This window comes from Halomonas sp. AOP43-A1-21 (assembly GCF_052376775.1).
Lineage (GTDB): Bacteria > Pseudomonadota > Gammaproteobacteria > Pseudomonadales > Halomonadaceae > Vreelandella > Vreelandella colorata.
Genome location: NZ_JBQSWC010000012.1, coordinates 56,122 through 97,323, shown reverse-complemented (window position 1 = coordinate 97,323; position 41,202 = coordinate 56,122). Strand labels below are relative to the sequence as shown.

At 54.8% G+C, this 41,202-nt stretch carries 30 protein-coding genes and 1 pseudogene (1 of these 31 only partly in view); 14 read left to right on the top strand and 17 right to left on the bottom strand.

Features of this window, described 5'->3' with window-relative positions; genetic code table 11:
• The first annotated feature begins 26 nt into the window (after positions 1 to 26).
• Both ACT3R7_RS08990 and ACT3R7_RS08985 read left to right on the top strand, forming a co-directional pair.
• Positions 27 to 1,976, top strand: coding sequence for a UvrD-helicase domain-containing protein (locus ACT3R7_RS08990; RefSeq protein ID WP_441675427.1), 1,950 nt, complete (start codon positions 27 to 29; stop codon positions 1,974 to 1,976).
• Positions 1,977 to 2,213: 237 nt separating this feature from the next.
• The gene (locus tag ACT3R7_RS08985) at positions 2,214 to 3,365 is read left to right on the top strand and encodes an SH3 domain-containing protein (protein WP_496199014.1); all 1,152 of its coding nucleotides are present in this window, start codon (positions 2,214 to 2,216) and stop codon (positions 3,363 to 3,365) included.
• Positions 3,366 to 3,496: 131 nt separating this feature from the next.
• Here ACT3R7_RS08985 and recD read toward each other — a convergent pair whose 3' ends face one another.
• A complete protein-coding gene (gene recD, locus ACT3R7_RS08980; RefSeq protein WP_193091608.1) occupies positions 3,497 to 5,842 on the bottom strand; it encodes an exodeoxyribonuclease V subunit alpha in 2,346 nt (781 codons plus the stop codon).
• Positions 5,839 to 9,600: an exodeoxyribonuclease V subunit beta gene (gene recB, locus ACT3R7_RS08975; RefSeq protein ID WP_193091609.1), complete on the bottom strand. Its 3,762-nt coding sequence runs from the start codon at positions 9,598 to 9,600 to the stop codon at positions 5,839 to 5,841. Before recB ends, recD begins: the two co-directional genes overlap by 4 nt.
• A 246-nt stretch (positions 9,601 to 9,846) precedes the next feature.
• Between recB and pncB the strand changes: the two genes are divergently transcribed.
• On the top strand, positions 9,847 to 11,025 hold the full coding sequence (gene pncB, locus ACT3R7_RS08970) for a nicotinate phosphoribosyltransferase (RefSeq protein WP_192538784.1): 1,179 nt from the start codon (positions 9,847 to 9,849) through the stop codon (positions 11,023 to 11,025).
• Between the two features lie 29 nt (positions 11,026 to 11,054).
• Here the strand turns inward: pncB and recC are convergent, their stop codons facing one another.
• Positions 11,055 to 14,678, bottom strand: a complete 3,624-nt coding sequence (gene recC, locus ACT3R7_RS08965) for an exodeoxyribonuclease V subunit gamma (RefSeq protein WP_193091610.1) — start codon at positions 14,676 to 14,678, stop codon at positions 11,055 to 11,057.
• 173 nt (positions 14,679 to 14,851) lie between these two features.
• Between recC and ilvD the strand changes: the two genes are divergently transcribed.
• The 4 genes from ilvD (at position 14,852) to ACT3R7_RS08945 (ending at position 21,897) form a co-directional block, all read left to right on the top strand.
• Complete coding sequence (gene ilvD, locus ACT3R7_RS08960; RefSeq protein WP_193091611.1) at positions 14,852 to 16,537, top strand: dihydroxy-acid dehydratase; 1,686 nt, start codon at positions 14,852 to 14,854, stop codon at positions 16,535 to 16,537.
• Positions 16,538 to 16,738: 201 nt separating this feature from the next.
• The gene (locus ACT3R7_RS08955; RefSeq protein WP_496199013.1) at positions 16,739 to 20,299 is read left to right on the top strand and encodes a DUF4214 domain-containing protein; all 3,561 of its coding nucleotides are present in this window, start codon (positions 16,739 to 16,741) and stop codon (positions 20,297 to 20,299) included.
• Positions 20,300 to 20,414: 115 nt separating this feature from the next.
• A complete protein-coding gene (chrA, locus tag ACT3R7_RS08950) occupies positions 20,415 to 21,608 on the top strand; it encodes a chromate efflux transporter (protein ID WP_192538780.1) in 1,194 nt (397 codons plus the stop codon).
• Positions 21,609 to 21,717: 109 nt separating this feature from the next.
• A complete protein-coding gene (locus ACT3R7_RS08945; protein ID WP_193091613.1) occupies positions 21,718 to 21,897 on the top strand; it encodes a hypothetical protein in 180 nt (59 codons plus the stop codon).
• 82 nt (positions 21,898 to 21,979) lie between these two features.
• On the opposite strand, the gene ACT3R7_RS08940 is transcribed toward ACT3R7_RS08945, so the two are convergent.
• Positions 21,980 to 22,252 (bottom strand): XRE family transcriptional regulator, encoded by a 273-nt coding sequence (locus ACT3R7_RS08940; protein WP_018918645.1) that lies wholly within the window; start codon positions 22,250 to 22,252, stop codon positions 21,980 to 21,982.
• Between the two features lie 212 nt (positions 22,253 to 22,464).
• Between ACT3R7_RS08940 and purE the strand changes: the two genes are divergently transcribed.
• The 3 genes from purE (at position 22,465) to ACT3R7_RS08925 (ending at position 25,870) form a co-directional block, all read left to right on the top strand.
• On the top strand, positions 22,465 to 22,980 hold the full coding sequence (purE, locus tag ACT3R7_RS08935) for a 5-(carboxyamino)imidazole ribonucleotide mutase (RefSeq protein WP_192538779.1): 516 nt from the start codon (positions 22,465 to 22,467) through the stop codon (positions 22,978 to 22,980).
• Between the two features lie 11 nt (positions 22,981 to 22,991).
• Positions 22,992 to 24,113 (top strand): 5-(carboxyamino)imidazole ribonucleotide synthase, encoded by a 1,122-nt coding sequence (locus ACT3R7_RS08930; protein WP_193091614.1) that lies wholly within the window; start codon positions 22,992 to 22,994, stop codon positions 24,111 to 24,113.
• 149 nt (positions 24,114 to 24,262) lie between these two features.
• Entirely contained in the window at positions 24,263 to 25,870 is a 1,608-nt protein-coding gene (locus ACT3R7_RS08925; RefSeq protein ID WP_441675436.1) for a diguanylate cyclase domain-containing protein, read from the top strand.
• Here the strand turns inward: ACT3R7_RS08925 and ACT3R7_RS08920 are convergent.
• The 7 genes from ACT3R7_RS08920 to ACT3R7_RS08890 all read right to left on the bottom strand — a co-directional run bounded on the left by ACT3R7_RS08920 (position 25,867) and on the right by ACT3R7_RS08890 (position 31,837).
• Positions 25,867 to 26,652, bottom strand: coding sequence for a TraX family protein (locus ACT3R7_RS08920; protein ID WP_193091616.1), 786 nt, complete (start codon positions 26,650 to 26,652; stop codon positions 25,867 to 25,869). The two genes, ACT3R7_RS08925 and ACT3R7_RS08920, sit on opposite strands and share 4 nt — an antisense overlap.
• A 236-nt stretch (positions 26,653 to 26,888) precedes the next feature.
• Positions 26,889 to 27,659 (bottom strand): transporter substrate-binding domain-containing protein, encoded by a 771-nt coding sequence (locus tag ACT3R7_RS08915; protein WP_193091617.1) that lies wholly within the window; start codon positions 27,657 to 27,659, stop codon positions 26,889 to 26,891.
• A gap of 132 nt (positions 27,660 to 27,791) precedes the next feature.
• Positions 27,792 to 28,523 carry an ABC transporter permease gene (locus ACT3R7_RS08910; RefSeq protein WP_192538774.1) on the bottom strand — a complete coding sequence of 244 codons (732 nt, stop codon included), beginning with the start codon at positions 28,521 to 28,523 and terminating at the stop codon, positions 27,792 to 27,794.
• A 1-nt stretch (position 28,524) separates the two neighbouring features.
• A complete protein-coding gene (locus tag ACT3R7_RS08905; RefSeq protein WP_018918638.1) occupies positions 28,525 to 29,226 on the bottom strand; it encodes an ABC transporter permease in 702 nt (233 codons plus the stop codon).
• A gap of 14 nt (positions 29,227 to 29,240) precedes the next feature.
• Positions 29,241 to 30,011, bottom strand: coding sequence for an ABC transporter ATP-binding protein (locus ACT3R7_RS08900; protein ID WP_407648051.1), 771 nt, complete (start codon positions 30,009 to 30,011; stop codon positions 29,241 to 29,243).
• Positions 30,012 to 30,230: 219 nt separating this feature from the next.
• Complete coding sequence (locus ACT3R7_RS08895; RefSeq protein WP_193091618.1) at positions 30,231 to 31,217, bottom strand: succinylglutamate desuccinylase; 987 nt, start codon at positions 31,215 to 31,217, stop codon at positions 30,231 to 30,233.
• Between the two features lie 179 nt (positions 31,218 to 31,396).
• Positions 31,397 to 31,837, bottom strand: a complete 441-nt coding sequence (locus ACT3R7_RS08890) for a hemerythrin domain-containing protein (protein ID WP_192538772.1) — start codon at positions 31,835 to 31,837, stop codon at positions 31,397 to 31,399.
• 249 nt (positions 31,838 to 32,086) lie between these two features.
• Between ACT3R7_RS08890 and wrbA the strand changes: the two genes are divergently transcribed.
• On the top strand, positions 32,087 to 32,686 hold the full coding sequence (gene wrbA / locus ACT3R7_RS08885; protein ID WP_193091619.1) for an NAD(P)H:quinone oxidoreductase: 600 nt from the start codon (positions 32,087 to 32,089) through the stop codon (positions 32,684 to 32,686).
• Between the two features lie 68 nt (positions 32,687 to 32,754).
• On the opposite strand, the gene ACT3R7_RS08880 is transcribed toward wrbA, so the two are convergent.
• Both ACT3R7_RS08880 and ACT3R7_RS08875 read right to left on the bottom strand, forming a co-directional pair.
• Positions 32,755 to 33,783: an SMP-30/gluconolactonase/LRE family protein gene (locus tag ACT3R7_RS08880; protein ID WP_193091620.1), complete on the bottom strand. Its 1,029-nt coding sequence runs from the start codon at positions 33,781 to 33,783 to the stop codon at positions 32,755 to 32,757.
• A gap of 221 nt (positions 33,784 to 34,004) precedes the next feature.
• Positions 34,005 to 35,078, bottom strand: coding sequence for a tartrate dehydrogenase (locus tag ACT3R7_RS08875; protein WP_193091621.1), 1,074 nt, complete (start codon positions 35,076 to 35,078; stop codon positions 34,005 to 34,007).
• A 151-nt stretch (positions 35,079 to 35,229) separates the two neighbouring features.
• Here ACT3R7_RS08875 and ACT3R7_RS08870 point away from each other — a divergent pair, with 151 nt between their 5' ends.
• Positions 35,230 to 36,165 carry a LysR family transcriptional regulator gene (locus tag ACT3R7_RS08870; protein ID WP_193091622.1) on the top strand — a complete coding sequence of 312 codons (936 nt, stop codon included), beginning with the start codon at positions 35,230 to 35,232 and terminating at the stop codon, positions 36,163 to 36,165.
• Here the strand turns inward: ACT3R7_RS08870 and ACT3R7_RS08865 are convergent.
• A pseudogene (locus tag ACT3R7_RS08865) lies at positions 36,162 to 36,335 on the bottom strand (lipocalin family protein); the annotation flags it as partial. The gene ACT3R7_RS08870 and the pseudogene ACT3R7_RS08865 overlap by 4 nt on opposite strands.
• Positions 36,336 to 36,491: 156 nt before the next feature.
• On the opposite strand from ACT3R7_RS08865, the gene ACT3R7_RS08860 reads away from it, so the two are divergent.
• Both ACT3R7_RS08860 and ACT3R7_RS08855 read left to right on the top strand, forming a co-directional pair.
• Positions 36,492 to 36,920, top strand: coding sequence for a secondary thiamine-phosphate synthase enzyme YjbQ (locus ACT3R7_RS08860; RefSeq protein WP_193091623.1), 429 nt, complete (start codon positions 36,492 to 36,494; stop codon positions 36,918 to 36,920).
• Between the two features lie 52 nt (positions 36,921 to 36,972).
• On the top strand, positions 36,973 to 39,231 hold the full coding sequence (locus tag ACT3R7_RS08855) for a glycosyltransferase (protein WP_193091624.1): 2,259 nt from the start codon (positions 36,973 to 36,975) through the stop codon (positions 39,229 to 39,231).
• A gap of 2 nt (positions 39,232 to 39,233) precedes the next feature.
• Here the strand turns inward: ACT3R7_RS08855 and ACT3R7_RS08850 are convergent, their stop codons facing one another.
• The 3 genes from ACT3R7_RS08850 to ACT3R7_RS08840 form a co-directional block, all read right to left on the bottom strand.
• Positions 39,234 to 39,917, bottom strand: a complete 684-nt coding sequence (locus tag ACT3R7_RS08850; protein WP_193091625.1) for a TVP38/TMEM64 family protein — start codon at positions 39,915 to 39,917, stop codon at positions 39,234 to 39,236.
• A gap of 118 nt (positions 39,918 to 40,035) precedes the next feature.
• Positions 40,036 to 40,974 (bottom strand): ABC transporter substrate-binding protein, encoded by a 939-nt coding sequence (locus tag ACT3R7_RS08845; protein ID WP_193091626.1) that lies wholly within the window; start codon positions 40,972 to 40,974, stop codon positions 40,036 to 40,038.
• A 43-nt stretch (positions 40,975 to 41,017) separates the two neighbouring features.
• On the bottom strand, positions 41,018 to 41,202 hold the 3' portion of the coding sequence (locus ACT3R7_RS08840) for a TauD/TfdA family dioxygenase (RefSeq protein WP_226940120.1). The gene runs 988 nt beyond the window's last position; the window shows 185 of its 1,173 coding nt (coding positions 989-1,173); the start codon falls outside the window, past its right edge — the gene reads right to left on this strand; it ends in the stop codon at positions 41,018 to 41,020.

The window sequence follows — 41,202 nt, the reverse complement described above, 5'->3', positions numbered from 1 at the left end:
CTTGAGCCAATCCAGGAGTCGATGATATGAGTGTGGTATCTGCTGTTGCTGACAACAACCGAGATGCTGGGGTTGTCGAAGAAATCTGTGGGTATCTCACAGAGGAAACTCCTCGCAGTTACTTCTTATTTGCCGGTGCAGGTTCTGGGAAAACGCGTACGCTAGTAGAGGTGCTGCGTCGGATGACAGGCGTTTTGGAGCATGAGAATGGCAATCGGTTTGCGCGGAGCTTGAGGATGTATGGGCGCTCGATACGCGTGATCACATATACCAAGAATGCTGTCTCAGTAATTAAAGGGCGTCTAGGCAACAACGACTTAGTAGTTGTTTCTACTATCCACGCTTTTTGCTGGGAGCTCATCAGCGGATTCAACGATGACATCCGTACAGCGCTTATCGCTCTCGAGGAAGCTAGGCTTGAAAAGAAGATGGCGGAAGCTCTAGCGAAACCAAGAGGAATAACCGCGGCAAAGCAGCGGGATCTGGATGAAATCAAAAAAGGTATAGAAGGGTTCAGAGAGACGAATGTGTTTATCTACCATCCGGATCGCGAGACGTATGGCCCCGGTGCACTTGCTCACAAGCACGTCCTCGATGTAACAGCATGGCTCCTTAAGAATGTGCCTACGCTCCAGACCATCCTCAAAGATCGTCATCCAGTTATACTCATTGATGAGTCACAAGACACGATGAAGGGTATGCTGGATGCCTTGATGAATCTTGCGGAGTTAAGGAGTACTAATCTGACTCTCGGGCTGCTGGGCGATCATCGGCAGCGTATCTATACTGACGGGCATTCCGACCTTCCGAGTTTGGTTCCTCCGGGCTGGGCGACGCCCGAGCTGCAGATGAACCACCGTAGCCAGCGTCGAATCGTCACTCTCATTAACAGAATCTGGGAAGCGAAGCTTGAGGGTCGAACCCAACCTGCGAAAGGCGTGGAGCAGTGCTCCAGAACCGAGAAGACTGGTGGGGTTGTTCGTCTTTACGTCGGTGACACTAAGCTTACTTCAGAAGAGAAAGTTCATGGCGAACGCTGGTGCTCAGACCAAATGCGAAAGGCAAGCGATGCAGCTGCCTGGGGCAAGGGGGAGTATCAACTACTCGCTTTGGAACACAAACTGGTTGCAACGCGAGGCTCGTTCCTCGATGCATTTGGTGCAATGATCTTGCTTGATCCGAATGCTGCCGCACCCACGGGTAGCGGTGACAACAGAGGTCCTGCAGCAGTACAAGTTTTATTGAACGAACTTGCTCAGTTAGAAGCATGTATTAGTGCCGATGGTAATGTAGATGAGTTTAAGGCCACAGAAGTTTTTCGGCGCTACGGTCTTCTCGATGATATGCCAGTAGATATGACTGCGCGAGAATGCCGTGCCAACGAAATGCTTCAAGCTATTGAGTGTTTTGTAGCTGCCTGTAAAAACTCGATTTCGACTGTGGGGGATGTGCTTGAACCTGTCTTAACAGCAAGACTGTTCGGGGTTGATGATCGTCTTTTATCTGCTTTTATGGATAAATCACCTTCACCACCAGCCCCCGGTAGGGGTGAAGATGAGTCCAAGAAGGACCGGATGCGTCGTGGCTGGTGCGCACTGTTCGCTTCTCCCTGGAATCAGCTGCAAAAGTATCGCTCCTATCTTTCTGGACATTCAGCACTGGCAACCCACCAAGTCGTTAAGGGCTCTGAATTCCTTCATGTCATGGTCGTGATGGACGATAAATTAGCTGGAGGCAATCAGATTTCCTATGACAAGATTTTTGGCGGTACTAAGCTGAGCAAGACGGACACAGAGAACCTAGAAAACGGCAAGGAAACGACCATCGATAGAACACTGCGCTTATTGTACGTTACTTGCAGCCGTGCTGAGGAGTCACTTGCCCTTGTGCTTTGGTCGTCCGATCCCGCAGCAGCTTTAGTAAGTATTAAGGACAGCGGCTGGTTCAATGAAGGGGAAGTTGTAGCGATTCCGTAAACTTTCAACCGTTGCCATAAGTTTACTTGAAACGCCCTTGTCTGGTGGGAGCAGATACTGGTGGCCTATTGGGGACGTTAATCTATGCTAATTGAATGGCTGCGCTAGCTTACATCCACAAGAGGCCTTAACAGAAAAGGCAGCGTCTTCGGACATTCATTTTTTTCAGGCATGCATGGTTACTGTCGAGCACTTATTTGTTTAGGCAATATCCGCCATCGCAGTGTAAATAATTAAGTGGAAATTAACAAAGAGGTTAGTGTCATTAGCAAGCATTTTGATCTAAAAGATCAGCTTTATTACCTAAATTTTCCTGATTACACTTTGCGCAGTCCGGCCACTCGCATGGCTCGGGAGTTTCAAGAGTCGACTGTGGCTCAGATGGCACGTGAGCTTCATGAATCTTCGGTGATGAGTATTGCTCGGGAGTTTCAAGGGTCGACTGCGGCTCAGGTGGCGCGTGAGCTTCATGAATCTTCGGTGATGAGTATTGCTCGGGAGTTTCAAGGGTCGACAGCGGCTCAGGTGGCCCGTGAGCTTCACGAATCTTCGGTGATGAGTATTGCTCGAGAGTTTCAAGGGTCGACTGCGGCTCAGGTGGCGCGTGAGCTTCATGGATCTTCGGTGATGAGTATTGCTCGGGAGTTTCAAGGGTCGACAGCGGCTCAGGTGGCGTGCGAGCTTCAAGAGTCTCCGTTGATACGTATGGCTCGAGAGTTTCAAGGTTCAACCGCGTTTCAGATAGCGCGCGATCTCCAAGACTTTTCTGTTATGCAAGGGTTGCTTGGGTTGGAATCTTCTTCTTTGATGGGTGCATTACCCCGTCTTACGGGAATGCCCTTCGATCCTGCACTCATAAGTCAAGCTGTTGCTATTGCTCAACATGCCGGTAATCGACAACAACTTGATCATGAGGAAGCATCACAGGAACTTGCAGCCGTAGAGGATGAACTGAAGCGCTTAGGCCAAGGCAGACTTGATTTTTTCTCTCTCTCCGAAAGCGGTCGCCGCACTTTAGTTTGGCTTTTTTATTGGATCGTTTTGCCGTTCCTGATGAACATCGCGGCAACCATGGCGTTGGAACGATTCAGTGAAAGAACAATTCTCAGCGAAAGTGTTACTACACCCCGCGAAGCAAAGAAGCTGGCGCGGTGTAGCAGTGAATTAGAGAAGGAGATATTCGCTGGGTGCCGCGTAGTGACAGGTGGCTCTCTGCGGCTCAGATCAGGGCCAAGTATGAAAGCTGAAGTCATGGCTAACCTACCGTTGGGAAAACTTATAGTAGTGCTGGATTCTTCGGAGCGGGCATGGCTTCTCGTAGAAGTGGACATTGAAGATGAACGTATTGAGGGGTGGGTTTCGCGTAGATACACTACGAAATTCAGGTAATTTACGGGTGGGTTCGGCCACTTTCTTACTTCCTGCTGTAGCTAGTGGTTGATATTGTTATGTAAGTGTCTGCTAAACGTCCCTTCTTGACCGTTAGCTGACAATGCTAGAACCGGTGATGTAAAATTTAATTAATCCCCCATCCCACTAACCCGCATAACCTCCCTAACCACCGCATCATTCAAAATCCCCCGTTTGGCTTCCACCAAGGTAAGCCATTCGCGAGCACGGGTAATGCCTGTATACACCAGTTCCCGCGTTAGAATAGGGTTGGGCGTTTGGGGTAGCAACAGCGCCGTGTGCAAGAACTCCGAGCCCTGGGATTTGTGCACCGTCATCGCGAACACGGTTTCCACTGAATGTAAGCGGGAAGGCAGTACCCAGCGGATGGAGTTCTCCGGGTCGCTGGTTGGAAAGGCGACTCGATGTAATAACCGCCCCGACGTGCGCGGGTCGGGCACCGTCAGTGTAATGCCGATATCACCGTTCATTAGCCCCATGCTGTAGTCGTTTTGCGTGACCAGCACCGGGCGGCCTTCATACCAGCCTTTTTCCAACTCGATATCGCTTGCGCTCAGTAATTTCTCGCGGCGCAGTACCTTGGCGATGCGCAAGTTTAAGCCTTCTACGCCCCACGGCCCTTTGCGCAATGCGCAGAGCAGTTGGAAGTGGCCATAGGCTTTTAGTACATCGCTGGCCCAGGCGTTATAGGTGGCGCGGTTATCTTCAAACGTTAGCGTTGCATCTGGGCGCTGTTTTTTTAACGTCGTCAGGTAATGCAGGTAGCCGGTGGGCGGGGCCAGCTCTTGGTTACTTCTCTTATCCATACGGCCTTTACCTGCATTGGGGAAGCGCTCCGGGGAGCCGGTGACGACTAAACGCTCCAGGGCGTTGTCGTCTTCACCACCCAGCACCAAATGATGTAGGTCGGCATAGCCAGCGCGCAGGGCGCTGTGTACGGCGTTCTGTTTATTGCGCTCGTTAAGCGTGGCGCTTAACGGTTGGTTAATCGCCTCGGCCAACTGACCAATGCCGCTGGCGGCGTCAAAACGGTGGCTTACTCGCAGCATGGTAATTGCCTGGTCAAGCGCTTGGCCGTTGGGGCAGGTTAGCGCTTCGGGCAGCGGGTGACTGGTGAGAGTGGCAAGCCATTTGGCGGTTTCTGGCGTGTAGTGGGCGGCCTCGGCACGGCGGCATAAATCACCGAGTACGGCACCGGCTTCCACAGAAGCGAGCTGGTCTTTATCGCCCAGCAGCACCAGCTTGGCGTGGGCGGGCAGGGCGCTTAACACGGCAGTCATCATTTCGATATCCACCATGGAGGCTTCGTCGATCACCAGTACGTCCAACGCCAACGGATTGTTGGGGTTGTGGCGGAAGTGGCGGGTGTCGGGCCTGGCGCCTAGTAGCCGGTGCAGGGTGGTGACTTCTGTGGGGATGGAGGCTTGTAGCTGTTCAGTGCTTGAATCTTCGCCCAATGAATTGGGCTCCCACAATGAATCGGGCTCCTGCAATGAATTTTGTTTCAACAGAGTGGCCAGCGACTGCGTAGGCAACTGGCTTACCTGCCCGGCGATGGATTCATTCAGGCGGGCGGCGGCTTTGCCGGTGGGGGCGGCTAAGCGAATGCGCAGCGCTTGCGTTGGCGAGTGGGCCAGTTGCAGGGTTTGCAGCAGGGCGAGCAGGCGCACAACGGTGGTGGTTTTGCCGGTGCCGGGGCCGCCGGTAATAATCGCAAAGTGGCTGCGCGCCGCCAGCGCGCAGGCGACCTTTTGCCAGTCTAGGGTGCCGTTGTCGGGGAACAGGGTGTTCAGGGCTTGTTGGAGTAAGGGGTGACTAGCGTCACCCTTCGCCGATGTGTCGGACCACCAGTGAACTGGGCTCCCACAAGAGCTGCTTAGTGCAGCATCGTCTTCTAGTGCCAGCCGAGCGGCGATTTCCTGGTGCAGAGTTTGTTCGTACTGCCAGTAGCGGCGCAGGTAAAGCCGGGTGGTGTGCGGGGTGTCAGCGCGCACCAGCGGTGTGTTGCCGTGGCCGTTGCTGATCAGCGTTGGGTGCTCAAGCGCGGCCTGCCACTCGGCAAGCGTTAGCGTGGCTAATACCTCGCTGGGTAGCGGCGGCGGGTCGCTTAGGTCATCACCTTCGGGTGGTAGCGAAAGGGCGAAGTCTGGTGCGTTCAGCGTGGCGTTTAAGTCCAGGCACACATGGCCTCGGCCCAGCTGGTGGCTGGCAAGCGCAGTGGCCAGCAGAAGCAGCGGCGGCACCTGGCCTCCCTCGCGGGCGAAGAAGCTGACCAGCGCGCGGTCCAGGTCGCGCAGCCAACCTCTGGCGACCCAGCGCTCGCAAAGCGCCATTAAAGTGCCCGTATCGTTCAGCGCAGGGTGCCGTTGGTGGTCAGGTGCTACTGTGCTGTTACGCGGTGTGGCAGGCGCAGGCTCGTTTTCGCCGAACAGGTCCAGGGTGTGTGAATCTTTCATGCCGTTTCCTTAAGGCCAGCGCCGTTGGCCGTGCCTGCAAATAATGCATCCAACGCTTCAATTAGCGCCACCGGGGCGGGTTCGGGGTGTACGCCGCGTCCAGGCGTACGGCTGCCGCGCAAAAATACGGTCAATGAGCCGCCCAAATGGACGTGCGGGTCGTAGTCGGGCAGGCGGGCTTTTAACAGCCGGTGCAGCGCCAGCAGGTACAGCGCGGCCTGTAGGTCGTAGCGTTTTTCCAGCAGCGCGGCACTCAGTGCCTCGGCACTATAAGCGCTGTCATCCGCACCCAGGTAGTTGGATTTCCAGTCCAGTACGTAAAAACGCCCATCAAATTCAAACGCCAAATCAATAAAGCCTTTGAGCATACCGTTGAGGGTGTCGGCATCCAGTGCGGGCCGGGCAAGGCCGGGAAGTAAGTGCTGGCTAACCAGCGCATCCAGCGCTTGCGTATCTACCTGATGGGCAGCAAACCAGAACTCTAGTTCAACCTGATAACCGCTTAGCTGTTGAAGCGCCACGGCACTTTGCTGGCCGGGAAGCGGCAGCTGGGTGCCGAGCAAATCCTCAAACCAGCCTGTCAGCGGTTCATACCACGCTTGCCAACCGCGCAGTTGCAGGCGGCGGCGCAGAGTGTCTTCACGGGCGGCGGCGTCTTCAAGCGCCTTGGCAAAGCCCAGTTGGCCTGCCCATTCCAACAAGCCGTGTAGAAAGGTGCCAGGGCCGGGGCCGCGAGGGAAACGGTGCAGGTGGCTTGCGTTTGTACTCGGCTGGTCGCTGTCAGTTGGCAAAGGAGAGTGAGTGGTTACACTCGCCGTGGGCTGCCCGGTTAATGGAGAACCTTGCAGCAGGTCTTGCGGTTCATCCAGCACTTCAAACGTGGTGGCTTCCTGGGGCGTGGTGGGTTCCGGCGTGGGCGCAGCGGTGGATAGCAGCCCTGAGATGCCGCCCGTGGTGCGCAGCGCCGAGTAGCTGGCGATCCACCACTGCTCGCGGGCCGGGCGTGTGGGCGTGCGGGCTTGCCCTAAAGCATCTTGCTGCTGGGCGGGCGTAAAGCACAGCGCGGTAGGTGTTGGCGCAGGCTCCAGGGCGATGTCGCTTTTATGGACCAGCGCGGCAAGCGCTTCGCTGAACTCGTTGGGCGCAATGTAGTTACCGCCGTTAAGCAGGTAACCCAGGGCGCTGCCTTCGCCCTCCTTTAACGGCGCAAGCCCCAACCAGGTGGCGTGGCGGGCGCGGGTAAGTGCCACGTAAAGCTTGCGTAAGTCTTCGCCTAATCGTTCGCGGTCGGCGGTGGCGAGCGTTTCTGCATCGGCGCTTAGGCTTAGCTGTAAATTGCCTTCGCCATCGTGCCAGCGCAGCGGCACATCGCCTTTTTTAGTGGGGCGATGGTTGGCAATAAAGGGTAAAAATACCAGCGGGTACTCAAGCCCCTTGGATTTATGGATGGTCACGACCTTGACCAGGTCTGCATCGCTTTCCAGGCGCAGCTTGTGGCTGTCGCCGTGGCTTTCCGGGTCGGCAATCGCTTCCGCCAGAAAGCGTATCAGCGCGTGTTCGCCATCCAGTTCCTGGCTTGCTTGCTGAAGCAGTTCGCCCAGGTGAAGCAAATCGGTTAGCAAGCGCTCACCGTCGGTCAACGCAAGCAGCCGGGCAGGAATATCGAAGTCCACCATTAGCTTGCGCACCAGCGGCAGCACGCCCTGGCGCTGCCACAGGCGGTGGTAACGGCTGAACTGCTCTACCCGGGCCTCCCAGGCAAGCTCGCTCTCGTTAAGGTGATCAAGCTCGCTAAGGCTCACGCCTAGCAGCGGCGTGGCCAGCGCTGCGCGCAGCTTGGCTTCCGCCTGGCGTGAATTGGCCTGGGATTCCGCACAGGCGCGTAGGCAGGTTTCCACCTGCTGGGCGATAGATGAGCTGAATACTTTGTCGTGATCCGACAGATAAACGCTTTTAACCCCACGGCTGGCAAGCGCCAAACGAATAGCGCGAGCTTCCTGCAGGCCGTTCACCAGCACCGCCATATCGGAAGGTTTTAATGGCGTAAGTTCGCCCTCGGTTTTAAAACCCGCTTGCCGCTTGCGGCCCGCTTCGAGCAGGGCGGTCATGTGGGAAGCGCAGCCTTCGGCCATTTCAAGCTGGTAGGCGGTTTTGGAAAGCGGCTCGTCAGCCGCCATTTGCCACAGCGTCATGGCGGGCAGCGGCGCGCCGTTCAACACCAATTGGTCGGCGCGGCCTTTGGCATCTACCGGCAAAAACGGCAGGGGGTTCTCGCCGCCTTGTTCACGAAATAAAAACGCGCCCGCTTCGTGCTTGTCGGCGTAGTTAAAGCAGTGGTTAACCGCGTTAACCATCGCCGCACTTGAGCGAAAGTTAGTGCCCAGCGTAACGTGGCGGCCATCGGTGTGGTGGCGGGCTTTCAGGTAGGTGAAAATATCCGCGCCACGGAAGGCGTAAATGGCCTGCTTGGGGTCGCCAATCAGCATCACGGCACTGTCGCGGCGCGGTGTAGCAACGTTATATACCGCGTTAAAAATGCGGTACTGGATTGGGTCGGTGTCCTGAAATTCGTCAATCAGTGCGACCGGGAACTGGCGCTTTATTTGGGCAGCCAGCGCTTCTTTATTGGGGCCTTGCAGGGCGCGGTCGAGGTGTGTGAGCAGGTCGTTGGGACCCATTTCAGCGCGGCGCTCCTGCTCGCGCTCCAGGCGCTGGCGGCACCACTGCACGGCGTGAATTAACAGGTCGTTGCGCGGCTCGGGCAGGGCATTAAGCTCGCCGGGCAAGTGGGCGAGCGCTTCCCACACCGCTGGGCAGGGCGGCGTGCCCACTTTCCAGATATCGGCCATGCCCTCAGGCGTCATGCGCCGCCAGGCGGCATCGGTAAGCTGGGGGCGGGCAGCGTCGCCTGTGCACCATTCGCGCAGCGCCCCCAGCCAGTTGGCGCGGCTTTTGGCGTTAAAACTTTGCCCTTTGAAGGCCTTCTGCTTGGCGGCCTCTTCCAGCGCAGGCACCAGCCCATCCAGCCAGGCAGCCCAGGGGGCTTTTAACTCGCTGAGCTTGGCGGCGCGGGCGGCCTGGCAGGTAGTAAGCGTTTGCTCCGGCTCCGGGCGTTGCTCGCCAAGGGCATCGCATTCGGGTAGCAGGCGCTGCAAGCTGGCGTGCAGGTCGTCGGGGGACTGCCAGTAGCTCACAATGCTGCCCAGCGCGTCCCCATCCAACGAGTAGTAGAAAGTGCGCCAGTAGTCGCGAACAACGTCCTGCTCCAGCTCGCGCTGGTCGTTCTCCAGGTTTAGTGAAAACAGGCTGCCGCTATCGAAAGCGTGCTCGCGCAGCATGCGGTAGCACCAGCTGTGAATGGTGGAAACGGCGGCTTCGTCCATCCACTCGGCAGCCAGTGCCAGGCGCCGTGCGCAGGCGGGCCAAGCCGAGGGTGGGTACTCACTGCGCAGCTCAAGCAGCAGTTTGTCGCCTACGTTTTCATCACTGCGAAAAACCTCAGCGGCTTCCACCAGCCGGTTACGAATCCGCTCGCGCAGCTCCTGGGTCGCGGCGTTGGTAAACGTGACCACCAGAATTTCGGGCGGCGTGAGCGGGCGGATAAAGGCGTCGTCGTCCTCTTTGCTACGCCCGCCTAATACCAGGCGCACGTATAAAAGCGCGATGGTGAAGGTTTTACCGGTACCGGCGCTGGCCTCGATCAGGCGGCTGCCGTGCAAGGGCAAGCTCAAGGGGTTGAGTGGGGCGGGGTGGCTCATCACTGGTCTCCAGGAGCAGGCGCTAGCAGGCACAAAAACAACACGCCCCGAGTGGGGCAAATAGAGGCGGCTGGAGAACTATATCGCGATGCCCGTTAGGGAGCAAAAAGCAGCGAGCAAAAGGCACAAGCGAGCGGGTTGGGCTGGGAGCCGGCGCCGTCACCTGCTAATCTTGTCGGCTAGCCACTCTTGGGGCGATCTTGTTTACGCTACCGCGGCTTCTGTTCACGCTGACGATGAGACTCCATGCTGACCTCGCTTCTGGATAACGACTTTTACAAAATCACGATGCAGAATGCCGTGATTAAACGCTTTCCGTATGCCCATGCGCGTTACGCTTTTATCAATCGTGGCGAGCATGCCTTTCCGGAAGGGTTTGGCGCTGCGTTACGCCGCGAAGTCGATAATATGGCGGCGCTTCGCTTAAACGACGAAGAGAAGTGCTATCTCGAAACGACCTGCCCTTATCTGGACCCTACCTATCTCGATTTTCTGGCCGGGTTTCGTTATGACCCCAGCGAGGTCATTATCGAGCAGCAGGGGGCGGACCTTTCCGTGGTAATTGAAGGCCCGTGGTATCGCACCATTCTTTGGGAAGTGCCGTTGATGGCGCTGATCAGCGAGCTTTGGTATCAACTGCGTGGTATTACGATTACCCCGGAAGCAGATGCGATGATTGAGCAGAGCGCCCAGGAAAAAATCGAGCTTTACCAACGCATGGGGCTCAAAATCGCTGAATTTGGTACGCGTCGGCGTTTCTCATTTAATGTTCACGACCGCGTGGTGGGCGCGCTTCGCCATCACGGCGGCGAGTCGTTTACCGGTACCAGTAATGTGCTGCTGGCGATGCGCCACGATGTGAAGCCGATTGGTACGCACGCGCATGAGTGGTTCATGTTCCACGGTGCCCGGTTTGGTTTCAAAATGGCCAACAGCCTGGCCCTTGAGCATTGGGTGGATGTGTACCGGGGCGACCTGGGCATTGCGTTAACCGATACGTTTACATCAAAAGCCTTTTTCGACAGCTTCGATAAGAAGTTTGCCAAGCTGTTTGATGGCGTGCGCCACGATAGCGGCGACCCTATCGACTTTGCCTCGCAAACCATCGCGCACTATGAGCGCCTGGGCATTGACCCGCTGAGCAAGACGATCATCTTTTCCGATGCACTTACCCCTGAAAAAATCGAGCGCATTCATGCCTTCTGCAAAGACCGTATCGGCATGGCATTTGGTATTGGCACCAACTTCACCAACGATGTGGGCGAGGAGCCCATGAACATGGTGATCAAGATGGTCGAGGCGCGTCCTGAAGGCCAGGGTTGGCTGCCGGTCATCAAGCTTTCTGATGTGGCCGAAAAGAACACTGGCGACCCTGAAATGATCTCGCTGGCCAATCGAATACTCCTGGTTAACCACCCGCATTAAGCGAAGCGCGCCTACTTTACCGAGCAGTGCTACTCTTTCACCGCACGGTAGAGCGGCAGATAAAGGGCATCTGCCAGGGCGGCGAAGCGGAGGGCGGGGTTAGCCGCTTCCTGACCCTCGCTAAATAGCGCTTCAAAGTGGGGCCATTGGCGGGCGAGGTAGGCGCTTTGCGCGACTTCGCCGGTCTGAAAGCGCCCGCCTTCATAGGTGCTTGCTGCTGCGCTAAAGGCGTCGCTGTCGGCCGTGCTGTCCACCGTTCCGGCTTTACTCAGCCAGGCAAACGCTGCCTGCGGGGCCAACGGCAGCGGCAGGGTCATTCCCGCTTTCCAACACTGCACAATAGTCGCTAGATGGCCTTGGGCGGTATCCGCTGCTAGCGGTTCAAAGCGCGCATGGCCCGCCTTGGAAAGCAGCTGGGTGGTCATCGGCGACACCGCATTGGCAGCCAGGTGGGCCACCCAAGGGCGCAGCAGATGCTGCCAACGGTACTGCCCACGGCCACGCGCATTGCTAATCAAGCTGTTACTCACCAGCAGCAGGCGGCAGCGCTTGCCGTTCTCATCCGTGCGTAGTTCGTTAATCCAGTCGTTAATCGAAAGTTCGTGGGCGTTAAATGCGACCGCTTGGGGGGCTTCCACTGCAATGGGCCACTCTTCAAGTGCTTCCCGATAGGCATCAAACAGCGCTTGCATGGGCTCGGCCAGCGATTCGCTCATGCGCTCGCCAAAAGCGCCTACCGCTAGCACGCCTTGGCCCTTGATGCGCTCAAGCGCGGCAAACATGGCTTCTTCACGCGGCTCGCCGTTATCGACTGCGTGACGCTGGGCGGCAATCAGTTGGTCCTGCAACTGCCAGTGTTGCAGGCCGTTAAGGACAAACGGTTCCACGTCCAGCTGGGTCAGCACTTCCTGCTCAAAATACACGCCCAGGCGGGTGTTGAAGAACGCCTTGGCCGGTTCGCGCAGAAAGCTGCCTAGCTGGGCAAGCGTCAGTGGCACTTCCTGGTTAAATTCGAGCAGGGCGCTTTGCTGTTTATCGCTGCTCTTTTGTGAGGCGAGCAGCGCGTGCTGTTCGTGGGCATCGCGCCATTCGTGTACATAGGTAAAGAGCCGGGCCTGGGAGGCTGAACTACCGGGCTGGGTAAAATAGCGATGGCTAAACGGTTGCAGTGGATGCTCGGTGGTCAGCGCTTCAATCAGTGGCTCGTCAGCCTGGCATTGGCTTACCCAGCCTGCCGCCAGGTGATCGCGTAGTTGGCCGACCAGCACGGAAGGCGGCATGGGGTTGTTATCAATTTGGCTGCGGCCCACCCAACTGATATAGAGCTGCTGGCGTGCTGACAGCAGCGCCTCCAGAAACAGGTAGCGGTCATCTTCCCGGCGCGAGCGGTCGCCGGGGCGGTAGTCGCTGCCCATCAGGTCAAAATCCAGCGGCGGTTGGGAGCGCGGGTATTCGCCGTCATTCATGCCCAGCAGGCACACCCGCTTGAAGGGAATGGCGCGCATCGGCATTAACGTGGCGAAGTTGACTGCCCCGGCTAAAAAGCGCTGAGAAAGGCTGTGCTCATCAATTTGCGAGAGCCAGTGTTCACGCACCATGGAAAGCGGCAAATCGTCATTCAATTTGGCCTCTTCGGTGCTGTCAAAAAGCTGCTGAAGCGCGCCTTCCAGCTTGGTCAGCATTACGCTTTCTTCGGCGTCGTCGGTAAGAAAGAAGGTTTCCAGCAGTTCGCGCAGCCGGATGACCCAGTTGGCGGCAGTGGTGGGCTTGCAGAAAACTTCCCAGGTGGTTTCCAGCTTCTCAAGCAGCGTTGCCAGCGGCCCGGCAAGCGAGGCTTCAAGCCCGCCGATGTCATCAAACGGCTCGATCCCCTGCCACGCATCCGCCACACCCACGGTGTAACCCAACAGCAAACGGCGCAGGCCAAACGCCCAAGTGTTCTGGCTCAAGCCTTGGGGTAAATCAAGCTGCATGCGCTGCTGGGCGTTTAGCCCCCAGCGGATACCCGCACCTTCAATCCAGCGGTTCAGGGTGGGTAAATCACTCTCTTCAATGCCAAAGCGGGCGCGCAGGGCGGGCACATCCAGTAGATCGAGCAGATCGCTTACCGACAGGCGCAGCTCCGGCAGGCGCAGCAACTTTTCCAGGGCAATCATCAGCGGCAGGCGGTGGCGGCTGGCCTGGTCTGAAAGCGTGTAGGGAATATAGCGCGGGTCGTCGCGGCCAGCCGCGCGGTAGCTTGAGCGGTACTGACCAAATACCGCTTCAATATGCGGCGCGTAGCGGTCAATGTCCGGCACCATAACGATGATATCGCGCGGGCGCAGCTCGGGGTCGGCACTGAACGCGGCTAACAGCTGGTCGTGAAGAATCTCCACTTCGCGCTGGGGGCCGTGGGCGATATGAAACACAATCGAGTCGTCTTGGGTTACATCAACCGCAGGCCAGATGGTCTGAGTTTCAGCTACCGGGCGCAGCTCGCGGATATCATCCTGAAGCTGGCTGAGCAGGCAGGAGTGCTCGGGCGTGCTGAACGGTTCAAACATATCAATACGCAGCGCCTGTTGCTCAAACAGGGTTTGGTAGTTGCCTGAATCATCGTGCTCATCCAGCAGGCGCAGGTAATCGCGCCCCTGTTTGCCCCACGCCGCCAACAGCGGCTGGGCGTGCAGGTGCAGCGCGCTATCTACATCGCCATCGCCGAGTACGTCCAGCGCTTCGGGCATGCCCGTTTTGCGCTGTTGGCGGTAGCGGCTGGCGCGCAGCAAATCTTTGTGTTCGATGATATCCGCCCAGTAAAACTGGCAGGGGTTATGCACGCACAGCACGATCTGGCAGCAGCGCGAAAGCGCGGCCAGAGCTTCCAGCGTTTGCTGGGGCAGTGAGGAAATACCAAAAATAATCAGCCGCCTGGGCAAGCCCTGCGGGCAAGCCTGGCCTTCCAGCTGTTCGGCGACCTGTAAGAAGCGGCTATGCACCTGGGCGCGGCTGCTGTTAAGCCCGGCCTCGCCCTGGGTGGCGGCAACGTCATCGCGCAGGGCGCGCCATAGCTCCGGCTGCCAGCGCTGGTGTTCATCCAGCGGGCGCGCTTCGCCGCGTGCGGTAATGAGTACATCTTCGCCCCGTGCCCAGGCCTCAAGCCAGTCGGCGCGGTACACCTGGTACTGGTCGAATAAGTCCGCCAGGCGCTCGGCCAACTGATAGTGCTTGCGCTGGTCGCGGTCGGTTTCCAAAAAGCGTGCCAACGGGGCAAAGGCGGGCTTCTCAGCCAAGCTGGGCAGTAAACGCAGCAAGCGCCAAACCAGGCGCGATTTATCAAACGGTGAGGTTTCAGGCACCGCCTGAGCGTCGCCGGTGATATGCGTTAACACCGTGCGGTAGGCCTGCCATAAAAAGCGCGCAGGCAGGGTAACGTTCAGCGCCGCCGCAATGCCCGCACCGCCCTGTGCCGGGTCTTCCGCCAGTGCCAGCTTCAACCACTGCCCAATGCCGTTGCTCTGCACCAGAATCGTCTCGTTCTCAAGCGGCCCTAACGGGTGAAGGCGCATCCACTCCACCGCCAGCCCGCGCAGGTCTTCCAGGCGGTTGGCATGCACCACCATAAAACCCGGCGTAAGAGACGATGTATTAGCAAGCAGCGAATGTGACGACATGCAGCGGTATTTCCTTCACGGCAGTAGCAATAAGGCACAGTGCTCAAGACACAGCACTTAAGACGAGTACTTAAGACAAGTACTATGGTGCCATAAGTTAAACGTATTGCGAGATGCTGCATAACCCCTCAAGCTGTGTTTCTTAAACCGTGAATAACGCAAGAGAGTCCCCAATGACCGATACACCAAACCATACTCGACGCCATTCCGCCCAAGTTGTGGATGGCGTGGGTAAAGCCGCCAGCCGTGCCATGCTACGCGCGGTAGGCTTTAACGATGCTGATTTCAAAAAGCCCCAGGTAGGCGTGGCCTCTACCTGGAGCATGGTGACTCCCTGCAACAGCCATATCGGTGAGCTTGCCGAACAGGCCCGCGATGGCGCCGACGCCGCGGGCGGTAAAGGGGTTATTTTCAATACCATCACCATTTCTGACGGCATTGCTAACGGCACCGAAGGCATGAAGTACTCGCTGGTCTCGCGGGAGGTGATCGCGGATTCTATCGAGACCGTGGCGGGCTGCGAAGGCTTTGATGGTCTGGTCGCGATTGGCGGCTGCGATAAGAATATGCCGGGCTGCGTGATGGGGCTGGCGCGCTTGAATCGCCCCAGCGTATTTGTGTATGGCGGCACGATCATGCCGGGCAAAGGACATACCGATATCGTCTCGGTGTTCGAGGCCATGGGTGCTCACTCGCGGGGCGATATAGACCTGATCGAGCTCAAGAATATCGAAGAGACCGCGATTCCTGGCCCAGGTTCGTGTGGCGGTATGTACACCGCCAACACCATGGCGTCGGCCATTGAGGCCTTGGGCATGAGCCTGCCGGGCAGCTCCGCGCAAAACGCGATTTCCCAAGAAAAGCGTGACGACTGTAAAGCGGCAGGCGAGGCGGTGCTTGAGCTGCTGGAGCGGGATATCAAGCCTTCGGACATCATGACCCGCAAGGCGTTTGAGAATGCGATTACCGTGGTGATTGCCCTGGGCGGCTCTACCAATGCGGTGCTGCACCTTATCGGTATGGCGCGGACCATCGGCGTTGAGCTGACGCTTGAAGACTTTACCGAGATCGGCAAGCGAGTGCCGGTAGTCGCGGATCTGCGTCCCAGCGGCCACTACATGATGAGTGAGCTTGTGGCGCTGGGCGGCATTCAGCCGCTGATGAAAAACCTGCTAGCCGTTGGCCTGTTACATGGCGACTGCTTAACGGTAACTGGCAATACGCTGGCGGAAAACCTCGCGGACGTTGCGCCTTATCCTGACGACCAGCAGATCATCGCGCCGCTGGATAAGCCGATTAAAGCCGAAAGCCATCTGCGGATTCTGTACGGCAACCTGGCGCCGGAAGGTGCAGTAGCGAAGATTACTGGCAAGGAAGGTACGCGCTTCTCTGGTACGGCGCGGGTATTTGGTTCTGAAGAAGAAGCCCAGGCGCGGATTAACGACGGCACCGTCGTAGCAGGCGATGTTGTGGTCATCCGCTACGAAGGCCCCAAAGGCGGCCCCGGCATGCGTGAAATGCTCACACCTACTTCCGCGATCATGGGCCGCGGCCTGGGTAATGATGTTGCACTGATAACCGATGGACGCTTCTCCGGCGGCAGCCACGGCTTTGTGGTTGGTCACGTATCGCCCGAGGCGTTTGAGGGCGGCCCGCTGGCGCTGGTGGAAAATGGCGACCGCATTACCATCGATGCCGAGGCGGATACCATCGAAATGCACGTGGCCGACGACGAGTTAATGCGCCGCCAAGCCGCTTGGCAACGCCCAGAGCCGCGCTATACCCGCGGTGTGCTGGCCAAATACGCGCGATTGGTAAGCTCGGCTAGCACCGGTGCGGTAACTGATCAGAGTGAGTAAAAGGTTATTTTTTAGTACAGCGTTATTAAGGAAAGACTTTCTATCTATGAAGATAGTCATTAGAAGTTTTTGCATTTTGGGTTGCAAAATAATACAAATAAGTTAATTATTTTTAGCTATTTTGCTGTGGCTTTAGTTTTAAGCCACAGCCTATTAGCTAATGATGGCATCAAGACAAAATGAAAAAATAAGGGAATGATCATGTCGACCCATGCAACTATTCAAGCACTTTATTTAGCCATTTATAACCGTCCCGCTGATTGGGATGGGCTGCTCTATTGGGCGAGTCAACATAATACCAATAGCTTTGAGGAAATTAGCCAAGCGTTTACGCAATCGCCTGAATTCGCGGATTTATATGCTGGCTTGGATGCCAATGATCAAATAAATGCGTTGTATCAACATTTGCTCGGACGTGATGCAGACCCTGAGGGGCAAAATTATTGGGCTGAGAGGCTTGAAAGTGGCGAAACTTTCGCTGATGTCGTGCGCTACGTCATTAACGCTGTCACAGGCCAGGATGCAAGTATTTTAGAACAGCGTGTTAATGACGCGCTCACGCAAACCTACAGTAATCTCATGGATATGCTCTACGCGGGCTATTACGGGCGCGCGCCAGACGCAGAAGGAAAAGCCTACTGGGTTGAAGCAATGCAATCCGCCGAGGGAAATTTAGGCTTGATTGTCGAGGCTTTTGGTAATTCAGATGAATATATGGAGAAATATGCTGATCTGGATAGCCGTGCGCAGATTACAGCTCTCTACGACAATATGTTCAATCGTGAGCCTGATGCTGAAGGTGCTACTTACTGGGCAGAAAAACTGGACAACGGCTCACTAACGCTTTCTACGCTAGCCTTTACTCTGGCACAGTCTGCAGCCGCGGAAGACAAGCAGGCTTTTGAAGAGAATATCGCTCTGCTCAATGAGCCAGAGCCGCAACCAGAGCCAGAGCCGCAACCAGAGCCAGAGCCGCAACCAGAGCCAGAGCCGCAACCAGAACCGCAACCAGAGCCAGAACCGCAACCAGAACCGCAACCAGAGCCAGAACCGCAACCAGAACCGCAACCAGAACCAGAACCAGAACCAGAACCAGAACCAGAACCAGAACCAGAGCCAGAACCAGAGCCGCAACCAGAGCCGGAGCCAGAGGACGTCAAAATTACGTTTGATGGTACAGCTATCAACGCTGGTCAGCCTGGGGCAGAAATTGGTCTTGTGAAAGCGATTTCTGACGCAGCTGAAGTGGTTTACGACTTTAGCCTATCAGGGGATGAGCGCTTTGAGCTTGATGTCGATGTTGACGTTGGCACGATGCTCAAACTAAAGGAAGGTAGCTCACTTGAAGATGGTGAGAAAGTCGAGCTGACGCTATCGGTAACTGATGGTAACGGCATTATTACTAGCGATACGTTCATTGTAGGTGATGGTTTCTTATCAACTGGTGAGGGAAGTGATGTTCTCCGCGCCGGGGATGAGGGGGCTATTCTGCGTGGTGGCGCTGGTACCGACACCATGTTGGGTGGAGAAGGTAATGATACCTTTGTAGTGGTCGGTGATGTGTCTTCAGGTGGAAAGGTGGAAAGTGCAGATACCACCAAAGCATTGGGTTTCCCTATTACCGATTTGAACGGGACAGTGTTCAACGAAGATGATAATGGCGGTAAAGGGCGTATCGATGGCGGGGGCGGGTCGGATACGCTTTATGTGATTGGTACAGCCGACCTGAGTAATTACGACATTACGGGCGTGAACACTGTGGAAATTCGCTCCTCAGTGGAATTTAGTATCAAGCAACTTGAAAAGTTTATTTCTTTAACCGGGGATGGCAGTAGCACCTTGCGCATAAGCGCCGATGAACCCACTACTTTCAGTTTGGGGGAAGGCGTGACACTTGCCTATCTCGGTGAGATTGAGTTGGGGGAGGGTGTAACCCTGGAAGTTGATTCTCTGGATGCCATGGGCGGGGCGCGCATTATCAGCGGTAATGGCACGCTAAGCACGACATCTGATCTGGGCAGCATGGCAGGCTATACCCTTACGGACAGCCTGACGGTCGAAGGTACTGATGCTAGTGAAGCCCGCCGTGTTGACTCCGTGGCTCGAGAGATTGATGAAGCTGGCATAATTCTCGGTACCAATGGTGATGACTATCTGAGAGGCACTGCTGGTGACGATATAATTGATGGCCTTGATGGAGATGATGTGCTTGTCGGCTTGGGTGGTAAGGATACCTACCGAATTTCTGGCTCTGGCGAGAAAACTATCATCGATAGTGGGCGCAACAGCATATTAGACCTTTCTTTAGCCGAAGGGCCTGCCGTCGTTGACCTCATCGATGGTGGTAAAATAAATGGTGGTGCTGAAGAGGGTGGCGCCACTATTTTACTGGGCACCGGTATAGGCGCTACTGGCCTGCAGCCGCTCGATATCATGCTATCTCAAGATCTTTCAGGCTCTTTTTCCGCTGACTTATATACCATTAACTCTACAGGTTTCATTGATGACTTGATCAGTGGAGTGCGCAATATTCAGCCCAACAGCACCTTCGGTGTGGCAACTTTCGTTGATAAGCCGATAAGCCCTTTTGGTGCTCCTCCTAGCGCTTGGAGTGAAGGTGATTACGAGTATCGTACTGATGCGCCATTATCGCTAGATCCAGAAGGCCTACGCCGCGCTTACGAGGAAATGATCATAAAATCTGGTGCCGATGGCCCTGAGGCACAGTTGACGTCGCTGCTTCAAATTGCGCTTCGTGCTGAGGATCCGCTGGTTTACCTAGAAGATGGCAGCGTGGATATGGATGCCACTGGCATAGGTTATCGTCCTGATGCGCTGCGTACTTTGGTGCTGCTCACCGATGCGGACTATCACGTAGCCGGTGACGGCGCTGGAAAAGGACTTTGGTCTGACCTCGATTTGCCGCCTAATAATGGCGATCGAATTCTTGATGGCGACCCTATGGGCACCGGTGAGGACTATCCCTCTATTGAGCAGGTCAGAGAGGCGCTTGAGGCAAGCAGTGTTTATCCAATTTTTGCTGTCACGTCTTATGCCACTTCGATTTACGAAGATCTTGTCGAGCAACTAGGATTTGGTGCCGTGATTGAGCTGTCTTCTGACAGTAGCAACCTGGTCGAAGTGCTCACAACGAGTCTTGAGGATTATAAGGCTGATTTCATAGCAGAGGTAATCGGTACTGATTTTGACGATAAACTCACGGGTAACAGCCTGGATAACACGATCAATGGTGGCGCGGGTGATGACTGGATCTACGGGCTAGGTGGGGATAACACGCTCACGGGTGGTGAAGGCGCAGATACCTTTGTCATTGGCTTTTCCGGCTCGTCGCGGGGTGTGACTACCCTAACTGATTTCTCTGTGGATGAGGGCGATATCATCGCACTTGATAGCACCGGCTTATTGAACTTTGGAGAAGAAGTGGCTGATGGTGAGGCCCTTGGTGCTGAACGGTACGTAACACGTGATAGCCTGGCCGATATCGAGGCAAGCGATATGGGAGTGATCGTTTTACAGACAGAAGCTACCTCAACGGATATCGCTAACACGCTCTCGGATGAAAGTGTCTCAGCATACGTTGTGGTATTTAACAGTGATAACAACGTGGCAGAACTGTGGTTTGATGCTGATTGGAGTGATACTGAAGATCGCGAGCAGGTCGCCGCTGTTGAGTCGCTGGATGAAGTGGCGGATGTGATTGGCTTGAGCGAGAGTGACTTCGCTTTATCGGTTATTGCCTGATTGTAGCTTTTACCGTCCGTTGTATGATTGGCATATGAATTATTTATATTCCTGTCATTAAACAGTCAAGCGCAAGGTTTATCCTTGCGCTTTTTTATGGACCAAGAAAAGTATCATGGCAAAGCAATCAGGAGCTCAAGTACGTATCAGCGAAGTCTTCAGCGTTTTTCTATGGCTCGGCCTGACCTCCTTTGGTGGGCCGGTGGCGCATCTGAGCTACTTTCGTACCGAGTTTGTAGAGCGCCGTCGATGGATTTCTGAAGCGGCCTATGCGGATCTGGTCGCGCTCTGTCAGTTCTTGCCGGGACCGGCTAGCAGCCAGGTAGGTTTCGCCCTGGGGTTAATGCGCGCCGGGCCTTGGGGGGCGGCGGCGGCGTGGCTTGCCTTTACACTGCCTTCGGCCATTGTGCTGGTGCTGTTTGCGTTGGGCGCAGCGGTGTTGGATGGCCCTGTTGCCAGCGGCCTTATTCACGGTTTGAAGATCGTTGCGGTGGCGATTGTGGCCCACGCTGTGTGGGGCATGGCACGCAACCTGTGCCCGGATAAAACGCGTACAGGCATTGCGCTACTGGCGGTGTTTACCGTGGGCTTCTTAAGCGGGCCGATGGGGCAGGTCAGTGCCATCGTGGCAGGCGGATTAGCGGGTTTAATACTCTGCCGTGAAGCGTCGATGCCGACACCAGAACAGCTCCACTTCTCCATCTCGCGCCAAGCAGGCGTTGTCGCACTGATATTATTTGCTGGGTTTTTAATTGTGCTGCCGCTGCTTGCGGGGAGTGCCGTATGGCTGGATATTCTCGATGCGTTCTACCGCTCGGGCGCGCTGGTATTTGGCGGTGGGCATGTGGTACTGCCGCTACTGGAAGCGGAAGTGGTGCAGTCGGGCTGGGTAACGCCGGATGCGTTTTTAACCGGCTATGGGGCGGCGCAGGCCGTTCCTGGGCCACTATTTACCTTTGCGGCTTATTTAGGTGCGCTGCTGCCTGGGGTTAATGGGCTGGCGGGGGCGCTATTGGCCCTGCTGGCAATTTTTGTGCCGGGCTTTTTACTGCTGGTCGGCGTACTGCCATTTTGGAATCGCTTTCGCCAGTGGGGTAGTGCTCAGGCGCTAATGCGCGGCGCCAATGCCGCGGTGGTCGGGATTCTGGGGGCGGCGCTCTATCAGCCGGTATGGACCAGCGCGATTATTGGGCCGTATGAATTTGCCTTGGCACTGACAGGATTCTTGCTGCTGACGGTGTGGAAACTTCCTGCCTGGGCGGTGGTTATAGTGATTGCGTTGGGCGGTCTTTTGATATCGACGTTATAGGTAGGCCTGGTTTTGCGATTAATCAAAAGCGGCCCAACGTCTTTTCCCTCGACGGTTTTGTCTTCTACGCTGGTAATACGTCAATTGTCGTAAATCCAAGGAGAGTAGAATGTCTACCCGACAAGCCCGCATCGACCCGGTGTTTGATGTCTCTGATCTGAAAGAAACCATTACTGGCTGGCAAGTCGTGGATGTATCCCAGCCGGAAAATGAGGTGATGGTTTCTGAACATACCTCTGAGAAAGAAGCGATTCAGGCCGCCGAAGCGTTCGAGCAGCGCGAAGACTAGCTGGCTAGCTGCTGATTGGTGCCATAAAAAAACGCCTCGCATTTGCGAGGCGTTTGTCGATTTGGTGATGGGAGGGCTACTGCTATGGCGCCTCCAGTTCTAGTGTGCGGCGCAGAACATTGAGTTCGTCAATGTTCAGGTGCTCAAGCCTGCCGGCGAGCAAATCGCTAATCTTCTGTACGGGAAGGCCTGCCTGGCGGGCAATCTCCCGACTTCCTAGGTCTGATACTGCAATCAAACGCGTGATAATGCGCATTAGGCGCGTGCGTTTTTCTAATTCCCTGACGTCGAGGTCAGGGCTGCTTCGCGGAGGATCCAGCGTTTCTGCGTGAGCAGTCGAGTATGCCGTACTCATGTGACTCCATAAGTCTGAAATGACGAATACACAATGCCGCCAACGCAGATGCTTTTCAATATTTAATTTGATGAAAATTTAGCGACATTTGTGAACACCCGCTTGCGCCCCAGCTCTGGTAAACTATGCGCCTCATTTTAGCGTGCGCTTCAGCTTCTGGCGTGCGGCACTTTTATCATTTTTTATAAGGCCACTGGCCGGGGAGAAATGGCATGTCGTCGAATAGCGCACCCAAAGTGGGCGTCATCATGGGGTCCAAATCCGATTGGCCGGTGATGGAGCATGCGGTCACGATGCTGGAGCGCTTAGGCGTTGCCTATGAAACGCGCGTGGTATCCGCCCACCGCACGCCCGACCTGCTGTTTGACTATGCTAAAAGCGCCGCTGGGCGTGGCCTGCAGGTGATTGTGGCCGGTGCCGGGGGCGCTGCCCACCTGCCGGGGATGGTGGCCTCACAAACGCCGCTGCCGGTGTTGGGCGTGCCGGTTGAGTCTAAAGCCTTGAAGGGGCTTGATTCACTGCTTTCGATTGCCCAGATGCCGGGGGGTATCGCGGTGGGTACACTGGCGATCGGTAAAGCGGGCGCGACCAATGCGGGCCTGCTGGCCGCTCAGATTGTGGGCCTGCAGGACAGTGCGGTACGTGATGCCGTCGATGCCTTCCGCGCCGAGCAGACCCAGCTGGTGCTGGATAATCCGGACCCGCGCCCTGCGCCGGATGCAGAATAAGGAGACACCCGATGAACATTGGCGTTCTAGGCGCAGGCCAGCTAGGCCGCATGCTGGCGCTCGCCGGTTATCCGCTGGGCAACCGGTTTACCTTTTTAGATACCACGGGTAATCCCAGCGCTGGCATTGGCGAGGTTATCGTTGATCCAGATAATCAGCATTTGGCGGAGTTTCTCGCCAAGGTGGACGTGGTCACCTATGAATTCGAGCATCTGCCGGTGTCGCTTGTGCAGGAGATCGAAAAACATAAGCCGGTTTATCCCAGCAGCCGGGCGATCGAGGTTTGCCAAAACCGGGTTGAAGAGAAAGCCCTGTTTGATCGTTTAAATATTCCGACACCGGCTTATCGCGTCGTTGAAAGTGCCGAGCAGCTTGAAGCGGCCGCCCGGGAGCTTGGCTGCCCGGTGGTAGCAAAATCCGTCACTGAAGGTTACGACGGTAAAGGCCAGGCGGTGTTAAAAGCCCCTGAAGAGGCGGCTGAGGCGTGGCAGAGCATCGGCCATGCGCAGCTGATCGTTGAAGCGTTTGTCGATTTTGTCCGTGAAGTGTCGATGATTGCCGTGCGCGGCCGCGATGGCGAAGCGGTTTTCTACCCCATGGCGGAAAACCAGCACGTGGGCGGCATTCTGCGCTACTCGGTGGCGCCGCTGCCGGATCTGGACGTTCAGGTTCAGCAAACCGCGGATACGTATATTCGCACCTTGCTGGACGAGCTGGATTACGTGGGCGTGCTGGCGCTTGAGCTGTTTCAGACCCGCGATGGCAGCCTGCTGGCCAACGAGATGGCGCCGCGAGTGCATAACTCCGGCCACTGGACAATGGATGGCGCGGTCACTAGCCAGTTTGAGAACCACCTTCGTGCGATTCAGGGATTGCCGCTGGGCAGCACCATGGCCATTGCGCCCACCTGCATGGTCAATGTGATCGGCCAGGAAGGCGATAACGTGGCCATGCTCAAGCTTGCCAATACCCACCTGCATCGTTACGACAAAGCCGAGCGAGCAGGGCGCAAGCTAGCCCATGTGAACGTGGTGGCGACTACCCATACAGAGCTTCTGGAAAAGGTTCGCGCCTGCCAGGCATTACTGCCAGATGCTCCGCCGGTTGAGTGGAGTTTTGAGTCGTCGCTGTAACGCCAGCAGCGTACGAGAAAACGTTCTTGTTTTTGCACGCCAGGGGCTAGCGCAGAGGGTTGGTATCCTTAAAGTATTCCAACTATTGATTTAATAAATATGCATATCTGCCGATTATATAAAATAAGATTAATAATCAGGATGTCAGTATGCCGCCTCTTGCAAGGATGAACGCCAAGCTGTTCAGGTTTGGCGGCCATCCGTACGCTCATCAAAAAGCGGCTTGCCGTTTACAGGTAGAGAAAGTCTGCCTGCTCTATGAAAAGCTATGGCAGCCAGTGCTAACTAGCATATTTGCAGGTGGCCTGCTGGTAGCGGCGCTGTGGACAATCGTCAGCGCGCTATTATTGATGGGCTGGTTGGCTGCCTTAATACTGGTTTCGATATTACGTTTGAGGTTGGCTTATCGATATCATCATGCGTCGGCTAATAATCAAAAAAATCCCGATTGGTTGCTGTGGTTTTCTCAGAGCGCTTTTCTAGCTGGCTGTGTGTGGGGGGCTGCCTCGATTCTGTTTTTTAGCCCAGAGTACGCCAAACAAACGACTATTCTCACTATCGTGATGGCGGGCATTGCCGCTGGTGGTGTGACAACACTGTCGTCGGTATGGTGGGTGGCTATACTTTTTGTGATGCCAATCTTGCTGCCATTACCCATTCAGTTCTTGCTTTATGGCGGGCAACTTTCATCACAAATGTGCTTGCTGGTGCTGCTTTTCATGGGCCTGATACTGGTCACCAGCCGTAGGCTTAGCCACATTATCCACGACAACATCGCACTACGTGTGGAGATGGCCTCTAGAGAAGCCCTGCTTCAAGAGAGCGAAGATCGTTATCAATCTATTTATTTACACTCCCCGCTGGGGGTTCTGCACTTTGATTCGCAAGGCGTGATTACCAACTGCAATGACAAGCTGCTGGAAATATTGGGTGGTACACGCGATCAATTGCTTGGGTACTGCATGCTGGATCACCGTGCAGATCAGAAGGTAGCAACAGCGGTGGCTGATGCTCTGGAAAAAGGCACGGGGTATTACGAGGGTACCTTTTACCTACCCCGCCATGACCAGGGAACGCCGCTGCGATCGTTTTTCAACGCGGTGCGTACGGCAAGTGATCATAAGATCGGCGGTATTGCGATTATTGAAGATTTCACCGAGCAAAAGCGCTCTGAAGCGATAATTTATCGACAGGCTTATTACGATGCGTTGACGGATCTTCCTAATCGCCGACTGTTTATTGATAGCTTGAACCGCTTGAGCGATGAAAAATTGCTCAAAACCGGACTTATCGTGTTTTTGGATATGGATCGTTTCAAGCTTATTAACGATAGCTTGGGGCATGCTGCGGGGGATGACTTGTTAATACAGGTGGCTCGCCGCTTGGAGCAGTGCAAAGGTGAAACGGGGATGGCCGCACGTTTGAGTGGTGATGAATTTGTACTGCTAGCATTGTTCGAGACAGCCAATAGCTCAATAGCCGAACAGCAGGTTCAGGATTTTATGCAGCGGTTAGAGCAGATCCTTGCAGGCGCCTACCGCTTGGAAAACCGTTGGCTGAAAGTAACGCCCAGCATAGGCTACACCTGCTTTGAAACAGAGCATTGCGATGCTCCTGAAATGTTAAAGCAGGCAGATATTGCCATGTATCAAGCCAAAGCCGAGGGGCGCAATCAGATGAAACGCTACCAGCCGTGGATGCGTAAGGCCGTTAAGGAAAACTTTACGCAGCCCGGCTCTTCTCAGCAAGACGTTTAAATGGCGAGTTGACCGCTGACAAGCAGCCACAGCGCTATTAAGGCAAAGTGCCCGGGATACCAGGCCAACCAAAGCCTACGCGGCATGGCAAGCTGTACGGGGGCGACTCGCCGGGCAGCGCCTGAGGCGAGTATCAGCACAACCAAGCAGGTAGCTATCGTGAAGGATTTAGCCATGTCCGAGGCGTTCATCTGACCGGCGATCCAGAGTACCGGAAATGCCGCGAGGCCTGCCCATAAGCGTGATTGAAAATGAGACCCTGCCTGACTTAGCGCATGCATGGCAAACATGAGCAGAGGAATCAACAGCAGGCCGTTGTGACCATACTCCACCCAGAAGCCCAGCAGATACCAAAGCGTAACGCCTACCGCCGCACCTAGCAGAAGCCAGCCAAACCCCAGGGTTTGCTGTTGGTAATGCTGCCAGCCCTGACGTACCAGCGTACCCAGAGCCAGGCCACTTGCCAGGGTAAAACACACGTTAAGAATCAGCGCATCAGAGGCGCGCGGCATCAGCATGTAGGGCACTTGTGCTACCAGGCCGATAATTAGAATACGCCGCGAGTAGCGTAAGGGATTACGCGTATTGAACAACCCATGCCAAGCCACCATGGCGGCAAATAGCGGAAAAGCGATTCGACCGATGGAAGAACCTGCCCAGCTTAAATCCCAAGGAAGTACGTAGCGGGTAAGATGATCCACCGTCATGGTGATCAACGCGAGCCACTGGCCCCAGCCCGTCCAATGGGAAGAGGGTCGTAACGGTGACGATGCATTAACCATAAAACCTCCCTGTCGGTCACTAGCTTGCTTTGAGAGACTGATAGTAGCACGGCTAGTTCACTGAATTTACTCATCTTGGTAGCAATTCGAGGAAGCGCTGTATGTAAGCCAAGGTTTAAAGATAAAAAAATGCCCGGAACGGCGTCATGGGGCAGCAGTAGAAAAGAGGCGAGGAAATAGTATGGAAGAGGCTAAGCAGGGGCTTCTCCCCGGCATAAACCGGGGAGACGAGACGATTACTCTTCGCCGAAGTAGCGGGCGTGGATTTCGTCGTAGGTGCCATCTTCTTTCAGAGTGGCGAGCGCTTCGTTGAATTTCTCGGCAAGCGCTTCGTCACGCTGGCGGAAGGCGATACCAAAACCGTCGCCAAAGTACTCTTTAGGCTCGGAGATTTTCTCGCCCACGATGGTGTAGTCGCCATCTTCGTTCTCAACCAGAGTGGACTGGCCGATCGGGAAGTCGAGGAAGACGATATCCAGACGCTGAGCGTCCATATCCAGCACCATATCATCGGCAGTAGAGTAGCGGCTGATATCGGCGACACTGCTGTAGTTGTCGGTGACGTAGTTGTCCTGAAGCGTACCGCGCTGAACGCCGATGGTCAGGCCTTCAAGGGTCTTTTCGTTGGCTTCATCGATATCCAGGTCGCTTGCCGCAAACCAGGCTGACGGCATGGTGATGTAGGGCTCTGAGAACAGCACCTGCTGGCGACGCTCATCGTTAATCGTCATGGACGACATGACCGCATCATAGTTACGTGACAGAAGACCCGGAATAATGCCGTCCCATTCCTGCTCGACCCATTCACAGGTAACGCCGATTTCTTCACACATGGCGTTACCCAGGTCAATATCAAAACCGGTTAGGTCGCCTTCAGCAGTGCGGTATTCCATCGGAACGTAAGGAACATCAACGCCGATGCGCACGTGGTCATAGTCGCGTGCCTGTGCAGAAGAGGCCGCAGCCACCGCCAAGCCGATCAAGGAAACCGATAGCAGTTTTTTCATTATTAAGCTCCGTTGTAAAACAGGTTCACACAAGGTGATCCTCTTTAACGTAACCCAGGTTGAGGTTGGCGAAAAGAGAAATACGCTATGTGAACCAACGTTTGTTTGACGCTTACTATTAAGCCTAATCGATCAAAGGGTTTGCGGCTTAAGGTGAGCCAGCAATTTCTTTTCCAGAAAACGGAAGAAGAATAGGATGGCAAACGTAAGACAAAGATAAATCAACGCCACGAACAGAAATGGCTCAAACGGTGTATAGAACCGTGAGTAGACATAGCGGGCCGCACCGGTCAGATCCATCAGGGTGACTACGCTGGCAATGGCGCTGGCATGTAGCATGAAAATTACTTCATTGCCGTAAGCGGGCAGGGCACGGCGAAAGGCGCTGGGGATAATAATACGCCGCATCATTAGCCCCTGAGACATACCGTAAGCACGCGCTGCTTCGATTTCGCCCTTGGACGTTGCCTTGATGGCACCCCGGAAAATCTCGGTCGTGTAGGCGGCGGTATTAAGCGTAAAGGCGATCAGCGCGGGATAGAACGCCTCGCGGAAAATCGGCCAGAAAAAGCTTTCCTGAATACCGTCAAAAAACACCACGCCGTAGTAAATAATGTACAGCTGGATCAGCAGCGGCGTGCCGCGAAACACGTAGGTGTACACATACACCGGCAGGCTGATCCATTTACGCCGCGAGCTGCGCATGATGGCAAGCGGCACCGCCAGTGCCAGCCCGATCACTAACGACAGGAACACCAGCTGTGAGGTGGTCACAAGCCCTGTCCAGTAATAGCCCAGTGTGGTCGGCGTGAAAATCAGATTGCCGGATAAAAGATCGTTGAACCAAGCGGAAATATCTGGCATTTCAATGCTCCCCGAAGCCGATGTCGTAGCGCTTTTGTAACCGGGCAAAAATCCACTCGGAGACGCTGGCAATCAACAGGTAGGCAACCGCTACAGGAATTAAAAACACAAACGGCTCGTGGGTGGCGCGAGAGGCTTCTGCTGCCACGCGAACCATATCGGTCAGGCCGATCACCGACACAAGCGCGGTGGTTTTCAGCAGGACCATCCAGTTGTTGGAAAGCCCAGGCAGGGCATGACGCATCATCTGCGGAAACCGAATGCGTCGAAAAACTAGGCCGCTGCTCATGCCGTAGGCTTTACCTGCTTCTATCTGGCCGTTATCCACGGCCATGAAGGCGCCACGGAAGGTTTCTCCCATATAAGCACCGAAAATAAACCCGATGGTCAGCACGCCTGCGGCGAAGGCGTTGAAATTGATATAAAGATCAATCTCAAAATCGTAATAAAGAATGTCGCTAATGGCGTTAACGCCTATCTGGCCGCCGTAAAACAGCAGCATCATCAGCACAAGGTCAGGCACACCACGAATGAGCGTGGTGTAGAGCGTGGCCGTGCGATGTAAAAACCAGTTACGCGACATCTTGGCTGTGGCGGTCAACAAGCCTAGCGCAACGGCTAACAGAAGCGATAAAACGGCTAGTTGGACGGTAACCCCAGCGCCTTCGATCAAACGCGGGCCGTACCCTTGCAAATCCAGCATGGTCGCCTCGCAGATCAGTAGTGGGGGGTAAGAAACTGTTTAAGCCGAGACGACTGCGGGTTGCCCAATACCTCATCAGGCTTACCGGCCTCTTCCACCAGCCCTTGATGAAGGTAGATCACTTGGCTTGAAACGTCCCGGGCAAAGCTCATCTCGTGGGTGACCACCACCATGGTGCGCCCTTCATTGGCCAGATCGCGCATGACTTTCAGCACGTCGCCGACCAATTCAGGGTCAAGCGCAGAGGTCGGTTCATCAAACAGCATGACTTCTGGATTCATGGCCAGCGCCCGGGCTATCGCGCCGCGCTGCTGTTGGCCGCCCGACATTTGTACAGGGTAGGCATTGGCGCGAGCGGTTAATCCCACACGTTCAAGCAAGGCGTTGGCTTGTTCGATGGCTTCTTTCTTGGGGATGCCTAGTACATGAACCGGTGCTTCGATAATGTTTTCAAGCAGCGTCATATGCGCCCACAGATTGAAGTTCTGAAACACCATCGAAAGCTTGGCGCGCATTTGCACGACCTGCTTCCAATCGGCGGGTTCACGCCCATGCCGGGTTTGCTTAAAGCGGATTGGGTCGCCGTGAAGGATAATCTCGCCTTCATCGGGTTGCTCGAGCAGGTTCATGCAACGCAAAAAGGTACTCTTGCCTGACCCTGAAGCGCCAATCAGCGTGATCACATCACCTTTTTGAGCTTCAAGTGAGAGGCCTTTTAAAACTTCTGTATCGCCGAAGCGCTTTTTAATATTACGCACTTCCAGGGGAGTAGCGGCCATAAACATAGGCTCCAGTACAAAGTCGCCGCGGTAGCAACACGTTTATTTTGCGTATGTTGTCGAATGCGGCTGGCGCGAAAAAAGTGGCGATTCTATCAGGCCCAGCAGAAATTGCGTGCTTTCCTTATACGATAAATGTAGGAAGTCTGCCGCAAGTTATCCGCATTATGGCTTTGATTCGCCCCTAGGTTGTTGTTATTAAATAACTATTGATGATTTTGCCGCCTAATTTACTGTTTGGGACGGTGATACTAAAAGCGCCGCCCGAGCGCCGATAGCGACATTAGCATTAGGGAACACCACGTAAAGTGGTGTGTCACCCACGATGAAATCGCCCGCTACGCTATCCCACGCCAGGCGGGTCCCCGGCTCAAAGCAGCTGAAATTGGGCGTGTCGCTTGCAAAGTAAAGAGTAAAGTCTTCCGCCTGACGCATAAGTTCATGCTGGACCTGGAAAAACGTCATCTTGTTCGGAACCTGCCGTGGGGGCGTTTGACCTTGACTTAGTGCGGTTAACAGCGCCTGCATGGGCGCAAGCGGTGCCATATCATTTTGCCCGAAAGGCGCTACCCGGCCCAGCTCAAAGGTAAACGCCTGCGCTTGATGATAGTGCTTGCTGTAGTGAGAAAATGTCCAGCTTGTCTGATGTTGATGAAGTACCGCCTGCATGCCAGCTGCGGCAAGCCAATGCCATTGATCGGCCGTAGTGGCTGTTTTTGAAAATGGTTCTACGACAAAACGTGGAAAAAGGCTGTCACGAATCGCGGTATGCAAATCGTAATGCAGTTTGGGACGTTGGGCGTGGTCTGTATAAAACCTATCCACGGCGGCCATTAGTTCGCGGGCACGGTCAGGTTCTACACCGCTGTCGCTTAAATCGCGGTTAAAGAGCCGGTTAAGATTGGTTTCGATAAAGCGCTGCTGGACACGTAATGCAGGAATGTTGCCCAGAATTACCAGTACTGGCGCTCCAAGCGTGATACTTCCAGCTTCCAAAGCGCTCAGCCAAGCACCTATCAGCTCGACTGGGGCCGTTTCATTGCCGTGAATGGCGGCTGAAAAAATACAGCAGTGGGCATCGGGTTGAGGCGTCTTCGGGGTAAGCTCCATCACCCCAGGGGCGTGAAACGTATAAGAGCCACTGGCAAATCGGCCGCTTCGCCGTGTGGGCAGACGGTCATCCAGGGTCCAGTCAAGCCAGTGCTCCAGCATCATCAGCCTCATGTTATTAGTTAAAAATTCACTTGTCATGTTTAACATGCTCAAGAGTGGGAGCAAGTATTGGCGTCGTGGTTATGAAAATGGCGGGTGCCCTCGTGTAAGACGATAACCTAAAACGCTCGCCAAAAGGCGAGCGTTTAACAAGGGCGGGGCTAACTTCTCTGTAAAGCTTAGGCTTGACGCAGACGCTGCATTTCTTCTTCGTACTCACCGGCAAGCGAGGTTTTTTGTGGCGCTTTCAGGCCACGACCTGCCAGTTGGAAGACTTCCTGCTCTTCTTCATCCAGATGGTGAGTGACCAGATGCTGTAGCTGCTTGGCATAGGTCAGCCAGCTTGACGCGCTATAGTCGGTGCTATCTAACTGCTCAAGAAGCTCGTCAATTTCATGGTGCTCGGCGACGCTGTGGCGGGCTTTTTCCTGGGTTAAGTCCAATTCCATTAACGGAATATAAAACGCGCGTTCTTCAGCGATAGCATGATGCTGTAGCTCATGCTTAACCTGCTGATAAAGCGTATCGCGCTCTTCACTGTCACCGTGAGTGTTGACTAAGCGTTCCATCAGGTCACGCTGTAGATCATGATCTTTGCGTAGCGCTTCAAATATAGTCATTTGACGGGGTCCTTGTCGTTCGCGGCACAATCATTTGTTAAAAACTCATTTGTTAAATTCAACTGTTAAAAGCTAGTCACCGCGGTGTATCTGCGCAAGGTAAAAGCCGTGGAGAAAACCGAAAGTAGCCGATGAAAACATTCGCTTTTGCTTATAGCGCGCTAGGCTATGGTGTAGTCATTCCCCTGTGGGATGCCATTAACGCAGCTAAAACCTGGTTGTTAAAAACACAGTTCAAAGGAGTAAGCAATGACAAAGGTATTGGTACTTTACTATTCCATGTATGGCCATGTTGATACCTTGGCCAAAGCCGTTGCTGAAGGGGCGAAGCAGGTAAGTGGGGTGGAGGTAAGCGTCAAACGCGTACCTGAAACTATGCCGGAAGAAGCCTTCAAAAACGCAGGGGGCAAGCAGGATTACGATACACCGGAAGCAACTCCTCAGGAACTTGCCGATTACGACGCCATTATTTTTGGCACCCCCACCCGTTTTGGCAATATGACGGGCCAAATGCGAACCTTCCTTGATCAAACGGGTGGCTTATGGGCAAGCGGCGCGCTGCGTGGCAAAGTGGCTAGCGTGTTTACGTCTACCGGAACCGGCGGTGGCGAAGAGATGACGGTCACGTCTACTTGGACGACGCTTGCCCATCACGGCATGGTGATCGTGCCGATCGGCTACGGCATTGAAGAGCAGTTCGATATTTCAGAAGTAAGTGGCGGCAATCCCTACGGCGCGGCAACGCTTGCCGGTAGCGACGGCTCTCGCCAGCCCAGCGAGCGAGAGCTGAAACTCGCCCGTTTTCAGGGCGAGCACGTTGCAAAAATTGCCGCGAAGCTGGCGGGTTAACCGCTACTTTAGCCTAGCCTGAAAAACGCAAGCCTCACTGATGAAATTCAGTGAGGCTTTATCAATAGCTACGCTCCGCGAGTCGCCGTGTAAATGGTGTAAATGGATTGGCTAGCTGTCATAAACAGGCGGTTACGCCCCTGGCCGGCGAAGCACACGTTGGAACAAACCTCGGGTAATAAAACGCGGCCCAAAAGCTCGCCTTCCGGCGAGAATACCACTACGCCATCAATGCCTTCTCCACCGTTGGCACTCGACCAGATATTACCGTCGATGTCGCAGGCCATGCCGTCGAAAATCGTATCTTCGCTGGTGACGACTACCTGTCGGTCGCTGACGCTTCGTCCGTCCTCGCTAAGCGTCCAGCGAATGATTCTGGCGGGCTCTTCAAAATGGGTCGGGGCACTATCGCTGGCATAGAAACTACGGCCATCCGGTGTCAGCACGATTCCGTTGGGTTTGTGGATATCTTCGGTGAGCTTGATAGGTTCATCAAGGCTATCGTCGACGTAATAGATCGCTGTTTCGAGCTCCAGAGCGCGCTTTTTACCCTCGTAGTCAAAATGAGCGCCATATCCCGGATCGGTGAAGATCACGCCACCCGAAGGCAGCGCCACTAAATCGTTAGGGGCGTTCAGGGGTTTACCCTGATAGCGCTCGGCCAGCACCGTGGTGCTGCCATCCCATTCGTAGCGCAGCACGCGTGATGGGTAGTGCTCGCAGGAGATTAAACGCCCTTGATGATCAAACGTGTTGCCGTTGGAGTACCCGACATTGTGTCTTAAAACGCTGACCTGATCAGTCGCTTCGTCCCAGCGCATTTGTAGGGCTCGTGGGATATCACTGAAGACAACGTAGCGTCCCACGGCATTCCATGCCGGTCCTTCAGTCCATAGCCCACCGCTCCAGTGGCGTTCCAAGGGGCTGTTGAAAATCATGTAATCATTGAATCGTGGATCTTCGACTTTCCAGGCATCAATAGGGTAGCGATCAGGGACGGCGCCCTGTGAGGTTTGGAAAGCAAAGAGCGGAGATGAGGTGCCGACAGCGGCTAAAGCAGCCGTTGCCGAGAGGAACTGGCGACGTCCAAGTTTCATGGGATTGTCCTAGCTTTTGTTATTAGCGCTATTGGCGAAGCGAATCCGAAACTGTTTCAAATACTGTCTTAAGTACGGTCTCAAGTACGGTCTCAAGTACGGTCTTAAATACGATCTTAAGTACAGTCTCAAACAAAAGGTAGAACATAAGCTGCTATAAGTCATGCATACGGCTGCCCGACATGTTTCATTCGGGCAGCTGGTTTTAGGCTGAATAAACGTTACTTGGCAATGGTGTCAGCAATCGCGCGACCCAGGCTTTCAGTAGTGCCCTGGCCGCCAACATCGCGGGTGACCACTTGGCTGTCGCTTTCGCTAAGCACGTTTTCAATCGCCGTGACCATCGCATCAGCGGCTTCTTTATAGCCAAGATGTTCTAGCATCATGGCGCCAGACCAGATCTGGCCAATCGGGTTGGCGATACCCTTGCCTGCAATATCCGGGGCGCTGCCGTGTACCGGCTCGAACAGGCTGGGAAATTTGCCTTCCGGATTAATATTGGCCGAAGGGGCAATGCCGATGGTGCCAGTACACGCCGGACCCAGGTCGGACAGAATGTCGCCAAACAGGTTGCTACCCACGACCACGTCGAACCAGTCCGGATGCAGCACGAAGTTGGCGGTTAGAATATCGATATGGAATTTATCTACGCTGATGTCCGGGTACTGCTTGGCCATTTCCAAGACCCGCTCATCCCAGTAGGGCATGGTGATGGAGATGCCGTTGGACTTGGTCGCTGAGGTGAGCTTTTTACGCGGGCGGGTTTGTGCCAGGTCAAACGCGTACTTCAGCACCCGGTCAACGCCTATGCGGCTCATCACGGTTTCCTGAATGACGATTTCGCGCTCGGTGCCTTCAAACATCTTGCCGCCAATGCTTGAGTACTCGCCTTCGGTATTCTCGCGTACCACGTAAAAGTCGATATCGCCTGGTTCACGGCCGGCCAAGGGGCTTTTAATGCCGGGCATTAGTTTGCAGGGGCGCAAATTAATGTATTGATCGAACCGGCGGCGGAACTGGAGCAGCGATCCCCATAAGGAAATGTGGTCAGGGACTTTTTCAGGCCAGCCCACGGCACCATAAAACAGTGCATCGAAATCTTTGAGCTGTTCAAACCAGTCGTCTGGCATCATCTGACCATGCTCAAGGTAGTAGTCGCAGCTGCCAAACTCAAACGTCGTGAACTCAAGGTCGATATTAAAGCGTTTGGCGGCGGCCTCTAAGGCACGGATACCTTCGGGCATGACTTCAGTACCAATGCCGTCGCCAGCGATAACTGCAATGCGGTGGGCCATATGGACTCCTGGTTTGTTGTTAAGACTCGTTATTAAAAAATCGTTGCTAAGAACAGCTCTTAATAACAGTTGCTAGGAAAGTGTAGCGGCTTTGGGAAAGATAATAATCAGGCTACTATGCAAACTATTGTTGCCTAAAAGTAGAGAATCCATGTCGGCATTAGACGACCTTGCGTTTTTTCAGACGTTGGCCCGTGCGGGAAGCTTAACCACAACGGCACGCGAGCTGGGGCTTTCGCTGTCGGCGGTAAGCAAACGGCTCAAGCAGTTAGAGGCAAGGTTAGGCGTAGAGCTTGCCGCACGGACCACCCGGCGGCTAACGCTGACAGCGGAAGGCGAGCGCTATTTATCCCGCGGGGCGCTGATTTTGGATGAGCTGGGGGAGCTTGAAAATTCACTTACCGATACGCACCGCCATGGGCTCAGTGGGCGGCTGCGGGTCAATGCGACCTTCGGCTTTGGGAGGCGGCATATCGCGCCGCTGCTATCCACGTTTTGCGAAGCCCACGCCGAGGTAGAAGGGTGGTTAGAGCTCACCAATTTTCCTTTGAACCTAAGCGACCACGGCTTTGATGTGGGCATCCGGATTGGCGAGCCGCCCGATTCACGTTTAATCGCCAAGCCTATTTTGCCCAATCGTCGGGTGCTGTGTGCCGCACCTGCCTATATTGCCCAAATGCCGGCATTGACGACACCTGCGGAACTTTCACGCCAGACCTGCTTGCTGATTCGTGAAAACGATACGGATTTTCCGCTGTGGCGTTTTGAGCGTTGCGATGACCCGGAGCACGTTCAGTCGGTGAAAGTCAGTGGGCGGCTTGCCAGTAATGATGGTGAGGTAATTACCCGCATGGCGCTGGATGGTCATGGTGTTATGCTGCGTTCCTGGTGGGATGTGAACGAGCACCTTGCCAGTGGAGCGCTGCAGCCGTTATTGACGCAATGGCAAGGCGTGCGGGCGGATTTCTACGCGGTGTTTGAGCAGCGCCGCCATGTGCCTGCCCGGTTACGCGCGTTTATCGACTACGTGCAGCGTGAGATTACCGGGCGGGTGCCACCGCTACCTGCGGTACAAAGGCTTCGTTAATGGCGGGGACACTCTTCACCATGAGCTACCCTAATCAGCTCATCGGTCGGGAAGTCGAGCTCGGCAGCCCGTTGACGAAGGCGTTGCTCAGTGTCGCTATCCAACGTGGGCGTGCGCGAAAGAATCCATAGGTAATCACGATCAGGACCTGCCACCAGTGCCCATTGATAGTTATCATCTAGCTAATGTACGAAGTCATCGCCTAACGGCGGAAACCATTGGATAAAATGGGTATCTTATCCGCGTGGCCAAACGATAAGCGCTAATAAATCGGCTACGGTGAGCATGACCTTAAAATAAAGGCGCGCCGAATAAAGGAGTATTTTATGTGGCATCAGCAGGAAATTCACTTGGCTGAGTTGGCACGGGGATTTCACTTGATTACCGATGAGGTGGCTCGTGCACTGCCTTGCTTGTCGGAATGCTGCGTGGGACTTTTGCACCTGCAGCTCATGCATACTTCGGCGTCGCTTACTCTTAATGAAAATACCGACCCGGATGTACGGCATGATTTAAATGCTTTTATGGGTAATCTGATACCCGAAGGGCTGAGCTACTTTCGACACACGCTGGAAGGCCCCGATGATATGCCTGCGCATGTGGCCGCCAGTTTGTTGGGCACCCAGGTAACGCTTGCCGTGCGCGATGGGCGGTTAGCACTGGGTACATGGCAAGGCCTTTGGTTAGGCGAGCATCGCGACCACGGCGGTCCTCGACGCTTGTTAGCGACACTCAACGGCTGCGAAACACGCTAAATGCATATACCGTTATATTATTTGTCTAATTCACATGAGTAAGCCGTTCTAGATGTCCTCTCAACGCTCTTTCCTGCGTGCTTTCCAACGTTCTCATAAGCGCTGGATACGGCTTTTCTTTGTGCTTAATCTGGCGTTGGTAGCTGTTCTGGTTACTCACCAGGTATGGCTTTACATGGCCGAGCCTACGTTTGAATCGGTACATACCCTGGAGGTTGCGGACATCCGCGACACGCTTTCTGAACGCGATGCCTACCGATTTGCCGTGGTAGGTAATATCAACAACTCGGTGAGCGTGTTTCGCAATGAAATCGTGCCCCAGATTAATCAGGGCGGTATCGACTTTCTGGTTTCTGCGGGCAACGCCGTTAGCAGTGGCCAGCAGGAGAGCTACCAAGCCATTTACGATAGTATGGAGGAGCTCAATATCCCCTATCTGCTCACCTATGGGGATAACGAAGACAGTGATTTTGGCAGCTATCTTTTCTATGAGCATTTTGGCCCGCATTTTTACTCGTTTGTGGCGGGTAACAGCCACTTCATTTTTCTGGACGGCACCGGCAAGTCGTCAACATCGTGGCAGTTGGACTGGCTGGAGCGTGAGCTTGCGGCGTCAGAGGTCCAGCACCGGTTTGTTTTTGTCGGCCTTCCGCTGCATAACGTGATTAATGAGGCGCCACCATTTGAATCAGATAACTATTTAAACGATGCCGCTTTGAGCGACGGCATTATGCGGCTCGCCGAAAGCTATGCGGTGGATACGGTGTTTTCAGCGAACTTGTCGCTTTTTTCTGATCAAACCGTTAATGGCGTCAATTACATCACCACCGGTGGGGCGGGGGGCATTTTAATGAATGCCGAAAGCAGTTTTCACCACTATGTGGTGGTGGATGTTAACGGCGAAAATGTCACGGTCACTCCCATACGCTTAAACGTGAATCTGCCCGGCTGGTGGCGGATGCTAAGCAGTATCGGCTCCACTATTTATGCGTTTTTCTATATCAGCTATCCGCGGTTTTTATTGATCGTAGGCCTTTTAACCCTTCTGGCTATGCGGCTGTATCAGCTGATTTTTGAAGAGCGGCACTACTATCCTGACTTTGATATTGATCCAACGCCTTACTTGGGAAAGCCGCTAAGAGTGGCTATGGTATCCAACAACTATTTTCCTTTTGTATCGGGCGTATCAGTGTCGGTTGACCGCCTGCGCCGTGGGCTGAGCGAGCTGGGCCATACGCTTCAGCTTTATGTACCGCGTTATCGCGAAGCATGGCAGGACGATGCGGCAATCAAACGCATTCCTACGTTGATGGCCTTTGGTGAAAAGCGTGAGTTTCGTTTAACTAACCCGTTTAATGCTCGTTTTCGCCGCTACATGCGTGCCTTTAAGCCAGATATCATCCATGTCCATCACCCGTTTTGGTTGGGGTCAATGGGGTTATTAATGGGGCGGCGGTTAAAAGTGCCGGTGGTGTACACCTATCACACCCGCCTGGAGCACTATGCGCATTTTGTGCCCCTGCCCAGCATCTTGTTTCGTAACTTGATCTCGCACTATTTGATCAAGCGTTTTTCAAACGGCTGCCAGGGGGTCATCGTGCCTACCTATTCAGCCGAAGAGTACTTGCGCATGATTGGGGTTAAAACGCCCACACTCGTGCAGCCGACGGGCATCGACTTTGCTCGTTTTCAGCAGGTGGATGAATCTTCGTTAGCCACCCTGCGCGAGCAGCTGGGTATTCAGCCGGCGCAAAAAATACTGGTCAGCGTTTCGCGTATCAGCCAGGAAAAAAATATTGGTTTTATGCTGGATGCGCTAGCGGAGCTCAAGCAGCAGGGCCATGACGATTTACACCTACTCCTGATAGGTGAAGGACCGGATCGCCAGACGATACAACAGCAGATAGAACGCTTGGGATTGGTTGATGACGTTACGCTGGCGGGCGCTGTACCCCCTGAGGAGATGGCGCTTTATTATCATCTGGGGGATGTGTTTGTATTTGCCTCCACCTCGGAAACCCAGGGAATGGTCATCCTTGAAGCAATGGCGGCCGGTATGCCGGTTGTTGCCGTGCGTTCCAGCGGCATCGATGACGTGGTGCGGGAAGGTTTTAATGGTTATAAAACGCCCCAGAATCGCCAAGCATGGGGATGGCGTATTCTCGAGCTGACTGGTGATGAAGCGCTAAGACAGACCCTTGGGAATCAGGCGCGCGAGTTTGCCGCCGATTTCGATATCAAAAACTTTGCCACCACGGTGGGCGGTTTTTACGCAGATGTACTGGCCAAATATCATGCGGCGTCTCGGTAAGCCTATTTAGGCTCAGGCGTTCGCCGGGCCGCATAGCGCTTGAGGACAAACAGTAAACCAATGCCCGCTACCAGCCCAAGCCCAGCGATTATAAGCTCTTGTGGCGAGGTGGCGGTAAAGAGTGCGCCAAGCTGGCTGCCCAGCAGAATGACCGCCGCAAGCCCTGGCACAATCCCCAGGGTTGAGCCAATCATGTAATCCCGAAAGTTGAGATGAAACGCACCCGCTAACATATTGGTTAACGTAAACGGTGCCAGCGGCAGGAGATTAATCACCGTCATGGTGCGAATGCCGCGCCCGGATAGATAGCCCGAAAGCCCACGCAGATGGCGGCCGCCATAGCGCATTAGCGCTTCGCGCCCCAGCCAATGGCCTACCCAGTAAGAAACAACCGAAGAACTGAGCGTGCCCAGTGTGGCATACGCCAACCCCCACGCAGGCCCGAACAGCAACCCGGTAACGACCACCAGTAGGCTGAGCGGGAACATGATGAGCTGCGTGCCGGTGTAAACGGCAATCACCGCGGCAAACATCCAAGGCTCGGTTTGCCACTGGCTAACGAGGTCGGCCAGTTCGGCAAGGTGCGCCTGAGTAAGTAAACCTGTCTGCTGCAACCAGCTCCACATGATGGCGAGCGCCAGCAAACCCACCAGCAGGCCAAGCCCTTTCAATAATGTACGTGACATCCTGTCTCCCACCGGTAAAAAAAGGCGCTGGCGAATAAGAAAGCCATAGCATACGCGAGCCCGCCGGTGGGATGAAGAGGCGTTGTCAGCGCTCATTCAAGGCATCTTGCGTTAGTATTTAACGCTCAAGCTGCGCTTCAATTATTGGCCAGGCGGGATCGCCGTCGCTGGTCATGACATCGGCGAGCATGGCTTCAATACGCTCGGGGTGTTCGTTAATCCATTGGGTGGCAACCTCTGAAAGCGCTCGCTCTTCCTGCCCAAATGCTTGAATCATCCAGCTCTGCTCATCCGCGGTAAAACTGAACTGCTCAAAAAATATAGTGAGATTGGGGTTAGCCTCCGCATAATCGGTGCGCAGTAGGGTGAGGACATCGCTCTCACCGTTGTTTTCGCCAAACAGATTGTCAGGGTCATCCAGGTAACGCATGGGCAGCTCCAGATTCATCCAGTGCGGTGTCCAGCCGACCCAAACGATTGCCTCTTCGCGGGAAATGGCGTCACGCGCCGCAGACAGCATGGCAACTTCGCTGGTATCGACCAGATTCCAGTCACCCAGACCCCAGGCATCGCTATCAATGGCCTCGTTAAGAATTTCACTGGCAGCAGATCCTGCGCCAAAGCCATAGATTCGGCCATTGAACTGGTCACGGTGCTCATCCAGGTCTGCAAAGCTCTGAATACCGCTGTTATACACATCCGCCGGTACGGCCAGCGTCATTTGTGCCCCATCGACATTATTGGCCACGTCAATCAGCACACCCGACTCTTTACGCGGGGTGAACATTTCCCGTTGCGCGGGCAGCCAGGCACCTAAAAAGACATCAATATCACCGCTTTCCATGCCCTGATAAATCACTTGCAGGCCAATTTCCTGGGTGCGGGTTTCATACCCCAGTGGGTTTAACAGCTGTTCGGCGATTTCGGTTTTAACGGTAATGCCGGGCCAGGCGGGAACGCCGAAATCAAGCGTCTGGTCATCGCCTTGCGCGGCGGTGGCTACTAGCGCAGAGGCCGTCAGGGCGGCGCTGACTGAAAGGCGTAGACGGGTATTCATAAGATCTCCTTGCAGGTTTTTTATTTATATCGCGCGGGGCGAATTATGCATGGCGCGCCAAAACACGCAGGCGCGAGGCAAGCATGTCGCGGTCTAAATAGGTGCCTTGAAGATGGCGGGCGCCGCTATTGGGGTCGAACTCACGCCGCCCGTGCAGAACACGGCGGTTATCGAAGGCTATCATCTGCCCTGACTGAAGCGCGAACTCTAGCTGGTGTGCTTGGCTAT

What these genes read in the sequence shown, in the direction of transcription:
- ACT3R7_RS08890 (WP_192538772.1), bottom strand. Translation starts at nt 31,837, where the DNA reads ATGACTATATTTGAAGCGCTACGCAAAGATCATGATCTACAGCGTGAC.
- ACT3R7_RS08930 (WP_193091614.1), top strand. Translation starts at nt 22,992, where the DNA reads ATGAACATTGGCGTTCTAGGCGCAGGCCAGCTAGGCCGCATGCTGGCG.
- ACT3R7_RS08855 (WP_193091624.1), top strand. Translation starts at nt 36,973, where the DNA reads ATGTCCTCTCAACGCTCTTTCCTGCGTGCTTTCCAACGTTCTCATAAG.
- ilvD (WP_193091611.1), top strand. Translation starts at nt 14,852, where the DNA reads ATGACCGATACACCAAACCATACTCGACGCCATTCCGCCCAAGTTGTG.
- purE (WP_192538779.1), top strand. Translation starts at nt 22,465, where the DNA reads ATGTCGTCGAATAGCGCACCCAAAGTGGGCGTCATCATGGGGTCCAAA.
- recC (WP_193091610.1), bottom strand. Translation starts at nt 14,678, where the DNA reads ATGTCGTCACATTCGCTGCTTGCTAATACATCGTCTCTTACGCCGGGT.
- recD (WP_193091608.1), bottom strand. Translation starts at nt 5,842, where the DNA reads ATGAAAGATTCACACACCCTGGACCTGTTCGGCGAAAACGAGCCTGCG.
- ACT3R7_RS08955 (WP_496199013.1), top strand. Translation starts at nt 16,739, where the DNA reads ATGTCGACCCATGCAACTATTCAAGCACTTTATTTAGCCATTTATAAC.
- ACT3R7_RS08905 (WP_018918638.1), bottom strand. Translation starts at nt 29,226, where the DNA reads ATGCTGGATTTGCAAGGGTACGGCCCGCGTTTGATCGAAGGCGCTGGG.
- ACT3R7_RS08940 (WP_018918645.1), bottom strand. Translation starts at nt 22,252, where the DNA reads ATGAGTACGGCATACTCGACTGCTCACGCAGAAACGCTGGATCCTCCG.
- ACT3R7_RS08845 (WP_193091626.1), bottom strand. Translation starts at nt 40,974, where the DNA reads ATGAATACCCGTCTACGCCTTTCAGTCAGCGCCGCCCTGACGGCCTCT.
- ACT3R7_RS08880 (WP_193091620.1), bottom strand. Translation starts at nt 33,783, where the DNA reads ATGAAACTTGGACGTCGCCAGTTCCTCTCGGCAACGGCTGCTTTAGCC.
- chrA (WP_192538780.1), top strand. Translation starts at nt 20,415, where the DNA reads ATGGCAAAGCAATCAGGAGCTCAAGTACGTATCAGCGAAGTCTTCAGC.
- ACT3R7_RS08910 (WP_192538774.1), bottom strand. Translation starts at nt 28,523, where the DNA reads ATGCCAGATATTTCCGCTTGGTTCAACGATCTTTTATCCGGCAATCTG.
- ACT3R7_RS08990 (WP_441675427.1), top strand. Translation starts at nt 27, where the DNA reads ATGAGTGTGGTATCTGCTGTTGCTGACAACAACCGAGATGCTGGGGTT.
- pncB (WP_192538784.1), top strand. Translation starts at nt 9,847, where the DNA reads ATGCTGACCTCGCTTCTGGATAACGACTTTTACAAAATCACGATGCAG.
- ACT3R7_RS08875 (WP_193091621.1), bottom strand. Translation starts at nt 35,078, where the DNA reads ATGGCCCACCGCATTGCAGTTATCGCTGGCGACGGCATTGGTACTGAA.
- ACT3R7_RS08920 (WP_193091616.1), bottom strand. Translation starts at nt 26,652, where the DNA reads ATGGTTAATGCATCGTCACCGTTACGACCCTCTTCCCATTGGACGGGC.
- wrbA (WP_193091619.1), top strand. Translation starts at nt 32,087, where the DNA reads ATGACAAAGGTATTGGTACTTTACTATTCCATGTATGGCCATGTTGAT.
- ACT3R7_RS08895 (WP_193091618.1), bottom strand. Translation starts at nt 31,217, where the DNA reads ATGCTGGAGCACTGGCTTGACTGGACCCTGGATGACCGTCTGCCCACA.
- ACT3R7_RS08925 (WP_441675436.1), top strand. Translation starts at nt 24,263, where the DNA reads ATGCCGCCTCTTGCAAGGATGAACGCCAAGCTGTTCAGGTTTGGCGGC.
- ACT3R7_RS08850 (WP_193091625.1), bottom strand. Translation starts at nt 39,917, where the DNA reads ATGTCACGTACATTATTGAAAGGGCTTGGCCTGCTGGTGGGTTTGCTG.
- ACT3R7_RS08860 (WP_193091623.1), top strand. Translation starts at nt 36,492, where the DNA reads ATGTGGCATCAGCAGGAAATTCACTTGGCTGAGTTGGCACGGGGATTT.
- ACT3R7_RS08915 (WP_193091617.1), bottom strand. Translation starts at nt 27,659, where the DNA reads ATGAAAAAACTGCTATCGGTTTCCTTGATCGGCTTGGCGGTGGCTGCG.
- ACT3R7_RS08900 (WP_407648051.1), bottom strand. Translation starts at nt 30,011, where the DNA reads ATGTTTATGGCCGCTACTCCCCTGGAAGTGCGTAATATTAAAAAGCGC.
- ACT3R7_RS08870 (WP_193091622.1), top strand. Translation starts at nt 35,230, where the DNA reads ATGTCGGCATTAGACGACCTTGCGTTTTTTCAGACGTTGGCCCGTGCG.
- recB (WP_193091609.1), bottom strand. Translation starts at nt 9,600, where the DNA reads ATGAGCCACCCCGCCCCACTCAACCCCTTGAGCTTGCCCTTGCACGGC.
- ACT3R7_RS08945 (WP_193091613.1), top strand. Translation starts at nt 21,718, where the DNA reads ATGTCTACCCGACAAGCCCGCATCGACCCGGTGTTTGATGTCTCTGAT.